Genomic DNA, 57,671 nt, shown 5'->3' with positions numbered 1-57,671 from the left:
ATCTTGGTTGGACAGGCAGAATATGCGTTTACGCTAATAAAAAAAGTTATGACATAACCTACTATAATTTAGGAGTTAGGCGAGATACAAGTACCGATATAGCAAAGCGTTGGTTACAAGAAGTATCAGTTCGCCTCCCTAAGGATTTTTATGGCAGAGTTGTATTTTCTTTTGGGCTAAATGATACAACAGTAGAAAACGGTAAAACTCGTGTAGACCTTATAGATTCAATTAGAAATGCTCGCAAAATTTTAAGTGAAGCCAAGCAGTTATATCCTGTTTTAATGATTGGTCCTGCGCCATATGCAGAACAAGAAGACCCGCAGAGAAAGAAAAGAATTAGCGATTTATCTAAACAGTTTGCATTAGTTTGCCATGAATTAAATGTACCTTATTTAGACATTTTTCCCATATTAGAAAAATCAACTATTTGGAGAGATGAAGCTATAGGAAATGATGGCGTTCATCCAAATGCAGGAGGTTATGCAGAACTTGCCCAAATAGTGGAAAATTGGGACGCTTGGTTAAATTGGTTTCCTTGTAATTTAATTGATAATTCAAAGTTAGGATAGTAGTAGCAGCTGATTTTTTATTTAAAGGTATCTTAAGGTCTGAAATATTATGCAGCAAATTACTTTAGCTGAAGCATCCCAGCACTTAGCTGACTAGATTGAAGCAGCACTCAGCACCGATACAATTTTTGATGCCTATCCAATTTAGCATTTGTGGTAGTTAGCATTCGGTTTCTACCAAAAGATAAATGAAAAGTAGAAACAAAAAAACTTAGCATTATTAATTAAGTCCCAGGCAAGAATAATTTTATGAGTTACTACATTGCTCCTCGGTTTCTGGATAAACTCGGTGTTCACATTACCAAAAACTTCTTAGATCTTCCTGGGGTTAGAGTACCCTTGATTTTAGGAATTCATGGACGTAAAGGTGAAGGAAAGACTTTTCAATGTCAGTTAGTATTCGAGAAAATGGGTGTCGAAGTGACTCACATCTCTGGTGGGGAATTGGAAAGTCCAGATGCAGGAGATCCAGCACGTTTAATTCGGCTGCGCTATCGTGAAACAGCAGAACTAATCAAAGTGCGCGGTAAAATGTGCGTGCTAATGATTAATGATTTAGATGCAGGTGCAGGTAGATTTGATGAAGGCACTCAATATACTGTAAATACCCAGTTGGTGAATGCCACACTGATGAATATTGCTGATAATCCTACAGATGTGCAGTTACCTGGAAGCTACGATTCCACACCTTTACGTCGTGTACCAATTATTGTCACAGGAAATGATTTTTCTACCCTTTATGCACCGTTAATTCGGGATGGTCGCATGGAGAAATTCTACTGGGAACCCAACCGTGACGATAAAGTGGGAATTGTTGGGGGAATTTTTGAACCAGATGGACTTTCTCAGCGAGAAATTGAACAGCTAGTTGATACATTTACTCATCAATCGATTGACTTTTTTAGCGCTTTGCGATCGCGCATCTATGATGAACAAATCCGGCAATTTATTCATCAAGTAGGATTTGAGCGCGTTTCCTTACGTGTGGTGAATAGCCAAGAAGGTCCGCCAGGATTTAAAAAGCCAGATTTTAGCCTGTCTCATTTAATTGAATCTGGTCATTTGATGGTAAGCGAACAAAAACGGGTGGAAAATTCCCAGTTGGTTGATGAGTACAATCGCCTCAATCGCGGTAGAAATTATCAAGCTGCGCCACCTGCTGATGTGGCACCAACTAGTCAGCCGTCAAGCAATGGTGGAAATCAAGTCCCAAAAACTAACGGTTTTCAGAAGCAAGAAGTATCGAGTCCGCATTTAACCCTAGAGACACAAGAACAGATTCGGCAAATTTTGGCTCAAGGTTACACGATTAATATTGAACACGTTAATGAACGCCGCTTCCGCACAGGTTCTTGGGAAAGTTGTCTTAACACCCACATCGATGCACACTCAGATGCAATCTCAGCTTTGGAATCATGTCTAGTTGAATATAGCGGTGAGTACCTGCGTTTGGTAGGAATTGATCCAAAGGCGAAGCGGCGGGTGATAGAAACGATTATTCAGCGTCCGAACGGGAAAAATTAGAGATATGCAACCACAGATAAACACAGATAAACACCGATATTTATCTGTGGTTCCTTTTTATTTTCAATTTTTGTAACGGGTCGATTGATGCATTGTCGTCAAAGGAAACCCTACAAATGCATCTGTCGCAATTAAGAAAGATGTTGCCATGCCAACTTTGCTGCACCTACCATCCCCGCAGCGTTACCTAATTCTGCGGGTAAAATTTGTAAACCGACGCGTGATGTCGGCATAACTCGCTGCTCAATTTCTGCTTTTACCGCTGGTAAGAAAAACTCAAAGCTGGCACTAACTCCGCCACCAATAACGATCGCTTCTGGCGTTAAAACATAAATCAAACTCGTTAAGCCAATACCCAAGTCTTTGCCATATTCCTGCCAAAAAGTCAAGGCTTCAGCATCTGCTGCTTGCGCCAACGCACCTAATTCACAGGGTTCCTTGCCAGTACGCCGACGAATTGCCGTAATTGAGGTGTACTGTTCTAATGAGCCGCGATTGCCACTATTACACATTGGACCATGAGGGTTAAAGCTGATTAAACCTAATTCTCCCCCAGCGCCTTGATGTCCGATAAACAGTTTGCCATTTAAGATAATCGCACCGCCAACGCCAGTGCCTAAAGTTAGCATAATAAAATTTTGAAAGCAGCGACCAGCACCTAACCAAGATTCGCCTAAACCTGCACAGTTAGCATCATTACCGACAATCGTTGGTTTGCCTGTTTTTACTTCTAACCAATCTGCCACAGGAACATCACGCCATCCTGTCAGGTTGATGGCGATTTTCGCAATGCGTCCCTTGGCATCAGCAGGGCCAGGAGTGCCGACACCAATCGCCACAGTCTGATTATGTGGATCAATTTGGGCGATCGCATCTACCATTACCGCCACCACAGCTTCTGGTGTGGATGGTTGGGGAGTTGCTACTGTCAGAGATTGCAGGCAATTGCCATCTCGATCAAATCGCCCCAGCTTAATCGCTGTTCCTCCCAAATCAATACCAATTACTTGAGAATTCACCACTTTTAAATATTCACAGCCAGGCGCAAAGGTGGCGACTGGGAGCTAGGGACAAAGGTGATAAGGCAGATGAGGCAGAAATAATTAATGCCCCATGCCCAATACTTTCAAAAAGCATATTAGCTTTTTTGCGTCTTGTTGCTAAAAAATTCTGAACTCTCAGTTTTTTTGGCTGCAAATTGTAAATTGGTAACATTCGCCGACTTCACACCCGATTCACCCTGCCAAGCTGTGACTGGTGTTCCTCGTAAAATGCCAGATAAAGCAACCGAAAGCATGAACCCGCCGGCAGCAGCGGCAATTAAAGTCAAATTGTCTTTCACATGAATCTCCAAATCAATGATCAGCCTGTGTACTAATTACTGTTCACGGTTGACTGAATTATTTCCGAATACTATTTTGTCGTCGCAAACGAGGATTGACAAATTCATTTAAACCTTCACCAAGTAGTGATAACCCTACCACCATCAGTGTCATCGCTAAACCGGGGAAAAGTGTAGTCCACCAAATGCCAGTGGGTAGTGCTTCTAGTGCTTGTTTTAAATCATGTCCCCATTCTGGAACTTCTTCGGGTAATCCCAAACCCAAAAACCCTAAACCACCCAAGACTAAAATTGCATCGGCGGCGTTGAGGGTAAATAATACAGGTACGCTTTGAATAACGTTGAAAAATAGATACCGAGATAGCACAATCCAAGTAGAAGCGCCCATTGCTTGAGCAGCTTCAATGAATACCTCAGTTTTCACGCTGACAGTGTGGTTGCGAACAACTCGGTAATATTGGGGAATGTAGGCAATACTAATGGCGATCGCTGCATTTAATATCCCCCGCCCTACTACAAATGCTAGCGTCACTGATAGCAATAGTCCCGGTAGGGTATAAATGCTATCCATGAGAAACAGCAATACTTTGTCCAGTCTACCGCCAAGATAGCCGCTGACCATACCCAATGGCACACCAATTACCATACTCAGCGCCGTTGCTAAAATTACCACTTGCAAAGCAGCTTGAGCGCCGAATACTGTGCGGGAAAAGACATCGTGACCTAGGCGACTAGTGCCAAACCAATATTTGCCTGAAGGTGGTTCCTGAATCGGGTTACTTAATAAATCTTTGGGATTTTGTAGCCATCCCCAGGCTTGAAATACGGGTGCGAAGAACGCCAGGAATAAAAACAACAAGGTAATGACTAACCCAATCAACATTAGTCGTTGAGAAAGATTCGGATTTTTGGGAAAGCGTAAGAATGACGGCATTTGCCGTTTTGTCATGGCCATGAGCGATCGCCTGCGTTAAGCGAGATACGCTGACCATTTTACATATCAGAGATAAGTATTAGAGACTGAGATTAGATATTTGGGAAAAAACCTTAAATTGGAAAATTTGGCTGATAAATCCATCACATTTCAGGTGGTGTTTCAAAATTCCGAAAAAACAAACTCAACTGGTGGAATCTAAAATATATGACGAATTTTGCTGTTTATCATTTCACGCTAAAGTAGCGATTATACTGATGAATTTTATTTATTAGTAAAATAAAATACATTAAACAAAATATAGTACTGAAACTATTTCATTGTCCTAGATAGGGTGGACACAATGGAAGGCGATCGCAATCAAGACTTAGAACAGCGCGAACGTAAACTTAGACAACGAGAAGTGGAATTACGACTCCGGGAAATGGAAAGGGATATAAATCGTCCCAATCCGCCTTTTCACCAAACTGTCAAGCATCAGTCAGAAAAGTTCTCTCAGCCGTGGATGAAAAAAGCGATTCTCGGCTTACAGCTTTTCGGGATTGGGGTAGTGGTGCTGGTTGCTGTGAGGATAGCCGCAGCTGTAGCGGGAATTGTGATGTTTGCAGCACTGGCTTGGATGGCTTACAAACTTTTTCTGGAATCTCCTAAAAACAAACCTTAATTTAGGGTGTGAATATGACTAATCAAGTTGCGGCTGACAAATTTATCAACGATTTAGAACGTGTTGCGCAAGTGCGATCGGAAATGTCTCTATGTTTGAGCATACTTGCTGACACAATTAATCAAGCAGAATTAGCGGGAGAATCTTCGTCAGGAAAACTGAGTTTACAACGAGATATTGAAGATATTACAGTAGCTAGTAAAAATCTCAAACAAGGTGTATTTCGCCTTTTAGTTTTAGGCGATATGAAACGGGGTAAAAGTACGTTTCTTAATGCATTGATTGGGGAGAATTTGTTACCAAGTGATGTTAATCCTTGTACCGCAGTCTTAACAGTTTTACGCTACGGGTCAGAGAAAAAAGTCACAATTCATTTTAATGATGGTAAAAGTCCACAACAGCTAGATTTTCAAAGCTTTAAATACAAATATACTATTGACCCGGCTGAAGCTAAAAAATTAGAGCAAGAAAAAAAACAAGCTTTTCCTGATGTCGATTATGCAGTAGTTGAGTATCCTTTAATGCTATTGGAAAAGGGAATTGAAATTGTCGATAGTCCAGGATTAAATGATACAGAAGCGCGTAACGAATTATCTTTAGGTTATGTAAATAATTGCCATGCTATCTTGTTTGTGATGAGAGCATCACAACCTTGTACCTTGGGTGAACGGCGCTATTTAGAAAATTATATTAAAGGTCGAGGATTGACGGTTTTCTTTTTAATCAATGCTTGGGATCAGGTGCGGGAATCATTGATCGATCCTGATGATGTCGAAGAATTAAGTGCAGCAGAAAATAGATTACGGCAAGTATTCAAAGCGAATTTGACAGAATATTGTCATGTAGATGGTCGGGATATTTATGATGAGCGTGTTTTTGAGCTTTCATCAATTCAAGCACTCAGAAAAAGATTGAAAAATCCCCAAGCTGGTTTAGAGGGAACTGGCTTTCCAGAGTTTATGGGATCGCTCAATACTTTTCTGACTAGAGAACGTGCGATCGCGGAACTTAGACAAGTCAGAACTTTAGCTAGACAAGCCTGCAATCACACTCGCGAAGCTATAGAAAGACGTCTACCATTACTTGATAAAGATGTCAATGAATTGAAACAACGGATAGGCTCTGTAGAACCAGAGTTTAATAAACTTACAACTATCCACGATCAATTCCAAAAAGAAATTATCAATACTAGAGATACCCAAGCTAGAAAGATTTCTGAATCCTTTCGTAGCTACGTTTTAAACTTAGGTAATACCTTTGAAACCGATTTCTTGCGCTATCAGCCAGAGTTAAATTTGTTGGATTTCCTCAGTAATGGAAAAAGAGATGCATTTAATGCTGCACTACAAAAAGCATTTGAGCAATACATTACTGATAAATTCTCTGCTTGGACTTTAACTGCTGAAAAAGATATCAATGCAGCTTTTAGAGAACTTTCTCTGAGTGCTGCACAGTATGGCGCATCTTATAGTCAAGTTACAGACCAAATCACCGAAAAGTTAACAGGACAGTCAGTAAAAGTAAATCCTGCTGCTACTCCAGAAGATGATAACTCCCCCGGATGGGCAAAATGGGCAATGGGATTGTTATCTTTATCGCGAGGAAACCTAGCTGGTGTTGCATTAGCTGGCGCAGGATTCGATTGGAAAAATATTTTGTTAAACTACTTTACCGTAATTGGTATTGGCGGCATAATTACGGCTGTAACGGGTATTTTCCTTGGGCCGATTGGTTTTGCATTGCTAGGCTTAGGAGTAGGTTTTCTACAAGCAGATCAAGCACGTAAAGAGTTAGTAAAAACTACCAAGAAAGAGTTAGTAAAGTACTTACCACAGTTAGCCCATGAACAATCACAAACTGTATATGATGCAGTGAAAGAGTGTTTTGACTCTTATGAAAGAGAAGTGAGTAAGCGGATTAACGACGATATTACATCTCGCAAATCTGAATTGGATAATCTGCTAAAGCAAAAAGCCACTCGTGAGATTAACCGCGAAAGTGAGTTAAAGCGGCTAAAAAATTTGCAGGAAGATGTAATAGAACAATTGCAAAAGATTGAGGCAGCCTATAGTAATTTATTAGCTTACTACAGCTAATAGTATTATTAGTGAGCAGTGCCCACCCTACAATGGTGTCATTTTATTCTCGGGTGATACTAGGAAATGAAGAATTAAATCACAGATAAATGCAGATATTTTATCGGTGTTTATCTGTGTACCTTTCGGGAAGCCCTTCGGATTCGGCAGTTGCTTCAAGTCGGGGAACCCGCCCAACGCACTGCCTCACCACTTCGTGTCTACATCTGTGGTTCCAAATACAAAATTTATTTGCATACGCAACGTGAAACAAGGAAACTATGCAAAAACAGTCTGAAGATTATCAGGATTTGGTAAATGCACTCAAATCTGCATCTGCATTACTAAATTTAGAGCGCAAATCACAACTATATCAAGATATAAATGCCATCTCTAATTATCTGACTAATCCTAACTTTCAGATTGCGGTATTTGGCCCTTTTAATCATGGCAAATCTACTCTACTTAATGCCATTTTAGGAAATCGGACTTTACCAATTGATTTGATTCCTACTACAGGCGCAGCGATTACTGTCAAGTATGGTACTGATTTGCGCACTCGGATTATGTTGAGAGATGGCACAGAAATTTATCGCAGCGGTACGGAAATTTTGCAGCAGTATGCAATTCTGGATGGTAACAGACAGATGCGTCAAGATGTAATCTCTGTAGAAGTTTTTTGTCCCCATCCTTTTTTAGAAAGGGGTATAGAATTACTAGATTTACCTGGTACAAACGATCGCGAAGAACAAGATAGTTTAGTACGCGATCGCCTGTTATCTACAGATTTAGTAGTACAATTACTTGATGCCCGCAAGTTAATGACTTTAGGTGAGCGTGAAAACTTGCGTGATTGGTTATTAGATCGGGGTATTAAAACAGTTATTTTTGTCGCTAATTTTATTAACTTACTCGAACCCGAAGAACAACAGCAAGTGCAAAATCGTCTGTTGTTTGTTGCAGAAAGCTTTCGCGCCGAATTACCTCCAGGTTTTAGTAACTTATATCGTGTTGATGCTTTACCTGCTTTAAGAGCCAGATTAAAAGGTGATGCGGCGGCGGCTACTAGTAGCGGATTAGCAGCATTTGAAGCAGCTTTGCAAAATATTATCAGTATTTTACAACACAATCGTGGGGATGTGCGGTTACCGAGAGTGCAGGCGATCGCTTCCCAAATCCAATTAAATTTAAAAGCTAAAATTGACCCTATCCTGAGTGAAATTAACTCCTTTGATGAAAAACAAAAGGCTAAAGTTGAAATTAAACAAAAAGCTGCCAATCTAATTCGACAAGGCTTAAACTCTAGTATTTCAGAGTTAAGTAATTGGTTAGATTTATCCAACCTACTCAAAAAATATCAAACTGATGCCACAGTAGCACTCGCGGAGAATAACTTTAAAACTTGGCAAATAGGTACTTTAAAAAAAGACCTTATGGAGTTACAACGCTCAGTGATGAAATGGCTTTATCAAGGTTATGAATTTTTCCAAGAAGAAAGACCGGAAGATTTATTAATCCCCTTACCTATTGAACCACAAATTACATTACCTCCCAAGCCAAGTAATAGTAATGATTTAAGTGAACCTGGAGCCATAGCAGTTGGTGGTGGGATTGGTTGGTTATTGGGTGGTCCTGTCGGTGCGGCTGTGGTTGGTAGTATTTCTTATTTATTAAACAAAAATATTCAAGATTCAGAAGAAAAATCAGCTAAGGAAACTTATCATCAGCAGGTTGCTAAAATTTGCATAGCTACAACTGAAGATTATTTTTCTCGCTTGAGCAATCAAGGATTATCAGTATTAACTGAATATGAGCAAAAAGCAAAAAAAGTAGTTCGCTTTACAGGTAGTCAAGAGTTAATAGAAATTGCTAATAAGCGTAAAGATTTGCAGCATTTACAAAATAGTTTTAATCAATTACTGCAAGAGTTAACAAAAGCCAAGATATCTTCAAATTATCAACCTTATCGAGAAACGCCGAAATACACAGCATATTCTCCCCCAGTCGAAAAGGAGCAAAGAAGTTACTCAAAAGTAGAAGAGAAGGTGAACGTTTCTGCATCTTCCACATATCGCACCTCTGCTACTTCACAAACATCTTCTACTCACCGCGTTAGCACTCCTCCCCCTCCAGCACCAAAAGCTTCACCCTCTCCAAATCCAGCAGAATTGGAAGCCAAATTTCGCAATTGGGAACTCGATGAAGAAATAGCACGAATGAAAGCAGAAATGCGTTCTCCTGGTTCGCAAACTAATAAACAGCAGAATACATACCAAAGCAATAAAGCACCTCAGCAACCTAAAACCCAAGCGGAAAAAGACCAAATTACTCGCGCTTATGCGATTTTAGGATTGCAAGCAGGTGTGTCATTTTCTGAGGTAAAACAGGCTTACAAAACTTTGGTAAAAAAATGGCATCCAGATTTATTTGTCGCTAAACCGCAAATGCAACAACAAGCTCAAGAAAAAATGCGACTAGTGAACGAAGCTTATACAATTTTGGCAGAGAAATTTCAATAAAACCTATCAGATTTATATATAGGATTTCTACTATTTTCTTTCTTTTCTCTGCGTGCTTTGCGGTTAGATAAAATTAAAAATACCTAAACTTACCAAACTTTACTTATATTCAAGACAAAGCCAGGTAACACCGGATCGCCGCTGATAGTATTAGGATTATCTAAACATTCTTCTGGTAAACCCAGTTGCCCTAATATGCCAACCTCTCTGTTTCCGCTTTCTGAACCAGTAGGGGACATTATTGATATCTCTCCCAATTTATTACGCTCAATACGTAAATCACGATTTACCTGGCAAAAATCATAAAATTGTTCATCTGTCATTTGCATTGATGGCGGAATTTGCAACACCAAGGGGGATGAAAGCATAGCGATTTCCTCCAGATTCTAATGCGTAGTTGACTTTATTTTTACGCAAAAACATAAAGGCGCAAAGTTTTATCTTCGCGCCTTTACACTGGATGGTTACATGAAATAATTTTCAGACTTACTTGTTAGGCTGAGGTGTCATCCGCAAGTAGGGTTTGACTTCCTCGTAACCTTTGGGGAATTTCTGCTTCAGCACTTCGGGATCTTTGAGTGAGGGGACAATTACAACATCATCTCCATCTTTCCAGTCAGCTGGTGTAGCCACGCTGTAATTATCAGTCAGTTGCAGAGAATCAATTACCCGCAATAGTTCATCAAAGTTGCGTCCAGTGCTAGGAGGGTAAGTGAAGCTAAGACGTAGCTTTTTATTGGGGTCAATAACAAAAACCGATCGCACTGTCACTGCTGCATTGGCATTGGGGTGAATCATATCGTAAAGGTCAGAAACCTTACGATCTGCATCTGCCAAAATAGGGTAGTTGAGAGTAGTACTTTGGGTTTCTTCAATATCGCCCACCCATCCTTTATGGGATTCTACATCATCGACACTGAGAGCGATCGCTTTGACATTGCGCTTGTCAAATTCTGGTTTCAGCTTGGCAACTGTGCCTAATTCGGTCGTGCAAACAGGTGTAAAGTCAGCAGGGTGAGAAAACAGCACTACCCAGCTGTCACCTGCCCATTCGTAAAAATTTATGTCGCCGTGTGTAGAGGCTTGCGTAAAGTTGGGTACTGTATCACCTAGACGGAGAGTCATGAGAGCTTCCCTGTAGTTAGAAGGCATTATGTATTCTACTATGCGATCGTGACATAAAACCCCGGTTTCCCCATCGGGTTAAGAGATGTGCAAGAAAATTTGATGTTACGTAATTTCCCTTAAAGAAGCTCAATACATTATGACGCTCGCAAGATTTGCTTGTATGCCAGGATAGTTTGGCGAGCGATCGCATCCCAACTGTAATGTTGTAGTGCATATTGTTGAGCATTCAATCCCCGGCGTTGGCGTTCTTCGGGGTTTTGCAAAGCTTCTTGCAATAAATTTACCAGTACTTGTACATCCATTGCACCTACCCACCCCGATTCACTTTCAAGTATCTGGTGACAAATATGCACTTGGTCGGAAATTACCACAGGTATTCCTGCTACCATCGCTTCAGCGACAGCAATACCAAAATTTTCATAGTACGAAGGCAAGACAAACAAATCGGCAGCTTGCAGTAAACTAGCTTTTAACTCACCTGTAACAAAGCCTGTAATTGTAGTGTGCGATCGCAGTGGTGAATTTTGGATTTGAGAGATGATGTTTTGTTCATAATCTGGATCTTGGGGATTTGTCCCCGCCAAGACAAAATGAAAATTACAGCCACCAGCTAATAGTTTTTCTAGTGCTGGAATCAGCAAATTCAAACCTTTTTTCGGATCAATCCGTGACATGAACAATATTACAGGTACATCATCTGGAATCCCCAACTCATTACGTACCAAACTCTCCTGTTTTGATTTAGGGGATTGAGAAGGAACCACACCCAAAGGAATTACCAAATCTTGCGTAACTATCCCAAATCTTGCTGATATTTTTGCTTCTTGATCGCTAGTAAAATGAATTGCAGCCGCACCAGCTATATTTCGCCGTTCTATAATTGCTGCATAAAGCTGTTTTAATAGCTTTTTCTTACGTAAATCAGCCGGATCGAGAGTTCCTAAAGGACGCAAAATATAGGGCAACTTCTGCTGACGACAGATAGTTGCCGCTGCACTACTAACAGGAGAAAACAAGGCATGAATATGTGCAATATCAAATTCGCAGGCGTGAAGTTTTAGCCACTTGAGTAAATCTAGCGAAAACTTATAGCGACGAAATGGGGCACAACGGAAATAAATTATTTCATAACCATCTTGTTTAAATGGAAAATTTAAGAGAACATCCAGCGCTTTTTGTCCTGTATCGCCATTACTATCAGTTGTAATTACTGTAACTTCTACTCCCTCTTTTACCAAGGCAGGAGCCAGCCCTAATACCATTTGGCTTGGACCACCATAAATTAGAGAAATTGAGGGAACAATGTGGAGAATTCGCATATTTTTGTCATTTGTCCTTCGTTCTTTGTCCTTGGTTATTTGCCCGATAAACAATGACTCTTGACTAATGACTATTAACAAGTTCTTTATAAAAATCTAACTGCTGCTCTGCTAAGGCATTATTTGTATACTGAGTCATTGCTTTTTGATAACCCATTTCTCCTAGTTTTTGAGCAAATTCTGGGTTTTCGATGAATTGAGTTAAGCAATTAGCTAAAGCTTGGGCATCTCCTTCAGGAAAGACTAAACCAGCATCACCAATTACATGAGGAATTTCACCAGAATTTGAACCAATTACAGGCACTTTACAAGCCATTGCTTCAATGATTACATGACCAAATTGTTCTTTCCAGCCAATAGCAGTTAAAGTTTTAAATTTGTAAGTAGTTTCTGATGGCAGTACTAAAGTATGCATTAAATTGATGTAATGAGGTACTACATTATGGGCAACACTTTCAATTATAATCACTCGTTCTTGAATGTGATTTTCTGCTGCTATTTTTAGTAATTCCGTATATAAATCTCCTCGTCCAAGCAGCAGTAGCTTCCAAGATTTATCTTTTATAGATATTAATGCTTGCAAAAGCGTTAGCAACCCTTTCTCTTTAACAAATCTGCCAACAAAACCAACTACAAAATCGGTTGGTAAAATTCCTAATTTAGTTGCCAATTCTGGTTGTGACTGAGGAGTAAATAATTTGTCATCTACACCCAACTGAGGCATTACTTTAATGAGTCCTTGATATCCTTTGAGTTGTAAAATTTCTGCTCCATCCTGATTGCCACAAATAATCCCGTGGCTGTGGCTAAGGTTATATTTTTCTAATAAGGCAACTGGTAATTTCAATTCGTATGGCAAATTCCACCATGTAAAAAATACATTTTTTGCCTTCAAACCCATAAGTTGATTTAAAGTAATCATCTGAGTATAAGCCAGTCCTCTAGAACCTTGTTCTACCTGGATAATTTGGGGACGGAACTGCTGTAATGAAGATATTAAATCAGCACCAAATGTTAGAAGTCCCTGATGATTTTGACTGAAATTAGAAACAGGGACTATTTTAAATGAGCCTTCATCGCAGTATGCAGTTTCAATAGTTTTGTTTTGTACACCACCAGGTTGCCAACGTTTGGGGACAACAACCGTCACTTCAATTCCTGGTTCTAGTTGAGATAAAGCGCGTAATTTCTCACAGTTTAAATCTACAATATAGGTATGGCTAGCGACTAAAATTCTCATAATTCAGTTGATTAATTAATTTGAAATATTTGCCTTTTACTGAAATATTTGTAAGGTGGGCTATGCCTACCCTACAAAAGTACAAAGCTAGTTAATTAAGTAATATATCTGCGTTTATCTGCGTACCCTGCGGGAAGCCGCTAACGCGTCTACACCGGCAGTTAAAAATACTAAAACTCTCGATCGAGACGACTATAAATTTGCCCATCATTCCATATTGATTGAATGACAGTACCTAAAGCTTTGAGAAAACCCAAAATATAGAAAAAGCCACGAGTCACGATTTTGATTGGAGAACCGCTTTTATGGCAAGGAGGTCGCCCTAAGACATGACAATCAAATAAACGGGTGTAGAGGCGTAAAGCTTGGGTAATGGTGAGATTTTTTAGTCCTAGTAAGAAATGGTTGTGGTAAAAGGTGAGTTGATATTTGAGCGATCGCATACTCATATCATGACAACCGCCTGTTTCTTCACCTAAATGCACTAAATCAGCCTCTGGGTCGTACCAAATCTTATATCCTGTCTGCCGCAGCCGCAAACAAAAGTCTGATTCTTCGCGCACTGCACTACCACGAAAACGTTCGTCAAATTTCAGTCCATGCTTGGTAAAAATTTCGCGGCGAAAGGACATATTACAACCCCTAGCTGTTAGCACTTGCTGAGGTTTGATAGTATGGACTAAATCTATGTGATACCAAGCAATTCCTGGGTCCATTGCTTGGGGTGGCAGATATTCAATTTGCAAATCTCCCCCAGAATCACCTAATTTCATTCTGTCAAATACTCGTCCAGCAACAGCCCCTACCTCTGGATTTTGCACATAGTTTTTTGCATGGGCTGATAAAAAGCCAGGTGCTAACTGAACATCATCATCAATAAATAAAATTATTTCACCTTCTGAGCGCCGCACACCATAATTACGTGCGCCTGGTAAACTCGCCCAATCTAAGCGGAACCATTTAATTTTACTTGCTGTTGCTTGTTCCTCCAGATAAGCTTGAATCTCTGGTAAATGTTTTGGGGTTTGGTCTACCACTATAACTTCAAAATTCGGATAATCCTGTTTTAAGACATCTACAAGACTATCTCGTAGTGCTTCTTCTCGATAATAGGTCGGTATAACTACAGAAATTAAAGGTAAATCACTCATATTTTTCTATATAAAATTTTTGTTTATTTGATAAATAAGACAATAACCAGCTTTAATTCAACCTTGCTGCTTCTGCATAAAGATTGTCAAATAACTCATTCTGTTTTTCTGCATTATGGAAAGTTTGCATTTGAGTTAGCGCGCCTTTACTCAAGTATTCGTAATGTTCTTGTTTATCGCTCCTATCAAGAAACTCTATAATTTTTTGCAGTGCTTGTTCCGCTAGATAGTCATAGGTGCTATTAACAATATCCCAATATTCATCAGTTTTAGTTTTTTCTCCATGCATCCAATTACTCCAATGACGTAATTCATTGAGTGGTAGTTCTAAGTGATATCCATTTTCTCCATGATGAACAAATTCTGGTAGAGCACAGATATTAGTAGTAATAGCAGGAGTAGCAACTGAAAAGCCTTCGATGATGCTATAGCCATAGGTATCATGTAATGTAGCTAAAATTTGAAAATGGCTTTGTGATAGTAACTGTAAAACTTGTTCATTGGGAATATTTTTATATACAGTTACATTATTTAAATCTAGTAATTTTAAATCTTCTGTATATTTAGACTGATCGGGAAAATCAGTAGGTACCCCCGCACCATGTTTCAGCCCCGAAACTATATGTATATGAATAGGTAAACCTAATTTCTCTGCCTTTTTTGCTAGTCTTAAAGCAACAACACCGCCTTTTCTGGCTAAATGATTACCTACAAATATCAACTGAAGAGGTTGGTTTTCTTTGTAAGTTTTGGATTGAGTAGCTCTGACAACAAAGTTTGGCTGAATAACAACTAATTTATCTTTGACTTTATTTAGAATAGACCAATCTTCTATTCGCTTTATAAATCGCATTTTAGCATAATCTGATAAAGCTATTAGTTTCTGGCAATTCTTTAATGCCAAACGTCCGTTTAAAACTTTATAAGCTATTTCTTCAAATTTATTTTTAGGATTTCTATATAAAAATCTATGATCTTCAAAAGTTACAAACCAAGGTTTATTTGTATACTGAATATTATTAAAAGCATGAACAGCTTGATATGTTTTCCAAAAAGGCTGCCAGGAATTACAGCTGTTTAAGGGATACCACAGTTTTTCTAAAGGATACCTTCCAGTAGGGAATGGTTTAGGACGGATTAATGTATGTTTAGAACTACGCGGTAGATTAGGAATACTAAGATGTTTCTCTCCCGCTACGATTATCTTTGCCATTTTTATCTCTCTTAAGTTTGTTAAATCTACCTTTGATAGCAGCTTAGTTTTACTTACTCATGTTAGCTAGTGGTTTTTTGGTAACAACTTTTTCTAATTTAGTAAATAAAAAGGTATAAATTGCCAATAAAATAGTTAGCAATACTAAGGACATGATGATTTTTAAATAAACATTAGCTTGTAAACTGTTATTGAAGTTATGTAAAAACACAAAATATAAAGGTTGATGAATTAAATAAATTTGGTAAGAATAAATTCCAAGCATTGAAGTAAAACTTAGAATCCATCCTAGTTTAGCTATTTTATCTAAACGACATAATAATGCTTGAATACCCAAAAAAAATAAGGGAGTAAATAAAATATCAAAACCTAGCATATATATGATATTTATTTTTGTAATACCCAAAATAACGTAAATAACCAGCCCTAGACTAAATATACTTGTCGATATTATAAAATCTATTTTTCTAAAACTTTGTTGTTCTGCATAAATAAATCCCCAATAAATTCCTAGGCAAAACTGGAATAAGTAGCTACCTAAAAAATTGTTTTGTAAAAAGAACAAATAATTTGGAATATTATTTTGTTGCAAAAAGTATAAGGATATAATTTTTGTAAAAATTGCGCCTATCAAACCTAGCCAAAGTATTTTCTTTGGTTGATTACGACAAACCTGGAATATTAAAGGAGTAAATATATAAGCTTCTAAGATAACTGTGAAAAACCAAAATCCTGGGTTAATAGCTTGGAACTTAATGCCTGCTAGACCTAGAAATGTTAAAACAAAGTTAATATAAGATTTAATTTTAAAATTAGAAAATAAATAATACAGCAAACAACTTAATATACCAGCTAATAAATATGCTGGATATATTCTTCCCAATCTTTTAGTAAGCCACGAGCGCCAATTTATTTTAATATCTTGTGTGTCTAATTTACTGAATTTAGAAAATAAGCTGTAACTTGTGTTAAAACCAGCCATAACAAAAAATATATCTACAGCTGCATATCCCAACTTGGCTGTATTTCTGTCTAAGATGGAAATCAGCTGTATTCGTTCTGGATAATTTTGAAAAAAATGAAATATTAGAATGGCTAAGATTGCTAAACCTTTCGTCTGGTCAATCCAATTAAATCTCCTTTGATATTGTGGGTTTTGATTTTGTGTCATATATAATAATTTTTATCGCAAGGTACAAATATTATGTACCTCTAATTTGACTTAAAAATTTAAACAATATTTTTGAATATATTAATAATCAAAAATAGCCATATTCAGTTAAAAATATAATTTTTAACTCTGAATCCAGCCTAGTCTACAATTAAGTATTTGCCCTCCGAGAGTTTACGGGAGTATTCTATTTGAGTCCCATATTGAGTTAATTTCTCATCTAAGAGGATGCTTTTTATTTCCTGTGTGCTCCACTTCTATGTTGCTCTTCTCTTGTTGTTCTAGGATTGGCAATTTAAAAAGAACACCTGCAAAAAACCAGTAATAAACAGCAACAGGATCGACATCTAGAGGGTAATAGTAGGTGTTATAGCTAATAAACAAGATAAACACCCATAAAGAAGCTCCATAACTGCGGAAACTACGGTTTTTTAACGAACGATATGTCTTGAAACCAGCTTTTGTGAGGGTGGTGACTAAAGCCAAGAAACCTATTAATCCACAAATTCCTACTTCAAACAGTACTTTAGGGTAGTAGGTTTCCACCAATTTAGTTGAACCCATCGAACGAGCAGAATTAGTGGCTCTTCCTAAACCACTTCCTAACGGCCCATCGACATTTTTCCAGTTTTCTTCAAATTGCTGAACAATAAACTCTTGGGGTGGTGAAGCTTCCCAGCGACCAGTAAAACTCTCAGTTCTTTCTTGCACTACAGTAGGATTAGCGATCATGGCAATTCCTAGAATCACGGCCAGTCCTACACCAATGGGGATAAAACGTTTGAGGTTGGCAATTTGACCAGTAAGAAATAGCAAAGCTACGAAGCATACTGGTACTAAAGCTAGGGCAATTCTCTGCCCAGAAATCACAGCATTAATAAAGACTGAAGCTAAGGAACCTAAACTGATAACCCGCCAAAGTATAGAAGGATCGCTGAAGCCAGTAGCAAAGGTAAAAAAGGTGCTAGCAATTAAAAACCATGCCCATTGCCAAGGAGCTACAAAAGTTCCTGGTAGGCGAATCACTCCTTCTTCTGGACTATATAGTAGCGAGCCGCCAAAATAACAACGAGCCTCTAATGTTGCTCTAAATAAGGCATCTCCTTCCAACCCTCTAGTACCTTGGCAGACACCAGTTAGTAGTAAAAAGTATTGAATAAATCCTAAGACACAACAAATAAGCGTTAAGACAACTTGTAAGCGTGATAAAAATAGAAAATCTTTTTTATTGCGAATTAAATAATAAGCACAGGTAATTAGAGGTACATAGCCTAAAAATACTTTTAATCCTAGAATGCCTAAACCTATAGGAAATTCATTTGGTGCTTGTTCTAGCAATCCTACTTTAGGTGGATTGAACTGCTGCCCACCATTAATAAAAACCAGTGTTAGTAAGCACAATGTTAATAAAATTAATAGTGGGGTTTTAATAGCTTGAGGAAGAATGAAAGGTAACCCCTGCTTGCGACAATTTTGCCAAAGTCCAACTAGAGCTGGAACATAAAAAGCATCTTTAGCCAATTGGAGTATAGGACTACTGCCGAGGTAGTAAGTAATAGTACCACCCAATGGTACGTAAATTATAAAAGCAAACAGGGCATGACGAGGGTATTTGTAAGATAGGGAAAAGATGAGAATTGCTAAAGCACCTGGAACTGCTGCTTTAATTCCACCCACAAAAAAAAGCAGTATGCCAAAGAAGAGACCGCCAAAAGTGGCGGCGGTCAATAAACTGGTGAATTCTTTGCGTGCAAGGGTAGCTTTGCGTTTTTGAGCTAACCGTTCTTTTAGGCTAAGGGTAGGTGTTTCGGATTGCGATCGCTCTTTTGATTTTTGAGATTTTTTCTTGGGTTTGGCCATGAGTTTCAGTTCTGGGTGCTGAGTCCTGATATTTAACTCAGCACGTCAGCACTGGTTATCCTAAGTGTTGCTGGACTTGTGAAACTAATTCATTTGTCCAGTGGTGAGCAAGCTCTGCATTTGCCGCTTCCACCATAACCCTAATTACTGGTTCTGTGCCAGAAACACGGACTAAGATTCTGCCAGAATCAGCCATTGCTGTTTCGGCAAGGGCGATCGCTTTTTGTAGCGGTTCGCAATCTTTCCACGCCATCCGGCGATCGCGATCTATAACTCGCACGTTGTGTAGTAGTTGGGGATAGGTCTGAAAGCTTTGGTCTACCATGTCGTGGAGGGCAACACCAGCTTCTTTAATCAAAGCTGCTATATGTAAGGCTGTTAACAAGCCATCTCCAGTAATGCCATAATGACGGCAAAGGATGTGACCCGATTGTTCGCCTCCTAGCATTCCTCCTTGTCGCAGCATTTCGGCTTGCACATATTGGTCGCCTACAGCTGTGCGAGTCAATTTACCACCTAATTTTTGCCAAGCCTTTTCAAAGCCTAAGTTGGCCATGACAGTAGAAACTATCAAATTATCTGGCAGTTGTTGTTTTTGCTTGAGGTGGCGTCCCCAAAGGTAGAGAATGTAATCGCCATTCACTTGTCTTCCTTTACTGTCTACAGCTAAAACGCGATCAGCATCCCCATCAAAGGCAAAGCCGACATCGGCGTTGTGTTCCTTAACAGTAGCTTGCAGAATTTCTAGGTGAGTAGAACCACAGTTAACATTGATGCGATCGCCATCTGCTTCGTTATGCAAGCAAATGACCTCTGCTCCCATTTCCGTAAATACTGCTGGGGCTAACCCAACTGCTGCTCCCCATGCTAAGTCTAAAACAATCTTCATTCCCTGAAGATTGACTGCACTGTGCAAGGGTTGTTTTAAGGCTTCGCTATAATCCTTGACTAACTCTTTTCGTAAATAATGCCGCCCGCAATTACTGACACTGGCAACAGCTGACTTATTGCCACGTAGTCCTGCTTCAATTTCTGCTTGTAATGCTAGTGGTAACTTCGCACCATCCGCACCGAAAATTTTAATCCCGTTGTCCTCTGGTGGATTGTGGCTGGCAGAAATCATCACTCCGCCTATGGCATCACTAATGCTTGTAAGATAAGCAACACAGGGAGTAGGGCATAAGTCCAAATACCAAACCTCTATTCCCGCTGCTGTTAACCCGGCACTCAAGGCCATCGCCAGCATATCGCTGGAGTTTCTGGAGTCCTGTCCGAGAATCACTGGGCCTGAGTTGGCAGCATGAGTACGCAAAACAATACCCGCCCAGAAACCTATTTGCAATGCTAAGGGCGCACTCAGCAACTCTCCTACTCGTCCGCGAATACCATCTGTACCAAATAAAGGATTTTTTGGTAGTGCTATTAAGTTAAGCGCAAAATTACTTTCGATATTGTCTTCCACAGCGGAATCTTCATAAAGGCCGCCTTGAGTCCGAGTTATTGATGAAACCATATGTTTAAACACTCCACACAGTCACACTGGAGAATAGCACTTTACACTTTGTTCAACAATTCTGACTTATTATCTTTTGATTGGTGAAGTAACTAGATGTAGATCAATGTCAGCATCAAAGTTGTCCGTAGACATACCCACTCGTTGTTTTTTAACTGACGACGATTCTTAACTGCTGGGTGGATTGTTGCCTACCAAACTTACTATATATTTGTTCTTTTGACGGAATATCTATAATCTAAAAATACTGTTGTTAAGCAAAAATACTTATAAATATTTCTAACTAATTGTAAAGATTCTCGAAGAGACTATTTATCAGAAATTGATAAATAATCTCTGCAACTATCACTATTGCTGACGGTCATCTCGACATTATTGTTTCCGGTTATCGGTAATTAATATCACTTTACAAAGTAAGCGAAGATAAATAAACTGTAAAAAGCATCACTTTCTAGGATTTAGAGCAAAATTGGCAGTTGTTCTGGCAAATATCCAAATTAGCTAGTTAGAACTAAAAATCAAATTTCCTAACTAGAAATTCTCACCTGATAAGACGTTTTGCTATGTAAAACTAGATCCCAAACTCAAGGAGCTTAAAAATTTTTAATATAAATTCTCATCAAATAGTTCTAATGTAACGTTTTAATGGCCTTTTTTAGCCGTTAGTAAATCGGAACTCTGGTAGTTGACCTTTTAAAGTTGAGAAATTTAGCATGAGTAGCAATTTAGCAAGCAAATTGCGTGTAGGCACTAAGAAAGCCCATACGATGGCAGAAAACGTTGGTTTTGTCAAGTGCTTTTTAAAAGGAGTGGTGGAGAAAAGCTCATACCGCAAGCTAGTTGGTAACTTCTATTTCATCTACTCAGCTATGGAAGAGGAAATGGAAAAGCTTGTTGACCATCCGATTGTTAGCAAAATTAATTTTCCCCAACTCAACCGTAAGCAGACCTTAGAGGAAGACCTGAGTTACTACTATGGCTTCAACTGGCGAGAGCAAATCCAGCTATCTCCGGCGGGCGAAGCTTACGTGCAGCGCATCCGAGAAATATCTGCAACACAACCAGAACTATTAATTGCACATTCTTACACCCGTTACCTCGGTGACTTATCTGGTGGTCAAATACTCAAAAACATTGCTGTAACGGCAATGAACCTTTCGGAAGGGCAGGGTACTGCCTTTTATGAATTTGCAGAGATTCCGGACGAGAAGGAATTCAAAGCTAGATATCGTCAAGCTTTGGATGAATTGCCTATCGATGAAGCTACAGCCGATCGCATTGTTGATGAAGCTAACGCCGCCTTTGGCATGAACATGAAGATGTTCCAAGAATTGGAAGGCAACTTGATCAAGGCAATTGGTGTAATGCTGTTCAACACCCTGACACGTAAGCGTACACGTGGTAGCACCGAACTTGCTACTGCTGAGTAAATCTTTCTTTGTAAGTCAATTTTTTGTAAATTCTAGGGGCGATTTCCCTGGGGTCTCCTGAGTAAAATTAGGCGATCGCAAGGAAGTTGCCCCTACTGCTATTTAGTCATTTGTCATTGGTCAGTTGTCATTTGTATTTCTTGTCCCGCTCTACTCTTTCCGCCTCAGCCTCATCCCTGTTCCCTTTCATACATATAAATCCTGATTTCCAATCTACGCAGCGATCAGGCAAAATGCAAACAGAGCCAAATTATGGCTTTTGGGCAAAATTCTTATTAAACAATGGCTACTAAAATTCCTGTCACAGTAATCACAGGCTTCTTAGGCAGTGGTAAAACCAGCCTAATTCGCCACCTGCTACAAAACAACCAAGGACGCCGGATTGCGGTTTTAGTTAACGAATTTGGGGAACTCGGTATTGATGGGGAATTATTAAAATCCTGTCAAATTTGTCCCGAAGATAGTGATGATGGGAGCAATATCTTTGAATTAACTAACGGTTGCTTGTGCTGCACCGTGCAAGAAGAGTTTTACCCCACAATGCAACAGCTGCTGAAGCGGCGGGATAGCATCGACTGCATTGTGATTGAAACCTCTGGTTTAGCTTTACCAAAACCTCTGATCAAGGCTTTTCGCTGGCAGGAAATTCGTACTGGTGCAACGGTGGATGCGGTGATTACCGTCGTAGATTGTGCAGCTGTAGCTGCGGGGACATTTGCCAGCAATCCCGAGGCAGTAGCAAAACAACGGCAAGCAGATGATAGCCTAGAACATGAAACACCATTGCAAGAACTATTTGAAGATCAACTGGCTTGTGCAGATTTAGTAATTTTAAATAAAACTGACTTGGTAGATGCTGATGCAAAAGCAAAAGTTGAGGAGTTGGTTAAACAAGAGTTACCGAGGGTGGTGAAGATTGTCGAGAGCGATCGCGGTCAACTCGACCCATCTATATTACTGGGATTCCAAGCCGCTGTGGAAGATGACTTAGATAGCCGTCCCAGTCATCATGACACGGAAGAAGACCACGACCACGACGAAGAGATTACCTCAACTCACGTAATTTTAGACCGTGCCTTTGACCCAGAAAAACTACAACAACAACTGCAACAAATAGTAAACCAGCAAGAGATTTATCGCATTAAAGGTTTTGTAGTTGTGCCAAATAAACCCATGCGTTTAGTCATGCAAGGTGTAGGAACCAGATTTGATAAATTTTACGATCGCCCTTGGCAACCAGAAGAAGCAAGGCAAACTCGTTTAGTTTTCATTGGGCGTGATTTGAAATCTGCGGAAATAGAATCGCAACTTGTAGCTTTGTAAGTTAATCAGTATTCAAAGAAGGGAACGGGCAAAAGCGGAAAATTCTCGCTGTTACCCGTTACCTCTTCTATTTAAGTGCCCGAAGGTGTTTTCGATAGGGGCAGATTCTTCCCCCGTCCGTTCTCTATATTCCTGCCCAGAAGGGGCTTGGTCAAAGTGATGTCAAACGTTATTTTTGGAGAATCTAAAAACCACCCTAGAGGTATGATGTATGCCTTATTTGCTGTGTCTTTGTGGGCAACTTTAGGGGTGATATTTAAGTTAACAGTTTCTACACTAGACAGTTTTGTTGTAGCAATCTATGTTGGCTTTTTTACCACTCTTATTTTGGGAATTAACTTGGTTATGCAAACCAAGATACAGGAAACGTTAAGAGTACTTAAAAGGCAACTTAGTTTTTTTATAGTAACTGGAATAATTGGTTTAGGTATCCAACAAGTATTTTATTTGAAAGGATATCAACTTCTGCCTGCTTCTCAAGTAGTGGTAATTTTTTATCTCTATCCATTAATGATGTTGCTATTATCAGGTTTCTTATTTAAGGAAAAAATATCTAAAAACTCAGCTTTAATTAATTGCTTGGAATTTGTCGGACTATATATTTTGATTGCTCAAGGCAAATCACTAGATATAGGTATGAATTTAGGAACAATAGCCACCTTTTCTGCTGCTTTGTCTTGGGCTGCTTTTTCAGTACTAATTAAACACCAAAAATTTGATACCGATATTGGAATGTTTCTGTTTAATTTATTTGGATTGTTGTTCTTATTATGTATGATTCCCATGTTCGGATTTAGCTTTGAACTGACGATTATTCAATGCTTAGGAATCCTCTATTTGGCAATTTTCCCGGGTGCGATCGCCTTTATAGTTTGGAATCGGGCATTACATCTTACCACAACAGGAATTTGCGCTAACATTGCTCTACTGACTCCCATAATATCTGTATTATTGTCTGTTATATTTCTCCATGAACCCATCTTGGGAGTAGGATAATTTGTGACATAGTTAGTCACCAAGGACAAGCAATAACATATATGAACATCACACAATTATTTAACGTTGCCAATCTTTTTGTTTTACCTTTTTGGGCATTGATGATTCTCCTACCTAATTGGAAAGTGACTCGGCGGATAATGGAATCACATCTACCCTTTGTACCTTTAGCTGGGGCATATTTGTATTTGTTCATCAATAGCATTACACCAGAAAATGCCCAAGCTTTATCTAATCCCCAATTAGCTGATATTGCAAGATTTTTTGCCGATGAAAAAGCCGCTGCAACTGGTTGGATTCATTTTCTGGTGATGGATTTATTTGTTGGCCGTTGGATATATTGGCAAGGGCAAAAAACAGGTATTTGGACAATTCACTCCCTTGCACTATGTTTATTTGCTGGTCCTTTAGGAGTTTTATCTCATATCTTGACTTACTGGACAACTAAAACATTCTTTTCCTCTTCTGAAGAGAAAGCGGCGACAGTAGTAGACAAAGTTATATCATCCAGTAACACCTAATTTGGGTAATAGATAATCAGAAAGAACCTATTACCCATCAAGTTTTAGCTAGCTTTTTTATAGCTAGCTTTTCTATAGTTGGCATCTAACCAACAAAGTGGTAAACTTTCCCCAGAAGGAAAAACCAACTCTTCTTTTTTAAAGATTTCTGTTTCCTGTTCTTCTTGCCCTTCTTGATCCTGTGCATGAACAGAATCCCTATTGGGATCAATCAATTCCTGAAAATCAACGATCTTGACTAAATCATTAGTATCTTTGACTTGTAAAAACATATAATTAACCTCACTAAATTTGCCTGAAATTTAACCCCAACTGATGCTAATTGCTGAAGTGTTCTACTTTGAGTAGATTCTCAATTTTCCCAGTTAACAAGAGAATGTTTACTTAAGCCTTACCAGATTGTTCAACTAATTTTTTAAACCGCATATATGCTTCTTCTGGTGTCAACGGTTCAGATTCTTTTTCGTTGGGAATGTAATATTGCCTGCTATCAGGAAAATAACGCACTACAAAACTAGGTATCAAACCCAACTCCAAAGCTTTTTTACCAAGTTTTTCTGCTGTTTCTGCTAAAGTATGTTCATCATGAAATTGATATGCAGTCATGTCCTTTACCTTCTCATTGAGGATTTCTGCCAGAGCCAGTATGGACACTTAAAGTAGAGAAATTAAAACTCACGTTGGAATTTTTCTAAAATATCTACTAAATTTACCTGGCATTGCAGTGGTAGTAAATCAATTAAAGCAACTTCCTTTCTCCCACCACCAATTTTGACAGGAATAGATTCTAATACCGCTATAACTCGGTCTTCATTGACAGTATTAGAAGTAATTAAGGGATACAATTGTTCGGCAACAACGGTATGCAATTTGGCATTAGATAAATAAAGATGCCACTTGGCAATGTCTAAGTAGATGTTTTCACCTATTTCGGCTGCTAGGGCTTCTAGTAGCTCTGTGGTATTAGTCTTAGCCATAAAAATAACCCCATATCTACAAAGAGCGCAAACTCTCAGGTTATTTATCATTATCGCTCAATTACCCAGGCTAACTCTACAGTCACAGGTTACAATCGCCCCAGCATTGGTAGTCTATCTTCAGGTGGATTTTGGTGGCGTATTGGAATAATTTGCGATCGCACTGATATAAATTAAATGCACCAACAATACAACGATCCAACTTACCGTTAACCAAGGCAGCCATTCCCAGTTAGCTGCTTTCAGATTTTGGAAAAACCACAGCCCAGAATTAATCGTAGCTGCGATCGCCACATGTACAGCAAAATTCATTCTGTCATCTATCTTGCGGTAGGCTGGGTCTTGGCGATCGGGTTTGGTAGGCCAACGAGGAGGCATAAATATTTGTTACATATTTCAACACACCCTAATTATTCTAAGGGTCTTGGGGGTGCAGTTGCTATTAGAACTAGACAATAGGGTAAATTTACCTTGAGAATGAACAGCAGTGAGCAGATGACTATTTTGGTCTACCAAACGCTCTGTATCTAAGCTGGATAATTTTTCGGCTTGTAGCACGCAGGGGTTAGCGCCTTGAGGATGCGATCGCTCCTAAGCATGATAAATTGGCGATCGCAACAGATTAAAAGGAATTGCATCAGTAAATTTGTAAACACGTCCTCCTTTAAAAGCATCACTATTTAGAGGTAGATGAAAATGGCTAAAGCTAACCCAGTTTCAGTACAAAAATACTAGAAAGGTGTTGACTATCCAGCTAATTGAGTATGCTCAAGAGCAAGGCGCTGATGAGGAAGTGCTTTCAATTTTAGAGCAATTACCAGAAGATAAAGAATTTGAAAGTCCAACTGATCTCAGCGAAGCTATAGGCGAGCTTGAGTAGGCTATGATTCTGGCGGGGAATAATCTCCCGATTTTCCGCCAGTTTTACTAATTAACCGAATTGATTCAATTTGAATCGATTTTTCTAAAGCCTTTGCCATATCGTATAAAGTTAAAGCCGCAACAGAAACAGCAGTTAAAGCTTCCATTTCTACCCCGGTTTCAGCTTTAGTTTTAACGGTGGCATAAATTTTATAGCCTGGAAGTTCGGCATCGGCGATCGCTTCGACTTCGACTTTCTGCAATGGCAAGGGATGACACAAAGGAATTAAATTAGCTGTCTGTTTAGCTGCCATAATTCCAGCGATCCTCGCAGTTCCTAACACATCCCCTTTAGGAGCATTCCCGGCTTGGATAGCAGCAAAAGTTTCTGGCAGCATTCGCACCTGGGCAACAGCTACAGCTTGCCGCACAGTCGGCACTTTTTCTGACACATCTACCATCTGTGCCTGCCCTTGGTGATCGAGATGGGTTAAGTTAGCAGAATTAGATGAAAAATCTTCTTGCATCATTTTGGAAGAACGTGTTAATATAATTTCCTGGCAGGGGCGTGTAGCTCAGTGGACTAGAGCACGTGGCTACGGACCACGGTGTCGGGGGTTCGAATCCCTCCTCGCCCGTTAACTAAAAGAAAAAGACGCAATTAATATTGCGTCTTTTTGTTTATATCAAGATTGATTGAGGGAATAAGCATCTTTTGCGCGACCCAAGGCAAAGCGTAAGGAACTGGAGAGGTTTTTGTTGCACTGAGTCAGAAAAATTAGCAATGCCATCACAGTTAAACCAGCACAAAAACCAAACATATTGGGGTAGCCAACTTGTTCGGCGACAGAACCGAAAACAGGGCTAGCGATCGCAATTCCCACATCTAACCCCATAATACAGAGAGAAAATACCCTTCCCCTTTCTTGTGGTAGTGCTCGATCTGCAACCACAGTAGAAATCATCGGCATGAGGATACCAGAACCAGCACCCTCTAAAACTCCTGCTATTAAGAATATATTGGCGCTGCTAGCTTTCCATAGCAAAATCATGGACACAGCATAAATAACCAGACTCAAAGTAATAAATAAACCTCTACCATAGCGATCGCTAGCTTTGCCCGTAAAAAATCGGACGCTAAAACTTGCAAGTGCGCCAACTGTGTAAAACAAACCTGCGTTTAAATTTACTTTAGCTGCTTTGATAAATAAAGGTACAAAGGTGTGCAAAGCCCCAAAAACCAAGCCAATCATCAGCATGATACTGGCTAAAACTCTGATTCTGGGGCTAAATAAAAGTTGCCAAAATTGGCCATCATTGCTCTCAACTTGTTGCTGTTTGTGTATTGGGGGATTGACAATTGGTACAAGACATAATAAACCAACCACAGCTAATCCCGTAGACAACAAAAATAACAGCGTGTATCCACTCGCCGCTTGTAAATACCCTCCTAAAGCCGGGCCAATGGCTGCACCAATCGGTGTCACCAGACTCATGTAACCCATGATTTCACCGCGATTTTTTTCTGGTGCTAAATCTGCTACCAATGCTAAGTAACCTGTAGTAAAAGCCGCGATACTTAATCCATGAAAAGCCCGCACTGCCATTAACCCAGGAATTGATTGCACTAGTATGTAACCAAGGGGTGCGATCGCATTGACTAGCATCCCAATTAGTAAGACTATTTTCCGCCCCCGTCGATCTGCTAACCTGCCAAATACAGAGCGAAATAGCAACATCCCAATTGCAAAACTACCCAGCACAATGCCAATTTGTTGCTTGGTTGCGCCTAAATCCTGCATGTAGAGTGGTAGCGTTGGTAATAAAGCACCTAAACTAGACCAGAATAATAAACCTGCTGTAAATAACGCCAGCAGGTTACGTCTTAGTTGGAATTCAAGTTTCTCAAAGACTTTCAAGGCAGATGCAGTTGAATACTAAACGTGTTTTTCTCTTATTGTTACTTTAGTTAACATTTTTTGCTACCACTTCCCGCACGCGATAGATGGGTCTACCTTGGGATTCATGGTAAGTACGCATCAACAACTCTGCCAATAGACCAAAACAAAACAGCTGTACTCCGGTTACCAGTAGCAGAACTCCTAAAATCAGCAATGGGCGATTGCCAATCATTTCACCCCAAGCCAATTTGATAAAAGTCAAGTAAATTCCGATAATTGCCCCTAAAATCATTGAGATTAAGCCCAACAACCCAAAAACATGCATTGGGCGTGTGAGGAATTTCTTCATAAAAGAAATCGTCAACAAATCCATCATTACCCGGAAAGTCCGCGATAATCCATACTTACTGCGACCAAAACGCCGGGGATGGTGACGCACGGGGATTTCTGTAATTCTTGCGCCTTCAATGTAAGCTAGAGCTGGTAAAAAACGATGCAGTTCCCCGTAAAGATTCATATCTGCCAAGACTTCGGCACGATAAGCTTTGAGAGAACAGCCATAGTCATGTAATTTCACCCCTGTGATGCTACCAATCAGCCAGTTAGCAATTTTAGAAGGAAGTAACCGCGATAGCGCTGCATCTTGGCGTTTGTGTCGCCAACCACTGACCAAATCGTAGCCTTCCTCCAACTTCGTCAATAATATGGGGATATCAGCTGGGTCATTTTGCAGATCAGCATCCAAAGTGACGATGACTTTACCCAAAGCATAGTTAAACCCCGCAGCCATTGCCGCAGTTTGACCGTAGTTACGCCGCAGAATCACCGCTTTTAAATCATTGCGGATTTGCGCTTGTTGCTTGAGAAAATCCGCCGAACCATCAGTTGAACCATCATCTACACAGATAATTTCATAGGTTAACTGATGCTCAATCAAACAAGAAGCGATCGCCTCTAATAATAAAGGCAAACTTTCCACTTCATCACGCACAGGCACTACCACGGAAATATCTGGGACAATTGCTAAAATTCCCCCATTCTCTTCAGCCATCCTTGCAGAAACCAACCCACTCCTCATATTCCTTTGCGTCCTCAGCGTCTCTGTGGTTCGTAACTCTTGATAACTCTGCCAGCACCGCGCAGCTGCTGATAATATGACCGACTCACCTCATCTCCCTGTTCCGATAGTCGGTCAATCCCGATTCCATTTCGTCCCTTATCTTTCCCCGAACTATGGATATAGCAACCATCTCCTAAATAGAGTCCGACATGAGTTGCTTTTTGAGGAGTGCCAAAAAATATCAAATCTCCTGGTTCTAATTCTGCAATACTAATTGGTTGCGTAAAAGCTTCCTGTTGATAAGCATCTCTAGGTAGCCAAATACCCACAGACACAAAAGCCGCTTGCATCAACCCAGAACAATCGTAATTTGGCCCCACCGTACCACCCCAAAGGTAATAATTTGATTGTTGCATCGCTTTGTGAGTAAAGGCGATGACCTCTGGTAGCAGTTTTTTAATCTCAGATTCAGAAAATATTGTCGCCCGATAGGGTAAAGTAGCTCTTTGTAATAAACCCACATCAGCAAGAGACACCCACCCTGGATAGTCATCTTCACACAAATACACCTCAACAGCTGCATCCTGATGATTTGATGTTACCCGCAGATGTCGCCCAGAAGCGGCTTGAGTTGCCAGGCGCGTACATTCAGGAGAATCATATAAGTTTAGGTCAGCGAGACAATTGTACTCAGCCGCTGAGAGATTTTGGATGATGGATTTTGGATTAGAGAGCATTCTGTAAGGTTAATAACTAAATATGATTTTCTTCCGAAAAGACGAACAACTCGAAAATCTAGGGTTAAGTATTTTAGAAGCAACTTGGGCAGCATTTCCTACATTAGCGCGGAACCAAATTGCTCTGACTTGGATTGTCTACGATCCGCCTGTACTAGTAAATACTGGTGGAGCCTTAACTCCAGATGCCTTTTGGAACCATTCTGTACGTGGTTTTACTTATCGCGGTGTGGAGAGGATCTACCCAGCCAGTGTGGTGAAGTTGTTTTACCTGGTAGCAATTCACGAATGGCTAGAGAAAAGCATGGTAACAACTTCCAAAGATTTGGAAAAAGCTATCCGCGATATGATTGTAGACTCCAGCAACGATGCTACCAGCTTGGTTGTGGATGTGCTGACTGGCACAACTTCCGGGCCAGAATTACCCCCCGGCCCCTTTGAAACTTGGAAATCGCAACGTAATTTTGTCAACCGCTATTTTCAGTCTTTAGGTTGGGAAGAAATGGAGACGATTAACGTCTGCCAAAAAACTTGGGGTGATGGCCCTTATGGCAGAGAGAGAGCATTTTATGGAGAAATGCTAGAAAATCGCAATATGCTGACCACAAATGCGATCGCTCGATTGTTACATAGTATTGTTGGCGGAGTAGCCGTTTCAAGTGCGCGATCGCAAGCAATGATGGCTTTGCTCAAACGCAGCCTTAAGCCTGACGATTTACCTACAGATGTTGAAGAAGACCAAGTAACGGGTTTTTTGGGAGGTGGACTTCCTCAAGATGCTCAACTTTGGTCAAAGGCTGGTTGGACAAGTCAAGTGCGCCATGATGCAGCATACATTGAAATCCGCGATCGCCATCCTTACCTTTTAGTAGTATTTACTGAAGGCAAAGCCAACGCTAAAAACCGAGCTATTTTACCTTTTATCTCAAAGCTAATTACCGAAGCTGTCGGTAGTTTGCAATAGGGACTCTTATAGCGCTGCGCAGAATTTCGCGCAGCGAAGTAAGTTTTTAATTGAAGCTAATTTCAAAACTAAACTACATCTTTTTTGAGAACCATAGTTTTAAAAGTAGTGAGAGCATCTTGCTCTCTGCTCTTCATAGCGGGCTTTCCGGCCCACACTACTCCAGGTTTCAAAATGGACGAGGTTTATAAGCATTTATAACCAGCGCTGATAGTGCTGTATTCAGAAGTCGATTTTTGCACTACTCCTGAGGCTCAAATGCTAGCTAATTCCGTTAAATACAGGATGTAAGAATGAATTTTTTCGTGTTAAATGGTTGAATATTGCTAAGGTTTCTTGAGTCAACACAAAAAACCTTTATCTATGTGTGGCAATATTCTGTCAGGAGTGAATGTGAATACTATTTTTCTTCGTAAAACTGTTTTTTGGCTGCCCACTTTAGCAGCTATAGCCATTTTAGGCACTAGCTTACCTACCTTAGCCCAAACAGTAGACACATCAAGCAATCAGCAGTTAAGCGAGGCTACTACAACTGTAGAGTCTCCGAAGCAAATAGGTACTGAAATAGAGGCGACAAGTCAAACACTACCCAGTGAAACTGAAAATTTAGCAGTTAAGCAGCAGTTCCCTAATGCTGCAACACAGGAAACTGCTACTCGTATAATTACACCTGTTCCAGGTACAGCAATGACTTCAGCGGCTGGGTTTGTAACTCAAAACCCAGAACCTACTTCTCAACAGTCTACTTCTCAACCATCTGCTTCTACAGTGGCACAAGCAGATATCGACCCAGGTAGACCTACTCGTGGAGGTAGAAGCTATATTGGTGTTGCTGGTAACATTGGTTTGAGTGGTAGTGACTCAGCTTTAGGTGATGGTAACTTTGCGGTCATTAGCAAAGTAGGCCTGACAAATACTTTTTCAGTGAGACCATCAGCAGTATTAGGTGACAATACCACAATTTTAGTGCCCCTCACCTATGACTTTAACTTCCAACAGGTAGCAGATCCATTTAGCGAACCGTTACCAATTGCACCCTACATTGGCGCAGGTGCAGCCTTTAAAACAGGCGATAATTCTGAAGCTGCCTTTTTAATAACTGGTGGTGTTGATTTCCCACTGACTTCCCAATTTACGGCCACCGCTGCCGTCAATGCTGGCTTTTTTGACAATACCGATATAGGTTTGTTGGTAGGAGTTGGTTATAACTTCAGTGGTTTCTAAAAGCATAGTAGTGAGTGCTCAATAGTAAGTATTTTTCCGTTAGCACTCATCCGACATTTTGCACAAATTCTGATTTCTGATTTGCAACCACAGATAAACACCAATAAAATCCGTATTCATCGGGAGGACAGTTGCCTGGGCGGCTTTGCCGACTTGAGCAAACTGTCCGTTGTTTATCTGTGGTTTTATTTTTCTAGAATCGACTTTTGTAAAAGGTTAAATTTACAACCTATTTAGGACTAACTTTATCAATCACCTTGATTTTGCCATCATCCCCAACAGTCCAAACATCGTAGACACCAACGACATCACCATTAGCGTCAACATCAACGTTGCCACTGGCTCCCTGGTAGTTAATTTTTTTACCTTCTTTCAGTAATTTTAGCCCCTCGCAAACATCGGTAACTTCTGTACCCGACCCAGCAGAAACTTCTCGAATTTTATTGGCGATGCCAACGCCTGTGTTTTCCTTGGCGGCTTGTGCCGCTAATACTAATAAAGCGGCCGCATCCCAAGCTTGAGGAGCATATTCTCCTGGAGAACCACCCTTTTTATCTTTCCATAGCTTGTTAAATCCTTCCAAAGCTTTCCCATCAGAACCAGGTACAGTACCGATCGCTCCGGTTAAAATATACTTGCCGTCGCTAGCTTTACCAACTTGATCTGGAAAGGTAGGCGCTTTGACGCCATCTGTCAGTAGAATTTGCACTCCTTTAGTCAAGCCTTGTTGGTAAGCAGCTTTGAGAAACAAACTACCTGTCTCGGCATACAGCACTGCCAGCACTGCATCTGGTTTACCAGCAAAAGCCGCCGCAGCTTCGGTGTCAAATGTTTGAGCTTTAGGGTCGTACCGAACGGGTTTGTCTTTATTAACTACGGTTCCACCTAACTTTTCAAAAGTTTGCACAAATGCTTTTTCAAAACCAACGCCGTAGTCGTTATTAATAACTACTGTGGAAACGCGCTTAAATCCTTTTTTCTTGGCAAGTTGGGCTAAGGCTAGTGCTTGGTAGGTATCTGGGGGAGCAGTACGCGCCCAAAAGCCTTTAAAGTCACCTTTTTGAGCCTTTTCGGTAAATACAGGGCTGGTACTACCTGGAGAAACCAGCATCACTTTATTTGGTGTGGCAACAGAGACAGCGGCAGTGGAAACACTACTGGCAAAAGAACCCACTACACCAGCAACCTTATCTAAGGTCGCTAGTTTGGTCATACCAGCTGCGCCTGCTTTAGGATCTGTTTGATCGTCTACTGGTACTAAGGTCACTGGTTCACCGTTAACTCCACCACAAGCATTAACTGTGTCAACGAGTAGGGGAACTGAACCCACCATCTGTTGCCCGATAGATGCTAAGTCGCCAGTTGTTGGTAGCAAGGAGCCAATTTTCAACCCCTTAGCATTGCTGCTTGTGGTAGTTGAGTTAGCTGCCGGGGTGGCAGAACTTTGAGTGTTACCTGTGTTATTCGCGTTAGTAGCACTATCACTACAAGCCCCTAAAAAGAAACCTGCTGCTAGGGTAGCCACACTTAAGGCTAAGGCAGTACTAATTCTTTGCATAAATTACTTTCACTCCTCTAATCTTTAGGAGCCTGAAAGTAAGACTTTAACTATATTTTCAGGTTAGGTCGATCTTAACAGACTCCAAAGGATAAATAATATCATCCCCCTGAAGATATAGAAGGATCTACACCTAAATTAATACCTAACTCTAAAAATAGAATATTCGTTGATATTTTAAATCTTGGAAAACGGAGAGGGAGGGATTCGAACCCTCGGTACGGAGTTGCCTGCCGTACAACAGATTAGCAATCTGCCGCTTTCGACCACTCAGCCACCTCTCCTGGGTCACGAATAACAATGATAGCAGATAGATTCAGAGAAGTCAAACATCTTTTAGTCAGTAGTCAGTAGTCAGTAGTCATTGGTCAAAAGCTCTGGAACTATTGACTTTGGCCTATTAACTCGTGACTATTGACTAAACTTCATAGGACTTGCGATCGCATCCAAGCCAGTGGTAAAGTACGCAATTTTTTCCACTGGGGGACGTAAGCACGCTGAGTGAACACATTGTAATCGTTGCGTTCAATGACATTTAAGATTTGACTATAATGCATCAAGGCTGCCCATACAGGCCAACGGGCATCAGCAGATAGGTAGGAAATTCCTTTTTCTGCCTTGCGGTAAAAGTCTCTGGCCCTTGTAATTTGAAAGTGCATTAAAGAACGCCAGCGATCATCTACCACACCTTTGAATAAGTCTTGTTCGGTGTAGCCAAATCGTGCCAAATCGTCTAAAGGAATATAAATTCTCCCTCGCCGCGCATCTTCTCCGACATCTCTCAAGATATTGGTAAGTTGCTTGGCAATTCCCAAGGCAATTTCTTCTTTCACAGGAATATAAGGCTGTTGTTCACGATTCCACGGAGCCGTATTTCTGGTATTCTCCAACCCCATAACTGCCGTAGACATTAAGCCTACAGTACCAGCGACACGGTAACAGTAGAGGTATAACTCCTCAAAAGTTTCATAACGACTACGGTATAAGTCCATCCGCTGACCGGCAATCATATCCCGAAATGGCTGAATGTCTATTGGAAAGCGTTGGACAGTATCCGCTAAAGCTACATCAAAATTTTCTGCTGGGTTGCCAGAAAAAATTGATTCTAGCTGCTGCTCCCATAAGTCTAGGGTTTCTGGTGTGGTCATAGCAGATCCAGGGCCATCTACCAGTTCATCTGTACGGCGACACCAAGCATAAATTGCCCAAACAGCGGGACGCTTTTCTTTACTCAGGAGCAAAGTGCTGAGGTAAAAAGTCGCGGAATACTTGGCGATTAGTTGCCGACAAAGTTTGTAGGAATCGTCTACAGAGACCAGCGTTTTCATGCGCGGGGGTGAATCAGGCAGTTGCAGCATTCGTTGCGGGCGATCGAGTTAGCGTTTGCAGGTTTGAGGCATTTGCCACCGGGAGTGCTTCAGAGATCGCCTGCGCTGTCAGCTTACCAGAAAGTACGGCCCCTTCCATACTGGCTAAATAGCGTTGCATGGTGTAATCCCCTGTGAGATAGAAGTTGGCAATGGGGGTTTTCTGCGAGGGACGGTGCTGTTGACGACCAGGAGTCGCTTTGTAAACTGAACGCGGCGTTTTTACCACATGATATTTCAGCAACTTTGCTGGATTATCTCCGCCAAAATGGTCGGGGAAGAGTTTTTCTAGTTCAGCAAGGGTTGCATCGACTATTTCCTCATCGGATTTGGCGATCCAATCTTTTGCCGGTGCTAGAACTAATTCCAGCATTGAGCGATCGGGGTTAGCATATCCACGGCAGGTATTACTCATATCAGCATAAACGCTGAGGAGGGGCGATCGCGAAAATAGTAAGTGGTCAATTTCTGTGAGTTTACGATCAAACCATAGATGGAGGTTAATTACTGGCACTCCTTCTAGTCCTTCTAGCTGCTGGAAAAACTCCATTTGCTTCCAAGGTGCTGGCAGCATTACCTTTAAAGGGTCAACGGGCATGGCAGATACGTACAGATCTGCTGTTAAAACTTCATCTTCTGCTCCATTCAATCCCCGGAGCAAGAATCCCCGTACGGTGCCATCTCCGTTGAGCAAAATTTCTTTTAAGGGGGCATTTAATCTAACTTCCCCACCGCGTTCGGTGATGTGATCTACTATCGGCTGACACAATCGCTCAGTTGGTGAACCATCAAGAAAAGCCATTGTTGAGCCTTTCTTCTCCTGGAGGAAGCGATTAAGGGCTGTTAGCAGGATGGTAGCGGAAATTTCTTCTGGGCCAATGAAGTTCAATGCCTTAGACATGGCAATAAAAACTTCTTTTTCCACTCGTAGGGGAATGTTTTGCTTTTGCAGCCATTCCGTCCAAGAGTATTTGTCCATTTCCTCTACATACTTCTGCCCTTGCACCATTGCTGGTAACAAACCCAGTCCAAAACGAATTTTTTCTGGCCAGGTGAGCATATCGTTGTTTCCCAAGATTGCCACTATGCCATTTAAGGGTGCTGGCAAATCGGGGAAATCAAAGCGGCTGTATGTGCCTGGCGCATCGGGCTGGTTGAAGATCATGGTGTGTTCTTTCCACTGCAAACGCTCTTCAATTCCTAGTTCTTTGAATAGCTGCAAAATATTGGGGTATGCCCCAAAAAATATGTGCAGACCTGTTTCGTACCAGTCTCCGTCAGCATCTTGCCACGCTGCCACTTTACCTCCCAGTACGTCTCGGCGTTCCAAGACAATGGGAGTATGACCCGCGTCTGTGAGATATTTTGCGCAGGAAAGTCCTGCTAGACCCGCTCCCGCGATCGCTACTCGCATTTAACCCTACTGCTCTTCAAGATTTCTTAGTCATTTTGCCGTTCTCATTATACGTTGCAATCTGTTACATTTCGCAGCGATTGTGCGATCGCTTCCCAAAAAAACTTTTAAATAGGCTGTGAAATCACTATTTAGCACTACTAGTTTTAAGTCTTTCGCTATACCCGATTCATCCCAAAAGTCTCACTCAATCAGATTATTTTTATTTAAAGCAACTCATATTTAAAAATTAAAAGCTTTTAATTTGAGTCTCTTACTTTGTTGTGTAGACACCCTGGATTGATTTTTTACCAATTTACTGAAATTTGTTTTCACGCTAAATTTCCCATTTGGTGAAGATTACTGGTCACTTATGGGTGTATTTTATTTTTATAAATAAAATATTTTACGTAAAAATTAATACTTTTTTATTTTATATTTAAGTATTTTTGCTGTTGTTAAATAAATAATTATGCGTTTTTTCTGTGGGATGAAAGTGAATTATAAAAAATTTAAATTTAAAACAGGCTAATAATTCAAAACAATATCTAAAACTTTTATTTGTCTATTTACTGACAACAAGATATGATGATCCCTGCTGGGGATCGCTCAGTGTTTTGCCAAAAAAATCTTCTGATTTTTTTCTGTTTCAAAGAATAAAATTTTAATTTCGTAGCCAAAAAATGTTGTTTAGCAAAACCAGGGGTGCACTGTTGAATTGTGCAGTTACTTGGACATTAAACCGACATGATATTGTTTGAATTTTTTTGCATGACATCTTGGATTAGTTCTTTTTTGTCATTTAGCAACAACTTACCACCAAGTATTACAGCAAATGTATTACCAACAAAAGTTTCAGCCAATCTGGGAAAATTTGTAAGTAGGCATCGCCCATTGTTTGTGCAACCTAAACAGTCGATAAATGTTTGGAGCACGACGTTACTACCTACAAGATTCTTAAGAATAGATTGGGGAAAGAGTGAAAACAAAACAAATCTAGAGCAACCGCCAAATGCTAAGGAAACAGCGGTTAAAAATAGCAAAAAACAGGTTTGTAGTTTTGATGAAGAGATAGGATCAAAACAACCTATTTTACAAACATCTAGCGGGTTGTCTTCTGGAAGAATAATTAACTCTGGCTCTTTAAATCGAGATTTTTTACCGAATAAAATCCTGCGATCGCTGCAAGATTTCTTTCGCTTTGCTAATCCTGTTGAGCAGAATTTTATGTCTGCTTCCTTGCCAGTATTGGTTGTTCATAGAGGTCGAGCGAACTATGAAGTCTGGGTAAATAACCGTCCAGTTGCGACTTTGCCCACAGAAATTGCTGCAAAGTCAATGCAACAACGCTTAATGCCCTTAGTTAAGTCACCCAACTTAGATGCTCATCAATTACGGCCTGCTTTAGTAGATGGTATACCTGCGTTAATGGCAGGTAATCGCTTTTTATGGGGAATTGAAAAACAGATTTCTCAACGATTCCATAGAAGTGGTGAATTATTAGCAATTGATTGGATTAATAATCTGCGTTCCGCATTCAAAGCACCAAAGCTGACACTCGTAGAAGGGCAGAGAGAAATGTATGGTGTCACCCCTTCTCCAAGCAAAATATCTGGGTTAGCTTCTTGGTATGGAGGCTATTTTCATGGACGTTTAACAGCAAACGGCGAGATATACAACCAAAATGAATTGACAGTAGCCCATAAATCCCTGCCCTTTAATACTTATTTGCAGGTGACAAATTTAAAAACAAGAAAAGCTGTAATTGTGCGAGTGAACGATCGCGGTCCTTATATTCCACCTCGAAGCTTAGATCTATCACAAGCAGCAGCGCGTTGTCTCGATAGCGAAATTGCTGGGGTAGTGCCCTATGAAGCCGTGATTTTGCAAAGTAGTAAACCCAAAATGACCTTGAAAGCTTCCAACCCCAAAACTGGAAAACCCAAACCTGCCAAACAACTGGCATTAGTCTCTGACTTTTAATCGAGTCTTGATTATTGCTAATTACTCATGGCTGATTGCTAATAGCTGATTGCATAAATAGCTACTAGCAATTACCATACCTCTGGTATCAGAAATTAAATGCTATTGAATAGATAGCCACAGGTAAAACGTTATGTCAGTAACGCAGCATCTCCAGGGCTTTGGGCATCATTTAATTCTCGGTGTTTCCGGCACGACATTAAGTGACGACGATAAACGGGCACTTAGTGAATTACAACCGATAGGGGTAATCTTTTTCGCGAAGAACTTTTTGGATGGCACTTCCTATGAAATTTGGTTGCAAACTTTTAGAGAGTTGATCGACCAGATACGACAATACGCCGAACGCGATTCCATGTTTTTTACCCTAGACCATGAAGGCGGTCGGGTCGTGCGTACACCTTTACCAATTACTCGTTTTCCTCATGCCTCACTGTTGCAATCGCGATCGCGTCAGGTAGCAAAAGCCACAGCAGTAGAACTCAAGTCTCTGGGAATAAATATATCCTGGGCACCTGTAGCAGATATTTATTCTAATCCCCAAAATCCTGTCATTGGCCCTCGCGCCTTTGGTACGACTCCCGAAACTGCTGCCAAAGCAGTGCGGGAATACTACCTCGGACTTCAAGAGTCAGGAATTCTTGGATGTGCCAAGCACTTCCCTGGACATGGTGACACCAGCCAGGACTCCCATCTAGAACTACCAGTACTGCATCTGTCTACAGAAGATCTGCGAAATCGAGAACTTATACCCTTCAAAGCTTTAATTGCAGAACAGGTGCCTTTGATTATGACGGCCCATATCCTGTTTCCTAAAATAGATCCTGATGTGCCAGCAACTCTTTCCCAAGGCATTCTCAACGCCATACTGCGGGAAGAACTGGGTTTTCAGGGAGTAGTGGTATCTGATGACCTAGATATGAAAGCAGTATCAGATATGTTTACCCACAAAGGTACAGTGGCGCGGGCAATTCATGCTGGCTGCGATTTGTTTATTGTCTCGCGTAACATTAATTCATCATCTCTGGAACGTACCTATCACATCGCTAAAGATTTTGCGGATTCTCTCAGTAATGGTAGCCTTGATGAATCAGTAGTAGCAGCAGCTAGGAACAGAATCGATAAACTACTTGCTGTCACTCCCCAGTATCTGGTTCATACTCTCGAGCGAGATACGCTAAAAGAACACGCTGAATTAGCGATCGCCTGTTCTTTTCAAGAAGTAGGATTTTAAATCAATAGTAGGTGTTTTCATAAAAGTCTCACACCGAAATCACCTGCTTAATAGTTTCGGGATGCGATCGCAGGATACATTGAGTTAGCGATCGCTTGTTCTTTTCAAGAAGTAGGATTCTAAATCAATAGCAGGTGTTTTCACAGGAGTCTCATGCGGATGCGATCGTCTTCAATCACGCTGAAATGACCTGCCCAATCATTTCGGGATGCGATCGCAGTAGCAACTTTTTGAGCCACAACTGCACCAGAGGGAGCTTTAATCCGAAACAGGATAATTCCACTGGTAGCAGGTAACTGTGAACGAAAGGCAAGTTCACCAAAGTCCTTGTCGAAGGTTAGCAGAATGCGATCGTCTGTTTGAGCGCGGTTCAACACCTCTGGATCTGCAATCCCAGGCGCATCAGTGCGAATCCAAACGACATCGTGCCCCTGCTGTCGTAGGGCTTCTACAGCATCTCTGGGAAAGTTCTCGTTGGCAAGAAAGCGCATGAGCTATGCAGGAAAGGCGTAAACTTTTTCTGCTTTAAGGGTGGCGCTGGCATAGCTGAGGCACGCTTGAATATCTTCAAGAGTGATACCAGGGTAATTGCGGAGAATTTCGTCGTTTGTCCAGCCTTGAGCAAGCAGGTCGATAATAAACTCCACAGCAAGGCGAGTGCCTTTGATAATGGGTTTGCCGACCAGGATATTAGCATCAATCGTGATTCGAGATTGCCAATCCATAGGGTGACGTTGAGTGCGTTGTCTTAAGTTTACGATCGCTCCTACGCACCCAATCAAAAACTAGTTGAGTTTAAATATTGTGTAATCGCTTGTTATTTTCAAGAAGTAGAATTTTAAATCAATACCAGGTTTTTTCAGAAAAGTCTCAAGCTGAAATCGCCTGCTCAATTGTTTTTCGATCGCTGGTTTAAGCGTAACTTAACACCTCTAGATCGGCAATCTCAGATAAATCCTTCCGTCGCCTCCATTCGATGTTTATGCGGCGCTAATCACAGGATATATATGTTGTCATTCCACTTTTTGGTACAGATCCAGGAGGAGTCATTTCTCTTAAGGTTTCCATATCTAGCACAATCATAGTGCTATCTGTAGATCCATCAACCTTTGTTATGAGGTCAAATTTTCCAACTCCGCACTCACCAGACCAAAGTGAAAGCGAAAGCCTTGTAATAATACGGGGGGAAGTTATTTTTGAATTAGTACGAAATATAAGGTACTGCTCTAGAAAATCTGCTTGTATATTGTCTTTAGCCGCACCTACTAAACTCTGTCCTCGTCTAAATAACCAATCTTGATAGCCAGCAAATGCCTTTTCCACCAATTGTTGATTTTGTGTCCATTGTTGTAGCCCTTCAATCAGCACATGAAAGCTTTCAATAACTTCGCTTGGATTATTTGAATCACACACTTTTCCACCTCAGCTGCCTGGCAATTTGCTCAGATTATCTTATTTTAAGAGCGCCCACTAATAGACTAAAAATTTCTGGTTATAAAAATCAAATCCCATGACTTTTTCCAATCACCCAATTACGCCGGAAAAATCGCGCTAAAGCAGATTCTTCTAATGATAAATAGATTGGTCTTCCATGAGGACAGGTGCGGGGGTTGCGAGTGCGTTGCCATTGATCTAAAAGTGTTTGCATTTCTGGCAAATCCATCGGTGTACCATTACGAATCGCACTGCGACAAGCAACAGCTACTTGTGCTGCTTGTAAATCACCACCTAAACTTAGTTCTAAAATTGCGTCGGCACAGTCTTCTCGTTGCTGCAACATTGCAGGTACATTCCGGACTGCCCAAAGTTGTTCACCAAAGGTTTCTATATCTAAACCGATGCGTTGTAATTGTGCTACTTGTTTTGGGGATAGTTGATAGAGAATTATTGCCGGTTCGACGGGGATAAGTTGCCAGTTATCGCATATTTGCTCGTATAAAACTCGCTCATGGGCAATGTGCTGTTCTACTAGCCACATTCCCTCAGGATGTTCCACAACAATATAAGTGTTGCTAACTTGAGCAACCGCTTTTAAAGAGTAAGGATTGCTAAGTCCTGAGTGCTGATTTTTATCGCCTTCATTGGGATGTTTCGGATTGAAATTGTAACCGCCTTTAGCTTCTGCGGCTTTAAGTAATTTACTCACTCGCGTTATATGAACTGCTTCTTTAATATTGGCTGAACTGAGACGGAGTGCTTGCTCAATTCCTTGGGTAACTTGTTCTTGCCAATAATTAACTTCGTTGAGGTAAATTTCTGTTTTTGCTGGGTTGCGATTCCAGTTTATTTGATCGGGAGAAATGACAAGATGTAATAAACAAACTGGATAGCGATCGCGTGGTAATGTCCGATGAAATGCTGTCAGAATTGTTTGCTCAAGTTCGGGTGTTTTGACCATCCGGCCGTTAATCGCTACACGTACCCAATCTGGACGATGACGATGGCAGCGGTCGGGTAATCCTACCACCAAAGTCATTGCTGAGTCGTGAGTTGTCAGTTCTGAGTTGGGAGGTTTGGGTAATTTTAGTTGAATTTGCTGTAAGTCAGCTTCTTTAACTTGAGGTAGAAACTGCGGTAGTAATTGTTTAATCGATGTAGCTGGATAAATGGTGAACCATTCGCGGTCATTTTGCCGAATTTGCCAAGTAACGTGAGGATGACACAGCGCAATTTGTTGAATTGTGGCTTGTACGGCTTTCATTTGCTGTGCTACTGGAGGTAAACCCTGACGACGTGCTGCACAATTGGCAAATAAATTCGAGACTGTCACCACTGTACCAGGAGCGATCGCAGTTATTTCTACCTGGTTAACTTTCCCGCAATCACTATAACTAACTCGCCATCCGAAATTCTCATTTGCAGGACGACTCAAAATCTCCAAATTTGCTAAATTTGTCAAACTGTGGAGTGCTTCTCCACGAAACCCTAAACTGCTAATTTTCCATAAATCTGCACAACTATAAATCTTACTGGTGCTGTGAGTTGCTGCGGCTTTTTGCAAGTCATCTAGGTTCATTCCGCAACCGTTGTCTGCTACGCTTACTCGCCACTGCTGGGGACACAAAGAAACTACAATTCTCGTTGCGCCTGCATCAAGGGAATTTTCTACCAATTCGCGCACGACAGAAGCTAAAGAGTCGATGACCTCTCCAGCTGTAATTAGATATACGACCTCTGTTGGTAAAGCGTGAATAGTAGATGTCATAAATTACAGTGTAGGCGAACAGCCAACCACTGAATAGAATAAGCAATTTTGTTTCCCGTTCAAAAGAAATTTTTATTAATTGTAAAGAAATATCGATCGAAATTAGATCTTTGATAGATTGCTTTTATGGATATAAGCGGAAAAAGCCGATGAGTACCAATTTAGTAACTGATGCCCACGATCTAAAGCTACGTTTAGAATGGGGGCACCCAGCTTTTACAATTATTGATGTGCGCGATCGCCAAACCTACAACCAAGGTCATATTAGTGGAGCAATTCCCTTCCCCTTGGATGAACTAGCAAAAAGAGCTAAATCCTCTTTGCACACAGAACGCCATATCTATGTTTATGGCACAAATGATGAACAATCAGCAAGTGCTGCCCAAACATTAAAGGCTGCTGGGTTTGCTGAAGTTTCACCAATCCAAGGTGGTCTTGCTGGCTGGAAAGCCATCGGTGGTGCTACAGAAGGTATTGGTGCTTAATTATTGTTTGTTAATATTGTTTGGTTTCTGTGTACTGCACGGTGTGCAGTACAGTTTTTTCTAAGCATTAAATGAAACTAGAAATTTAGATTTACGATTATTATAGATTTTCAATTTTTTACGTCCGGCAATTGTTATTCTTGCAATTTATAGGGCAATACGAAGCACGGTGTTGAGAATTAATAGCACTGCTATAGATGTTGAGTTAGTTTTAGAAACTCGCTCTTGAACATCACGCCTGTTAGTGGAGTAAAAAAATGACAACTTATTATGACTCCATAGCCCAGCAGTATAAAAAATCCAAACAATTGCCGTTTCGGCTGCATATTGAAGCATATACATACTTTCATCTGCTTGGGAATATTGTAGGCAAATCACTTCTAGATTTGGGCTGTGGAGAAGGATTTTATACCAGACAATTCAAACTCCTAGATGCAGATCAGGTGATAGGTGTCGAAATTTCCGAAAAAATGATTGAACTGGCAAGACTTGAAGAAGCCAGAGAACACCAAAATATTGAATATATTGTTGGTGATGTATTTGAACTGGGTAAAATTGGTAGCTTTGATCTGGTGGTGGCTTCCTATCTACTGAATTACGCCCAAAGCAGAGAACAATTACTCAAAATAAGTCAGAGCATATTTGCCAACCTGAAACCAGGCGGTCGTTTCGTCACCATTAATAACAATGACTCCCAACCCCTTGAGTCCTATCTCTCAACTGAAAAGTATGGATTTATCAAAAGCATAACCTCACCATTAATAGAAGGCACGCCGATAAAATACACATTCACAATCTCTGATAGCAAGCAGCAATTCAGTTTTGATAATTATTACCTCGGCACAGCTACTTATGAATGGGCTTTACGCAGCGTAGGTTTTAAAGAGGTTCGCTGGCAAAAACCAATAGTCTCCCCTGATGGGTGGCAGAATTTGGTCAAGAGTTTTGGCAGGATTTCCTTGACTGTATGCCCATAGTTGGTATTGAATGTGTTAAATAACAGTATTATTCAAGCCACCTAGATAAATCTAGAGCATCAATTCAGTAATCGAGAGCAATCATCAATTGAGAGGGAGACTTAAGTGTGGGAGGTGTGGGGAGAATGAAATATTAAGCCTCCCCCTCTTCTCACACTCCCCCATCCCACCTAACGTTTGGATTTTGATATTACTGCATCGGTGTTTTAGGTGGCTTGATAATTTTGAATTTTGCGTAAGGGTGTTGACCCTTAACTCAACCAGTTTCCCACAAGTAAGAGTACTCCAAGTAAAAAAATGCCCAATTGTCATTGCGAGCGAAACGGAGTGTAGCGAAGCAATCTCAAACTCTGCGATTGCTTTATTCCGCTTTGCTTCATTCGCAATGACAGGTTTTGGATCATTTATTGTTTGGAACACTCTAACTGATTAATCTTTCATTGCCAAAACTTTCGGCGGTTCAGGTTTCAACAATCCATTCAACAGAGATGCAGGACGTTCGCCGTAAGGCCAAGCAAAAGCATGACGGAAGGCTGCGTCCTGACAAGCTTGCAACTGTTTAAAGTTAATAATGTCGTATGTCAAAAGATTTTCATATTCAAATGGCAGACGCACATTGTGCAAACCAGCATTATCAGTACAGATAGCAATGTCTACCCCAGTTTCAAAACATCTGTCAAAAACTAATTTGAGTTGACGTATATCTTGTAAAGTACCTGTTTTTAGGTAAGTTGTAGGGCAAACCTCCAAACACTGTCCCCTTTTAGCTACATCTGGGAGTAACTCAGGATGCAACAGCGGAATTTGAATTCCGTGACCAATCCGCTTTAGATAAGGTAAAAGTTGGGTGTAACAACCTGCTGTGGTTTCGTAAACATGTCCTGTAGTGTTAATACCTAGGGAGCAAGCATAATCATATAGGTCAATCCATTCTTCCATACGCTCGGCGTAGTAGCTATCACCCCCAGCGATGTCTACCGCACAGACATACTGTTTGCTTTGCGCCGCTAAATCAATAATTGCCTTATTTACCTCATAAGGTAGGCGCGAGTGCATACAGAGAATTTGGCTAGTTACAATCGGATATTCTTCCAACTGACTAGCTCGTCCAACAACTTCTACAATTTCTGCCATCTTATCAATTCTTTCGGATTGACTCAGATGTTCAGGTGTACGGAGATAGGGAGTGTAGCGCAGTTCCAAATAAGCTAAATTCTCAAATATATAAGCACCCCGTAGCAAGCGATAGATAAAATAAGGCAAAGTCTCTACAGTCTGCACACTTTCTACTAGGGTATGCAATTCTAGATACTCATCTAGAGTGTTGCGCGGCCTTGTGTAAAAGTCTTCAAATTCTGGATAGTCTGCAAATCGGGAAATTAACTCCGATGCATGTCTCTCGAAATATCGCCATAACACACGAGGTACAACCGAACCGCCCAGATGCCGATGCAATTCAGCGTATAAAGCCATAGTGGTGTTTTCGGGAAAAATTTTAATAATCTTAACAATAAGATAGCGAAAAAAAATCTCTATCTGTAGGAATATTCGTAAAACTATTGTTAATTTATATCGTTGAGCAATTTCAGCACTGAGTCATTTGTTCCTTGTTCACGCATAACTGCTTGATTTTCAACTTGGTACTCATGACTCGCTACTCAAAACTTTTATTTGACTAATTGTTTACAATAACTCTTTGACAGTGCAGGGTTTGGATAAAAATACTCTTACACCCATGTTAGCCGCTTCTCTTTTATTTTGATTTGATCACAGTCCGCTAATGATAATAATTTTGACATCGGCATTAATAGCGATCGCACCATCCATCGCTGGCATCATCATATCCAGCAACACTACACTAATTTGCTGCTGGTACTGAGGATAGATTTTGGTTGATTTTTTTCATCCCGCATCAGAATTTAGATCATTTCATCATGCGATCGCCCTTTAGGATGCAGGTGTCCCCTATTCGCTAAAATTAAAGATTAAAAATCAAATGCAGTTATGTAATCAGTACGGTTGCATCGATGAATGTGCTTTTCGACAACACATTTAATTGAAAATACATCTGTACTAATAATCAAATTACATAACTTTTTACCGAGCAAATTCATGATTAAATTTCATCAGTAAATGCGTTTAGATCTTGCACTTTAATTTTGTTGAGGCAATTAATGCTTATAAGTCCAGATTTATTCTTGACTTTTTTCGATTGACTCTGGACTAACCTCATGCGTAAGTATGCACTCATCATAGCTAGCCCCTGACTTAGTTAGTTTTAGCTTGCTGAAGAATTTGTTTCAATAAATATGTTCTAATATTCTTGACATAAGTAACAGAATATGTTGATAATAATTGTTTGTGGAAACTTTACCTCTATAAAATAAAAGCTTGGCTAACGTCATTGTCATAGGTGCCCAGTGGGGCGATGAAGGAAAAGGTAAAATAACTGACTTACTCAGCCGCTCCGCAGATGTTGTTGTACGTTACCAAGGGGGTGTCAACGCTGGACACACAATTGTAGTTAAAGGCCAAACCTTTAAGCTACATTTGATTCCCTCTGGTATTTTGTATCCAGATACCGAATGCATTATCGGCTGTGGTACAGTTATAGATCCGAAAGTTTTGATAGCAGAACTCGATCAACTAGAAAAATTAAATATTTCTACTAATAATCTGCTAATTTCTGAGACGGCCCACGTCACCATGCCTTACCATCGATTGATCGACCAGGCATCGGAGGAGCGACGGGGAAGTCACAAAATTGGCACTACTGGTCGAGGTATAGGTCCCACGTACGCTGATAAATCAGAGCGTACAGGCATCAGAGTTTTAGACTTGATGGACCCACAGGGGTTACGTGACCAGTTAGAGTGGACGATTAATTATAAAAACGCAATTTTAGAAAAGCTTTACAACTTGCCACCTCTCGACCCAGAAGAGGTGATTGAAGAATATCTGGGGTATGCAGAACGTTTAAAACCTTACGTTGTCGATAGTTCGCTCAAAATCTACGATGCGATTCTACGGCGGCGAAATATTTTGTTTGAAGGCGCACAAGGGACGCTCCTCGACCTAGATCATGGCACTTATCCCTATGTTACCTCCTCGAATCCAGTAGCAGGGGGGGCTTGCGTTGGCACCGGATTAGGACCGACAATGATTGACCGGGTAATTGGGGTGTCGAAAGCTTACACAACGCGAGTTGGTGAAGGACCTTTTCCAACCGAACTACAAGGTGAATTGGGAGAATTGTTGTGCGATCGCGGTGCTGAATTTGGTACAACTACTGGCAGGAAGCGTCGCTGCGGCTGGTTTGATGCTGTAATCGGTCGCTATGCCGTCCGGATTAACGGCATGGACTGTATAGCAATCACCAAACTAGATGTCCTCGATGAACTTGAGGAAATCAAAGTTTGTATCGCCTACGAAATAGATGGCGAACGCTGCGAACACTTCCCCACCAGTGCGCGTCAATTTGCCCGGTGTCGTCCCATCTACAAAACCTTACCAGGTTGGCAAGTATCCACAAGTAACTGCCGCACACTGGAAGACTTGCCACAGCAAGCTCTGGACTATCTCAAATTCTTAGCAGAATTGATGGAAGTCCCGATCGCGATCGTCTCCTTAGGAGCTAGCCGCGATCAAACCATAATTGTAGAAGACCCAATTCACGGGCCCAAACGTGCTTTGTTGCAAGCTGACGGCACTCCCGTCTCCTTACTCAGCGCCTAGCGCTAGTCATTAGTGCTGAAGCAACTAACAACTGACAACTAACAACTAACAACTTGTATGACCCTGACAGTCGAATCTAAAAAGCGACCAGAAGGTAGCAAGGCAAACGCTTTGCGCCGTTCTGGATTAATCCCTGCCAATTTGTACGGCCACAAAGGTGCCGAATCAATTTCTCTCGTAGTTGATGCGAAAACCGTTGAGCGCCTGCTCAAACACGCTATTGTCAACAAGACAGAAGTTGAACTTAACATTCCTGAAATCGAGTGGAGTGGTAAAACTGTAGTTCGGGAAGTTCAGTCCCATCCTGCAAAGGGTACGACTTACCACGTCAGCTTTTTTGCTGCTACCAAAGACTAGTTGCGTAAGATAGTTGATTTTTTTTCTACTTAAACTTTGTGATAACTACTGATGATGCCAGGGGTAATACCCTGGTTTTTTGTTAAGCTATCAGCGTAAATATCAAAAGCCAAAATTACAAATACCGATAAACGCCGCTGATTTGAGATAATTATCTGCGTTTATCTGCTCCGAAGTTCTGCGCGGAGACTTCCTGCGCTCAGACTTCTCTCCACCTGTGGTTAAAAATTCTAAATCATAAATATGACAGAAGCTACTATTCCAGCGTTAATTCAGCAAATGTTACAGCCTGGATTTTATCCTCATACAGTCCTAGAACCCATTCAACTGATTCAAACTCACGTTTCCTATGTACTACTCACGGGTGATTATGTTTATAAACTGAAAAAGCCTGTCAATTTTGGCTTTTTAGACTACTCAACCTTAGAAAAGCGGCAGCATTTTTGTCATGAAGAATTGCGATTGAATCAGCGAGGTGCTGGGGAACTGTATTTGGAAGTGTTACCTATAACTCTAGTAGGGAAACAATATCATCTAGGGGGAACGGGAGAACCTGTAGAATATGTGCTGAAGATGCGCCAGTTTCCCCAAGAAGCTTTGTTGAGTGCTCTATTTGAACAAGGTAAGTTAAATGAGGCACGTCTGGAAGAATTGGGACAGGTTGTAGCTCAATACCATGCCAAAACTGAGACAAATGATTATATTCGGAGTTTTGGTGAAGTCCCGCAAGTTAGAGCTGCCTTTGACGAAAATTATGAGCAAACCCAGAAATATATTGGTGGTCCTCAGACGCAGGTACAGTTTGACGAAACTAAAGCCTACACTGAGCAGTTTTTTGTAGAACGCCCAGATTTATTTGCCAGCAGAATTCAAAATAGCTACATCCGCGAATGTCATGGAGATTTACATTTAAGAAATATTGCTCTGTGGCATGACAAAATCATGCTGTTCGATTGCATTGAATTTAATGAACCGTTTCGCTTTGTCGATGTCATGTTCGATATCGCTTATGCAGTAATGGATCTAGAAGCACAGCAGCGAAAAGACCTCAGTAATGCCTATTTGAATACCTACGTAGAGCAGACTGGTGATTGGGAAGGGTTACAGGTATTACCCATATATTTAATCCGTCAATCATATGTACGCGCAAAGGTGACCTCGTTTTTGTTAGACGATCCTGGCGTACCAGTGGCGGTAAAGGAAGATGCCGCAAAAACGGCAGCAAAGTATTACAAACTAGCTTGGGAGTACACTAAACCCAAACAAGGGCAATTGATTTTAATGTCGGGTTTATCTGGCTCTGGCAAAAGTACAACAGCACGATATTTAGCCCGTCAACTAGGAGCAATCCACATTCGCTCAGATGCAGTGAGAAAACATTTGGCGGGAATTCCCTTATTAGAACGGGGTGGTGATGAAATATATACACCAGAGATGACGCAGAAAACTTATACACGACTGCTGGAATTAGGAATTATACTTGCTAAGCAAGGTTTTTCCGTAATTTTGGATGCTAAATATGACCGACAAAATTTACGCCAAGAAGCAATTACCCAAGCTGAAAAGCATCAAATACCCCTGCAAATTGTTCAATGCACAGCACCTCTAGAAGTTGTACAAGAGCGTCTTCATAAACGTACTGGGGATATCGCTGATGCAACTGCCGATCTATTGGCATCCCAACTTAAACAATTTGAACAATTTAGCGATACGGAAAAACCCTACGTTAAGATTTTGGATACAACTCAGCCACAACAGGCACAATTAAAAGCAATAATTCCCTAATAGCCTTGTTTACCTCATGGCACAAAAAAAAGACTTTTTAAATTTTTCGCCAAACTTCCTATCGCAACTGATATTTGGGTTAATTTTAACCCTTGTATTGTCCATGACAGGGTCCTCACTAGCCCTGAGCATCTTCCTTGGTATCATGGGCGGCTTCACCTTAGGTTGGATCACCGCAGCCAGCAAGAGTAATGCCCAGCCCCAGTCTGTAGCCTCTTCTGATGGCATCGATGCAGCATTGAAATATTGGTTATTGTTCTTGATCGGCTTTAGTTGGTTAGGCTATCCAGCACCCATGAGTATTTTATTAGGGGCACTAGGTGCTTTAGGTGGAGGCTGGATGATCGCTTGGTGGGGAAGTAAGGAAGAAGCTAGAACTCAGTTGCCACTTGAACCCACAGAAGAGACTGAAGGAGAAAAATCTAGTGACAGAAACACCATCAAGCGAAGAAGAAAAACAACTCGGCGTTTCCGCCGTACAACTGGAGGTATCAATTTTAGATTTTGGCAACGGTAAAATTAGGCAATAGGTCAAGAGTCAAGGGTCAAGGGTCATTTGTCTACCTTGTCCTGTTTGTCCCTAATCCTCAGTATGTTTTTATATCTTTCTAAGTTACTCCCGCTGTTTTTTTACCCGTTGGGATTAGCCTCTATCTGTTTGGTAGTGGCATTGATAACTTTATGGAAACGACCGCGCACGGCAGCAGTTGCAATAGCTGTAGCGCTAATTTTATTGCTATTTTGCAGTAATGCTTGGGTTTCTCACTGGCTGGTGCGATCGCTAGAATGGCAAAATACTGCAACTAGCCAAATACCTAATGCAGAAGCCATTGTAGTTTTGGGTGGTGCTACTAAATCAGCTTTTTGGCCTCGACCGAGTGCCGATTTAAGCGAACAAGGCGATCGCGTAATTTATGGCGCTCAACTCTATCGCCAACAAAAAGCACCTCTAATTATCCTGAGTGGCGGTAGAATCGATTGGCGTGGACGTGGTGCCCCAGAGTCGGCAGATATGGCAGATATTCTCACCTCTATTGGTATACCCTCTGAGGCGATTGTCCAAGAACCTGATTCTTTCAACACCTATCAAAATGCCGTAAATGTCAATAAAATTTTACAGTCTCGTAACATTCGCCGCGTATTGTTGGTGACTTCGGCAATGCATATGCCGCGATCGCTCAAAATTTTTCAGCGTCAAGGAATTGAAGCTATTCCCGCCCCTACTGATTTTCTTGTCAGCCAAGGCGAAATGCAAGAGCTTGGCAGCAGTCCGAAAGCCGCCATATTGAATTTATTACCTGATAGCGACAAATTAGACCAGTTTACTAGCGCTTTAAAAGAGTACCTTGGTCTTTTTATTTATAGCTTGCGTGGTTGGCTATAACAAAGTGCTCTTAGTTTTAGAACTTTAATTTTCAATCGCTATAATTTCAGTAGTCACAGAGTTTTGATTTTTAAATTTCTCAGGACTCAGCACTCCCTGACATTATGTCTAAAAATTTACCTTATATTATCCCTGCAACTCCCAGCGAAGTTGAAGAAGGCTTTGCCAGTTACCAAACAACCCACCAGTTTTATCATGAAGTTAGGGTGCGCTCAGAATTTCGGCAACATTGTGAGTGGTACTACACAACAGCAATACGCCACCGTCAAGAGCTAGAAAAAATGCGCGGCGAACTGAATATTCTGCGCTGGTTTCGCCGCTCTTAAAATATTTAGATGATTTCTAACTCATTGTCACGGAGATGGGCTTTAAATTTTTTACTAAACTGGACTAAGAATGGCAGATTAGCACTCACAGGTCTACCTTGCCATTGAGTGGCAATAGCCACGACTTCGCCTTCTGAGCCTTTGAGATCAAAAGCCTGACCGCGATGTTCAGGATGATGGTAAACTACTACCGAATCTTTAACACGAACGCGATCGCCAACTTTCATAACAACATTTACACCTAGCTTTTCCTTTTCCACAACAATCTCCACAGCCATCCCTCATTGAACTTGCTTTTTTGAAAAATAGACTGCTTGCAACAGTCACGCTTCGCATCTCATATGTACAGACTGGCTGTTGAATGCATCCGTAACTGCTATACGAACAAAGCCTGCCCATGCAGGCTTTGTTGTTGGTCAATGAGCGACATTAAATAATAGTCGCCTAGTGCTTTAGCAAGAGGTCTAATCGTTTTATTTTTAGTTAACTTTTCATCCTCCCACAGTTATACAAACTCTCACAATGAGCTTGCTAAAAACAGGGATTACTTAGGTGGCATCTGGTGGGTGAGAAATTCACACCTTCATTGCCTCCTTAGTGCACTTGTCCACTCTCATGGGTGTCTCAGAGGCGCTTTTGTTGAGGATGAGCGGCCTCACGGGCAAGGAAAACCCGCTTTAGCTCTGAATGGGCGCTTTAACGCCAAGTTTAATTCTACAACAAGATAGATATTCTATTTCCAGATACTATGGCGACTAGAATTGCTGATTAAGCCGCAAAAATGAGTCGTTAGAGTTGCGACTGAGCAAAATCGAACTAGTTACTTTTGCTGCGAACACAGCTGCTGCAATCCTGGTGGAAATTGGCGACACAGTTGCTGGAATGTTTGCGGCTGAAGTTGCCACCAAACCAATAATCCCAAAGTTGTACCACCCAAAAGCAATAATAATCCTCCAAGCAGCACTAGAGATCTACCTCGGCTTGGTTGTTTGACCTCAGTTGGGGTAGGTTCTTCTGTAATGTCTAAATCTAGTAATAATGGCACACTACTTTCTGCTAAGGAGAAATCTTCTGTTTTTTCCGCTGCGATAATTTCTACTTGCGGCTGTGCATAAGTTAAGGAGACAAAGTATTCTCGCGAAACGTTGCACAGGGTCATAACCAGCGATGTATTATCATGACCATTTTTCTGATTCGCAAATTTAATCCAACGTTGCACCGCATCTTCTATATCCAGTTGTCTATTTAACGCGGCAAGTGCGTAATTCTGCCATGATTGCTCCACCCAGTTATTGTCGCTTAAGCCATCGGAACACAGCAACAATATGCCATCTTCTTCTAAAATGAACCGCCTGATGCCAATCCGCAAAGACTCTGCATCTCTTGTTCCCAATGCTTGAGTTAGTGCAGTTGCATCTGGTCGCATCAGGGCTTGACGATAGAAATTGCGGGCATAGCGAACTTCCCGCGCCGCTACATCATCATCTACTGTCAGTAGCTGACAATAATTACGAGTAATCCAATAAGCACGGCTATCACCGACACTAGCCAGGTAAAGTTCATGGGTAGTTGCCGATCCTTTAGCAGAGTTTGCCTGCACTCGTTGTGGCACTTGTAATGCCATCACCAGAGTTGTAGCCATACGTTCTCTACCTTGGCGATTTTGTGCGTCATTACTGGCACAAATCACGTTATTTACTACCCGCAAGCTAGCTTCTAGTTGTTCTTGCCACAAATCTGGCGTTATCAGTTCCGTTTGTTCTGCTAACTCTGCAAATAAGGCACGGATCTGCAATTTTATCGACTGTACTGCTAATTGACTAGCTACTTCACCGCCTTGATGTCCACCAATACCATCGCAAACAATCGATAAGTTTCGTACTAGTGAGTCTTTTAGGTCATCAGAGTTAGCAGGGAAGCAAGCGTCTTCATTTCGCGTCATTACCGTCCCAGTATCGGTTACGCCTGCTACTTCCAGATTTAATGGCAATTCTGCCGCAGATGAAAGTAACAAGTCATTGAGTTGATCTGAAATTGCCTCAAACTCAACTTTAGTTGTGCACATCTGTTTGACTATATTCTGTAACCTTTGGGCTATCGGTGCTTTGGCAGATGCTACCAAAGGCTGCCAAGATTCCCCTAAATCTTGCAAACTAGGTAAGCTTTCTGTTGTCTGGTGAAGTTCCAACAGACGCACACACCAACCTTGCACCCGCAGGTTGTTCAACATGAGTAAACTGCTAGCAACTCCCTGTTCTAATAAAGGTTGCCAAAGTTGGAGAATCTGCCATAGCCAGTAAACCTGTCTAACCGCTGTTGCTTGTTCCCAGGCATTAGCGATCGCTGGGTAGATATTTCCAGTTTCTGCGATCGGTACGTTTTCCAGCAAGAGAATATCATCGCTACTTCCCTCAAAAGAGCGAACATACCCATAAGCTTGAGGCAAGTGCAATCGCTCATAATACAAGCGTAAATAAGGAATCACTTCCTTTGGTAATTCTTCAGGTATGTCAGGTAGTAACCCAGGTTGTGTATCCAACCAAATTTGATGCCTAATTACCTCATATCTATTTGCCACCGTTGTTCCTGGTGCAATTTTCGCTGCTGATGAGCCAGTTGCCCACAGATAGCGATGAACTAAAGAAGTTTGACAATTGGCACAAACACGACTCCCTAAGGAATTAATTGGGTTTGTACAGTCTGGATTGATGCAATAAATTCTCTGTTGAGTAGAAATCATAAACTCGTGAATTTCAATTAAATATAGCTGTCAAATACTTGAAGGCTAGAATAGACTGGATTCGTGTACCTCTAGCTACAAGTTGTTACTGAAGTTAATCAAAATTGATGGTTAAACTACCATAATTGGCTTTCCGTAAACAGCCAGCCTATAGGTGGATCTAGTTAGGAGAAAGAGATTTACATAAATGTAGTGTCTAGGATGGCGCTATGCCAAGTTATACCGTAATCTGGCTCTTGGCAGGAGCAGTTTTATGTTTCATGGAACTGTTCTTGCCGTCTGCTTTTGTCGCTTTCATGATGGGAATTAGCGCTTTTATAGTGGCGCTACTGTCTCAATTCGTTCTGCGGAGTGTATGGCTGCAAGTTTTAGTGTGGCTGTTGCTTTCCTCATTACTAGTTGTGGGTTCCCGCAGATTTTCACAACCGCGACGACGCAACTCGAAAATCCAAAATGCAATTACAGCTGAAACTTTAACAGAAATTCCTGTTGGGAAAACAGGGCGGGTGCTATACGAAGGAAATTCTTGGCAAGCAAGATGTGATGATGACAAACTCAGCGTCGCACCCCATCAAAGAGTTTATATCGTTCGCAGAGAAGGCACCACCTTGATTGTGATGCCAGAAAACCTTTTGCATTCTTAGGTATAAGTCAAGGCTCAAGGGTGAAAAAGCAATAGGCAAGACTCACGAATCATAATTCTGAAATTTGGATTTTGAATTATTGATCTACCTTGTCTTTCTTATCCCTTTCCCTTCTATATCTTTATCATTTACCACTGACTCTCGATATTAAAAACTTAGGAGATTCACAATGGAACAGTTCTTTTTGCTAGTGTTTTTAGCACTTGGAGGTTCTGCTTTAGCAGGTTCAGTGAAAGTCATTAATCAAGGTGATGAGGCCTTGGTGGAAAAATTGGGTAGCTACAACAAAAAACTAGGACCAGGGCTAAACTTTGTTACTCCTTTCCTCGATAAGATTGTTTATAAACAAACTATCCGAGAAAAAGTCTTAGATATTCCGCCACAACAGTGCATTACCCGTGACAACGTCTCAATCACAGTTGATGCAGTAGTTTACTGGCGGATCATGGATATGGAAAGAGCTTATTACAAAGTAGAAAATCTCCAGTCGGCAATGGTGAATTTGGTATTGACTCAAATCCGCTCGGAAATGGGACAACTAGAATTAGATGAAACCTTTACCGCCCGTTCTCAAATTAATGAACTTCTATTGCGGGATTTGGACATTGCTACTGACCCTTGGGGTGTGAAAGTAACGCGGGTAGAACTGCGAGATATTATTCCCTCTAAGGCGGTGCAGGAATCAATGGAATTACAGATGTCAGCAGAACGGCGCAAACGAGCATCAATTTTAACGTCGGAAGGCGATCGCGAATCAGCTGTTAATAGTGCTAGAGGTAAAGCTGATGCCCAAATTCTAGACGCAGAAGCCCGCCAAAAATCCGTAATTATGCAGGCCGAAGCTGAACAAAAAGCGATTGTTCTTAAGGCACAAGCTGAACGTCAGCAACAAGTTCTTAAAGCACAGGCTATTGCTGAGTCAGCAGAAATTATTGCTCAAAAACTCAAAACCAACCCCGACGCCCACCAAGCAATAGAAGTTCTAGTTGCCTTAGGTTATATCGATATGGGCGCGACAATTGGTAAAAGCGATAGCAGCAAGGTCATGTTTATGGACCCCCGCACTATTCCTGCAACCTTAGAGGGCATACGCTCTATTGTCTCACAGGGTCAGGAAATTCCTGGCTTCAATAATAAGCATGTCTAGTTTAGAAGAGAGGACAATATGAGATAGCGCTGCGGTAGGGGAGCCACTGCGTTGGTGTTAGCGTAGCGGTGAGCCAGTCCGGTGGACGGGTTTCCCGGCATAAAGGAGCCAGCGCGTTGGGCGGCTTTGCCGACTTGAAGCGACTGGCGTGAACTGGCGTTAGCGTAGCGGTAGCGAGGTACGAGCGTCACCCGTAGGGTAGTGACGTAGGAGCGTCGGCAGTCCGATCTTAGAGAGCCAGTCTGTTGCGGTGAGCAGTGTGTTGGGCGGCTTTGCCGAATTGAAGCAACTACGAACCCGTTCGCTAAAAGCGTTCCCGAAGGGTAGCGGGGTTTCCCCCGTTGTAGGAACTGGCGTGGTTTCTCCAGGAGGAACTGCCGAAAGGGTTTCCCGGCTTGTAAATACCCGGAAGGTGGCTTCCCGCAGGGTAGGTGGATCAGGAAGAAATAAATAAAGCCTCTTAACCAATGACAAATGACTATTGACTAATTTCAGCAGCCTGATCGATCTGGCATTGGTTGCATAAACCAAAAAACTCTAGAGTGTGGTAGAAAATTTTAAATTTATGGTTGGCTTGCAACTGGTCTTCCAGGTTATGTACTGGGCATTGATTAATCGGAATTGAAATACCACATTGCAAGCAAGTGAGGTGGTGCCTGTCTTGCTGCGCTAGGCTATAAAGGGCTTCACCATTGGCCAGAGTTCTGATTTGTACCATACCTTCCAATTTTAAGGCTTCCAAGGAGCGATAAACTGTTGCTAACCCCATATTTTGATTGCGATTACGTAATTCTACGTAAATTTCCTGTGCGGAAATTCCTTGCTTGATGGTTTTCAACAGATTCAAAATCTTCTCCTGACTGCGGGTGCGTATGGCTCTCATAGACAATTGTTTAAATTTGCCACTGTGGTTAAAGCCGTCATACTAGCTAATACAATTTTGGATTTTAGATTTTGCGGAAAGTTGCGCCAGTGCGTTGGAGAGCCAGTGCGTTGCGGTGAATCCAGCCCTGAAGGCGGGTTTCCCGCGGTGAACCCGGAGGGAGGTTCCCTCCGTTGTAGCAACTGGCGTTGCGAGGTGAGGCAATGCGGTCTTGGGGGTTTCCCCCATGAGCAATTGCCGAAAGGGTTC

At 41.2% G+C, this 57,671-nt stretch carries 57 protein-coding genes, 2 tRNA genes and 1 pseudogene (1 of these 60 running past the window's edge); 25 read left to right on the top strand and 35 right to left on the bottom strand.

The genetic code is table 11. The features are described from left to right. Both BV375_RS13910 and BV375_RS13905 read left to right on the top strand, forming a co-directional pair. Positions 1-572, top strand: partial view of a GDSL-type esterase/lipase family protein gene (locus tag BV375_RS13910; protein ID WP_243713942.1) — the 3' portion only. The gene continues 91 nt to the left of window position 1, outside the view; only the last 572 of its 663 coding nucleotides appear in the window; its start codon lies beyond the left edge, outside the window; the stop codon is at positions 570-572. A gap of 249 nt (positions 573-821) precedes the next feature. After that, positions 822-2,096, top strand: a complete 1,275-nt coding sequence (locus BV375_RS13905) for a ribulose bisphosphate carboxylase small subunit (RefSeq protein WP_086761386.1) — start codon at positions 822-824, stop codon at positions 2,094-2,096. Between the two features lie 131 nt (positions 2,097-2,227). Here the strand turns inward: BV375_RS13905 and BV375_RS13900 are convergent, their stop codons facing one another. The 3 genes from BV375_RS13900 to BV375_RS13890 all read right to left on the bottom strand — a co-directional run bounded on the left by BV375_RS13900 (position 2,228) and on the right by BV375_RS13890 (position 4,393). Further along, positions 2,228-3,118, bottom strand: coding sequence for an ROK family protein (locus BV375_RS13900; RefSeq protein ID WP_086761384.1), 891 nt, complete (start codon positions 3,116-3,118; stop codon positions 2,228-2,230). A 116-nt stretch (positions 3,119-3,234) separates the two neighbouring features. Next, positions 3,235-3,438, bottom strand: coding sequence for a hypothetical protein (locus tag BV375_RS13895; RefSeq protein ID WP_086761382.1), 204 nt, complete (start codon positions 3,436-3,438; stop codon positions 3,235-3,237). Between the two features lie 58 nt (positions 3,439-3,496). Further along, positions 3,497-4,393: an ABC transporter permease gene (locus tag BV375_RS13890; RefSeq protein WP_086761380.1), complete on the bottom strand. Its 897-nt coding sequence runs from the start codon at positions 4,391-4,393 to the stop codon at positions 3,497-3,499. Positions 4,394-4,715: 322 nt separating this feature from the next. On the opposite strand from BV375_RS13890, the gene BV375_RS13885 reads away from it, so the two are divergent. The 3 genes from BV375_RS13885 to BV375_RS13875 all read left to right on the top strand — a co-directional run bounded on the left by BV375_RS13885 (position 4,716) and on the right by BV375_RS13875 (position 9,630). Next, complete coding sequence (locus tag BV375_RS13885) at positions 4,716-5,036, top strand: DUF3040 domain-containing protein (protein WP_086761378.1); 321 nt, start codon at positions 4,716-4,718, stop codon at positions 5,034-5,036. A gap of 14 nt (positions 5,037-5,050) precedes the next feature. Then, positions 5,051-7,132 (top strand): dynamin family protein, encoded by a 2,082-nt coding sequence (locus tag BV375_RS13880; protein WP_086761376.1) that lies wholly within the window; start codon positions 5,051-5,053, stop codon positions 7,130-7,132. Positions 7,133-7,392: 260 nt separating this feature from the next. Beyond that, positions 7,393-9,630: a dynamin family protein gene (locus BV375_RS13875; protein ID WP_086761374.1), complete on the top strand. Its 2,238-nt coding sequence runs from the start codon at positions 7,393-7,395 to the stop codon at positions 9,628-9,630. Positions 9,631-9,719: 89 nt separating this feature from the next. Here the strand turns inward: BV375_RS13875 and BV375_RS13870 are convergent, their stop codons facing one another. The 9 genes from BV375_RS13870 to glmM all read right to left on the bottom strand — a co-directional run bounded on the left by BV375_RS13870 (position 9,720) and on the right by glmM (position 20,225). Next, on the bottom strand, positions 9,720-9,998 hold the full coding sequence (locus BV375_RS13870) for a Uma2 family endonuclease (RefSeq protein ID WP_086761372.1): 279 nt from the start codon (positions 9,996-9,998) through the stop codon (positions 9,720-9,722). Between the two features lie 118 nt (positions 9,999-10,116). Next, entirely contained in the window at positions 10,117-10,755 is a 639-nt protein-coding gene (locus BV375_RS13865; RefSeq protein WP_086761511.1) for a peroxiredoxin, read from the bottom strand. 137 nt (positions 10,756-10,892) lie between these two features. Continuing rightward, positions 10,893-12,077: a hormogonium polysaccharide biosynthesis glycosyltransferase HpsP gene (gene hpsP, locus BV375_RS13860; RefSeq protein WP_086761370.1), complete on the bottom strand. Its 1,185-nt coding sequence runs from the start codon at positions 12,075-12,077 to the stop codon at positions 10,893-10,895. A gap of 64 nt (positions 12,078-12,141) precedes the next feature. Then, on the bottom strand, positions 12,142-13,317 hold the full coding sequence (hpsO, locus tag BV375_RS13855) for a hormogonium polysaccharide biosynthesis glycosyltransferase HpsO (protein WP_086761368.1): 1,176 nt from the start codon (positions 13,315-13,317) through the stop codon (positions 12,142-12,144). A gap of 170 nt (positions 13,318-13,487) precedes the next feature. Beyond that, positions 13,488-14,468, bottom strand: a complete 981-nt coding sequence (gene hpsN, locus BV375_RS13850) for a hormogonium polysaccharide biosynthesis glycosyltransferase HpsN (protein ID WP_086761366.1) — start codon at positions 14,466-14,468, stop codon at positions 13,488-13,490. Positions 14,469-14,520: 52 nt separating this feature from the next. Then, positions 14,521-15,681 (bottom strand): glycosyltransferase family 4 protein, encoded by a 1,161-nt coding sequence (locus BV375_RS13845; RefSeq protein ID WP_086761364.1) that lies wholly within the window; start codon positions 15,679-15,681, stop codon positions 14,521-14,523. Between the two features lie 49 nt (positions 15,682-15,730). After that, a complete protein-coding gene (locus BV375_RS13840; RefSeq protein WP_086761362.1) occupies positions 15,731-16,852 on the bottom strand; it encodes an acyltransferase in 1,122 nt (373 codons plus the stop codon). A 216-nt stretch (positions 16,853-17,068) separates the two neighbouring features. Next, positions 17,069-18,712: a hormogonium polysaccharide biosynthesis protein HpsL gene (gene hpsL, locus BV375_RS13835; protein ID WP_086761360.1), complete on the bottom strand. Its 1,644-nt coding sequence runs from the start codon at positions 18,710-18,712 to the stop codon at positions 17,069-17,071. Between the two features lie 55 nt (positions 18,713-18,767). Continuing rightward, a complete protein-coding gene (gene glmM, locus BV375_RS13830; RefSeq protein ID WP_086761358.1) occupies positions 18,768-20,225 on the bottom strand; it encodes a phosphoglucosamine mutase in 1,458 nt (485 codons plus the stop codon). A 713-nt stretch (positions 20,226-20,938) separates the two neighbouring features. Between glmM and BV375_RS13825 the strand changes: the two genes are divergently transcribed. From BV375_RS13825 to BV375_RS13810, 4 genes are all read left to right on the top strand, one after another. Continuing rightward, positions 20,939-21,655, top strand: a complete 717-nt coding sequence (locus BV375_RS13825; RefSeq protein ID WP_086761356.1) for a heme oxygenase (biliverdin-producing) — start codon at positions 20,939-20,941, stop codon at positions 21,653-21,655. 282 nt (positions 21,656-21,937) lie between these two features. Further along, the gene (cobW, locus tag BV375_RS13820) at positions 21,938-22,978 is read left to right on the top strand and encodes a cobalamin biosynthesis protein CobW (RefSeq protein WP_086761354.1); all 1,041 of its coding nucleotides are present in this window, start codon (positions 21,938-21,940) and stop codon (positions 22,976-22,978) included. Positions 22,979-23,137: 159 nt separating this feature from the next. Continuing rightward, on the top strand, positions 23,138-23,974 hold the full coding sequence (locus tag BV375_RS13815) for a DMT family transporter (protein ID WP_086761352.1): 837 nt from the start codon (positions 23,138-23,140) through the stop codon (positions 23,972-23,974). A gap of 41 nt (positions 23,975-24,015) precedes the next feature. Then, positions 24,016-24,495: an ABA4-like family protein gene (locus BV375_RS13810; protein ID WP_086761350.1), complete on the top strand. Its 480-nt coding sequence runs from the start codon at positions 24,016-24,018 to the stop codon at positions 24,493-24,495. A 44-nt stretch (positions 24,496-24,539) separates the two neighbouring features. Here the strand turns inward: BV375_RS13810 and BV375_RS13805 are convergent, their stop codons facing one another. The 4 genes from BV375_RS13805 to BV375_RS13790 form a co-directional block, all read right to left on the bottom strand. Beyond that, complete coding sequence (locus BV375_RS13805) at positions 24,540-24,767, bottom strand: acetyltransferase (RefSeq protein WP_086761348.1); 228 nt, start codon at positions 24,765-24,767, stop codon at positions 24,540-24,542. A 112-nt stretch (positions 24,768-24,879) separates the two neighbouring features. After that, positions 24,880-25,101: a hypothetical protein gene (locus tag BV375_RS13800; RefSeq protein ID WP_086761345.1), complete on the bottom strand. Its 222-nt coding sequence runs from the start codon at positions 25,099-25,101 to the stop codon at positions 24,880-24,882. A 62-nt stretch (positions 25,102-25,163) separates the two neighbouring features. Continuing rightward, positions 25,164-25,472: a DUF3181 family protein gene (locus BV375_RS13795; RefSeq protein WP_086761343.1), complete on the bottom strand. Its 309-nt coding sequence runs from the start codon at positions 25,470-25,472 to the stop codon at positions 25,164-25,166. A gap of 120 nt (positions 25,473-25,592) precedes the next feature. Further along, entirely contained in the window at positions 25,593-25,850 is a 258-nt protein-coding gene (locus BV375_RS13790; protein ID WP_086761341.1) for a 2TM domain-containing protein, read from the bottom strand. 318 nt (positions 25,851-26,168) lie between these two features. On the opposite strand from BV375_RS13790, the pseudogene BV375_RS13780 reads away from it, so the two are divergent. Then, a pseudogene (locus tag BV375_RS13780) lies at positions 26,169-26,352 on the top strand (DUF2795 domain-containing protein). Position 26,353: 1 nt separating this feature from the next. Here the strand turns inward: BV375_RS13780 and moaC are convergent. Then, positions 26,354-26,863, bottom strand: coding sequence for a cyclic pyranopterin monophosphate synthase MoaC (gene moaC, locus BV375_RS13775; RefSeq protein WP_208099117.1), 510 nt, complete (start codon positions 26,861-26,863; stop codon positions 26,354-26,356). 34 nt (positions 26,864-26,897) lie between these two features. Here moaC and BV375_RS13770 point away from each other — a divergent pair. After that, positions 26,898-26,971: transfer RNA gene (locus BV375_RS13770), tRNA-Arg, on the top strand. Positions 26,972-27,019: 48 nt separating this feature from the next. Here BV375_RS13770 and BV375_RS13765 read toward each other — a convergent pair. Genes BV375_RS13765 through BV375_RS13755 form a run of 3 tightly spaced genes read right to left on the bottom strand, consistent with a single transcriptional unit; the run spans position 27,020 to position 30,031 of the window. Beyond that, positions 27,020-28,252, bottom strand: a complete 1,233-nt coding sequence (locus BV375_RS13765; protein WP_086761339.1) for an MFS transporter — start codon at positions 28,250-28,252, stop codon at positions 27,020-27,022. Between the two features lie 46 nt (positions 28,253-28,298). After that, the gene (locus BV375_RS13760) at positions 28,299-29,312 is read right to left on the bottom strand and encodes a glycosyltransferase family 2 protein (protein WP_086761337.1); all 1,014 of its coding nucleotides are present in this window, start codon (positions 29,310-29,312) and stop codon (positions 28,299-28,301) included. A gap of 14 nt (positions 29,313-29,326) precedes the next feature. Beyond that, positions 29,327-30,031, bottom strand: coding sequence for a C40 family peptidase (locus BV375_RS13755; protein WP_086761335.1), 705 nt, complete (start codon positions 30,029-30,031; stop codon positions 29,327-29,329). 22 nt (positions 30,032-30,053) lie between these two features. Between BV375_RS13755 and BV375_RS13750 the strand changes: the two genes are divergently transcribed. Together BV375_RS13750 and BV375_RS13745 are read left to right on the top strand one after the other, a co-directional pair. Then, positions 30,054-30,995: a serine hydrolase gene (locus BV375_RS13750; protein WP_086761333.1), complete on the top strand. Its 942-nt coding sequence runs from the start codon at positions 30,054-30,056 to the stop codon at positions 30,993-30,995. A gap of 393 nt (positions 30,996-31,388) precedes the next feature. Beyond that, positions 31,389-32,219, top strand: a complete 831-nt coding sequence (locus BV375_RS13745) for a hypothetical protein (RefSeq protein ID WP_086761507.1) — start codon at positions 31,389-31,391, stop codon at positions 32,217-32,219. A 229-nt stretch (positions 32,220-32,448) separates the two neighbouring features. Here the strand turns inward: BV375_RS13745 and BV375_RS13740 are convergent, their stop codons facing one another. The 4 genes from BV375_RS13740 to pds all read right to left on the bottom strand — a co-directional run bounded on the left by BV375_RS13740 (position 32,449) and on the right by pds (position 36,558). Beyond that, complete coding sequence (locus BV375_RS13740) at positions 32,449-33,777, bottom strand: ABC transporter substrate-binding protein (protein ID WP_086761331.1); 1,329 nt, start codon at positions 33,775-33,777, stop codon at positions 32,449-32,451. A gap of 192 nt (positions 33,778-33,969) precedes the next feature. Next, positions 33,970-34,061: transfer RNA gene (locus BV375_RS13735), tRNA-Ser, on the bottom strand. Positions 34,062-34,202: 141 nt separating this feature from the next. Further along, positions 34,203-35,135: a 15-cis-phytoene synthase CrtB gene (gene crtB, locus BV375_RS13730; protein ID WP_086761329.1), complete on the bottom strand. Its 933-nt coding sequence runs from the start codon at positions 35,133-35,135 to the stop codon at positions 34,203-34,205. Next, the gene (pds, locus tag BV375_RS13725; protein WP_086761327.1) at positions 35,119-36,558 is read right to left on the bottom strand and encodes a 15-cis-phytoene desaturase; all 1,440 of its coding nucleotides are present in this window, start codon (positions 36,556-36,558) and stop codon (positions 35,119-35,121) included. The genes crtB and pds overlap by 17 nt, the downstream gene beginning before the upstream one ends. Before the next feature lie 726 nt (positions 36,559-37,284). Between pds and BV375_RS13720 the strand changes: the two genes are divergently transcribed. Next, on the top strand, positions 37,285-38,520 hold the full coding sequence (locus BV375_RS13720) for a septal ring lytic transglycosylase RlpA family protein (RefSeq protein ID WP_086761325.1): 1,236 nt from the start codon (positions 37,285-37,287) through the stop codon (positions 38,518-38,520). A gap of 133 nt (positions 38,521-38,653) precedes the next feature. After that, entirely contained in the window at positions 38,654-39,754 is a 1,101-nt protein-coding gene (gene nagZ / locus BV375_RS13715; RefSeq protein WP_086761323.1) for a beta-N-acetylhexosaminidase, read from the top strand. A 140-nt stretch (positions 39,755-39,894) separates the two neighbouring features. On the opposite strand, the gene BV375_RS13710 is transcribed toward nagZ, so the two are convergent. The 4 genes from BV375_RS13710 to mutL form a co-directional block, all read right to left on the bottom strand. Further along, entirely contained in the window at positions 39,895-40,245 is a 351-nt protein-coding gene (locus BV375_RS13710; RefSeq protein WP_086761321.1) for a DUF5615 family PIN-like protein, read from the bottom strand. Between the two features lie 3 nt (positions 40,246-40,248). After that, a complete protein-coding gene (locus BV375_RS13705; protein WP_086761319.1) occupies positions 40,249-40,479 on the bottom strand; it encodes a DUF433 domain-containing protein in 231 nt (76 codons plus the stop codon). 265 nt (positions 40,480-40,744) lie between these two features. Further along, positions 40,745-41,167, bottom strand: a complete 423-nt coding sequence (locus BV375_RS13700; protein WP_086761317.1) for a hypothetical protein — start codon at positions 41,165-41,167, stop codon at positions 40,745-40,747. Between the two features lie 88 nt (positions 41,168-41,255). Further along, entirely contained in the window at positions 41,256-42,959 is a 1,704-nt protein-coding gene (gene mutL / locus BV375_RS13695; RefSeq protein ID WP_086761315.1) for a DNA mismatch repair endonuclease MutL, read from the bottom strand. 149 nt (positions 42,960-43,108) lie between these two features. Here mutL and BV375_RS13690 point away from each other — a divergent pair, with 149 nt between their 5' ends. Together BV375_RS13690 and BV375_RS13685 are read left to right on the top strand one after the other, a co-directional pair. Further along, positions 43,109-43,444, top strand: a complete 336-nt coding sequence (locus tag BV375_RS13690) for a rhodanese-like domain-containing protein (RefSeq protein ID WP_086684817.1) — start codon at positions 43,109-43,111, stop codon at positions 43,442-43,444. A 257-nt stretch (positions 43,445-43,701) separates the two neighbouring features. Further along, entirely contained in the window at positions 43,702-44,421 is a 720-nt protein-coding gene (locus BV375_RS13685) for a class I SAM-dependent methyltransferase (protein WP_243713941.1), read from the top strand. 429 nt (positions 44,422-44,850) lie between these two features. On the opposite strand, the gene BV375_RS13680 is transcribed toward BV375_RS13685, so the two are convergent. Next, on the bottom strand, positions 44,851-45,894 hold the full coding sequence (locus tag BV375_RS13680; protein ID WP_086761313.1) for an adenosine deaminase: 1,044 nt from the start codon (positions 45,892-45,894) through the stop codon (positions 44,851-44,853). 918 nt (positions 45,895-46,812) lie between these two features. Here BV375_RS13680 and BV375_RS13675 point away from each other — a divergent pair. The 6 genes from BV375_RS13675 to BV375_RS13650 all read left to right on the top strand — a co-directional run bounded on the left by BV375_RS13675 (position 46,813) and on the right by BV375_RS13650 (position 52,008). Then, on the top strand, positions 46,813-48,156 hold the full coding sequence (locus BV375_RS13675) for an adenylosuccinate synthase (protein WP_086761311.1): 1,344 nt from the start codon (positions 46,813-46,815) through the stop codon (positions 48,154-48,156). A 57-nt stretch (positions 48,157-48,213) separates the two neighbouring features. Further along, entirely contained in the window at positions 48,214-48,513 is a 300-nt protein-coding gene (rplY, locus tag BV375_RS13670; RefSeq protein WP_086761309.1) for a 50S ribosomal protein L25, read from the top strand. 243 nt (positions 48,514-48,756) lie between these two features. Further along, positions 48,757-50,298, top strand: a complete 1,542-nt coding sequence (locus BV375_RS13665) for an AAA family ATPase (RefSeq protein ID WP_086761307.1) — start codon at positions 48,757-48,759, stop codon at positions 50,296-50,298. A gap of 16 nt (positions 50,299-50,314) precedes the next feature. Next, positions 50,315-50,815 carry a hypothetical protein gene (locus BV375_RS13660; RefSeq protein WP_086761305.1) on the top strand — a complete coding sequence of 167 codons (501 nt, stop codon included), beginning with the start codon at positions 50,315-50,317 and terminating at the stop codon, positions 50,813-50,815. Between the two features lie 75 nt (positions 50,816-50,890). Beyond that, positions 50,891-51,682, top strand: a complete 792-nt coding sequence (locus tag BV375_RS13655) for a YdcF family protein (RefSeq protein ID WP_086761303.1) — start codon at positions 50,891-50,893, stop codon at positions 51,680-51,682. A gap of 104 nt (positions 51,683-51,786) precedes the next feature. After that, the gene (locus BV375_RS13650; RefSeq protein WP_086761301.1) at positions 51,787-52,008 is read left to right on the top strand and encodes a hypothetical protein; all 222 of its coding nucleotides are present in this window, start codon (positions 51,787-51,789) and stop codon (positions 52,006-52,008) included. Positions 52,009-52,013: 5 nt separating this feature from the next. On the opposite strand, the gene BV375_RS13645 is transcribed toward BV375_RS13650, so the two are convergent. Both BV375_RS13645 and BV375_RS13640 read right to left on the bottom strand, forming a co-directional pair. After that, positions 52,014-52,286, bottom strand: a complete 273-nt coding sequence (locus BV375_RS13645; protein ID WP_086761299.1) for a ferredoxin-thioredoxin reductase variable chain — start codon at positions 52,284-52,286, stop codon at positions 52,014-52,016. Between the two features lie 542 nt (positions 52,287-52,828). Further along, positions 52,829-54,748, bottom strand: a complete 1,920-nt coding sequence (locus BV375_RS13640) for a protein phosphatase 2C domain-containing protein (protein WP_086761297.1) — start codon at positions 54,746-54,748, stop codon at positions 52,829-52,831. 209 nt (positions 54,749-54,957) lie between these two features. Between BV375_RS13640 and BV375_RS13635 the strand changes: the two genes are divergently transcribed. Together BV375_RS13635 and BV375_RS13630 are read left to right on the top strand one after the other, a co-directional pair. Then, positions 54,958-55,392: an NfeD family protein gene (locus BV375_RS13635; protein ID WP_086761295.1), complete on the top strand. Its 435-nt coding sequence runs from the start codon at positions 54,958-54,960 to the stop codon at positions 55,390-55,392. 169 nt (positions 55,393-55,561) lie between these two features. Then, positions 55,562-56,539 carry an SPFH domain-containing protein gene (locus tag BV375_RS13630; protein WP_086761293.1) on the top strand — a complete coding sequence of 326 codons (978 nt, stop codon included), beginning with the start codon at positions 55,562-55,564 and terminating at the stop codon, positions 56,537-56,539. On the opposite strand, the gene BV375_RS35970 is transcribed toward BV375_RS13630, so the two are convergent. From BV375_RS35970 to BV375_RS36865, 4 genes are all read right to left on the bottom strand, one after another. Beyond that, a complete protein-coding gene (locus BV375_RS35970; RefSeq protein WP_143842084.1) occupies positions 56,536-56,730 on the bottom strand; it encodes a hypothetical protein in 195 nt (64 codons plus the stop codon). The genes BV375_RS13630 and BV375_RS35970 overlap by 4 nt on opposite strands. Further along, a complete protein-coding gene (locus tag BV375_RS35965; protein WP_143842082.1) occupies positions 56,699-57,007 on the bottom strand; it encodes a hypothetical protein in 309 nt (102 codons plus the stop codon). Before BV375_RS35965 ends, BV375_RS35970 begins: the two co-directional genes overlap by 32 nt. Positions 57,008-57,017: 10 nt before the next feature. Beyond that, positions 57,018-57,422: a Fur family transcriptional regulator gene (locus BV375_RS13625; protein ID WP_086761291.1), complete on the bottom strand. Its 405-nt coding sequence runs from the start codon at positions 57,420-57,422 to the stop codon at positions 57,018-57,020. A 64-nt stretch (positions 57,423-57,486) separates the two neighbouring features. Next, positions 57,487-57,671: hypothetical protein (locus tag BV375_RS36865; protein ID WP_166507444.1), on the bottom strand; the 185-nt coding region annotated here is incomplete at its 5' end.

This window comes from Nostoc sp. 106C, from assembly GCF_002154725.1.
In the GTDB taxonomy this organism is placed as follows: domain Bacteria; phylum Cyanobacteriota; class Cyanobacteriia; order Cyanobacteriales; family Nostocaceae; genus Aulosira.
This window is presented reverse-complemented; position numbering and strand designations above follow the sequence as displayed.

Bases quoted from the DNA above. Each gene is read 5' to 3' on its own strand.
- BV375_RS13710 (WP_086761321.1), bottom strand. From the start codon at position 40,245: ATGCGCTTTCTTGCCAACGAGAACTTTCCCAGAGATGCTGTAGAAGCC.
- BV375_RS13635 (WP_086761295.1), top strand. From the start codon at position 54,958: ATGCCAAGTTATACCGTAATCTGGCTCTTGGCAGGAGCAGTTTTATGT.
- BV375_RS13880 (WP_086761376.1), top strand. From the start codon at position 5,051: ATGACTAATCAAGTTGCGGCTGACAAATTTATCAACGATTTAGAACGT.
- BV375_RS13750 (WP_086761333.1), top strand. From the start codon at position 30,054: ATGATTTTCTTCCGAAAAGACGAACAACTCGAAAATCTAGGGTTAAGT.
- BV375_RS13905 (WP_086761386.1), top strand. From the start codon at position 822: ATGAGTTACTACATTGCTCCTCGGTTTCTGGATAAACTCGGTGTTCAC.
- BV375_RS13845 (WP_086761364.1), bottom strand. From the start codon at position 15,681: ATGGCAAAGATAATCGTAGCGGGAGAGAAACATCTTAGTATTCCTAAT.
- BV375_RS13825 (WP_086761356.1), top strand. From the start codon at position 20,939: ATGAGTAGCAATTTAGCAAGCAAATTGCGTGTAGGCACTAAGAAAGCC.
- hpsO (WP_086761368.1), bottom strand. From the start codon at position 13,317: ATGAGAATTTTAGTCGCTAGCCATACCTATATTGTAGATTTAAACTGT.
- cobW (WP_086761354.1), top strand. From the start codon at position 21,938: ATGGCTACTAAAATTCCTGTCACAGTAATCACAGGCTTCTTAGGCAGT.
- BV375_RS13810 (WP_086761350.1), top strand. From the start codon at position 24,016: ATGAACATCACACAATTATTTAACGTTGCCAATCTTTTTGTTTTACCT.
- BV375_RS13630 (WP_086761293.1), top strand. From the start codon at position 55,562: ATGGAACAGTTCTTTTTGCTAGTGTTTTTAGCACTTGGAGGTTCTGCT.
- BV375_RS13655 (WP_086761303.1), top strand. From the start codon at position 50,891: ATGTTTTTATATCTTTCTAAGTTACTCCCGCTGTTTTTTTACCCGTTG.
- BV375_RS13795 (WP_086761343.1), bottom strand. From the start codon at position 25,472: ATGGCTAAGACTAATACCACAGAGCTACTAGAAGCCCTAGCAGCCGAA.
- BV375_RS13815 (WP_086761352.1), top strand. From the start codon at position 23,138: ATGTCAAACGTTATTTTTGGAGAATCTAAAAACCACCCTAGAGGTATG.
- BV375_RS13645 (WP_086761299.1), bottom strand. From the start codon at position 52,286: ATGGCTGTGGAGATTGTTGTGGAAAAGGAAAAGCTAGGTGTAAATGTT.
- BV375_RS13800 (WP_086761345.1), bottom strand. From the start codon at position 25,101: ATGACTGCATATCAATTTCATGATGAACATACTTTAGCAGAAACAGCA.
- BV375_RS13690 (WP_086684817.1), top strand. From the start codon at position 43,109: ATGAGTACCAATTTAGTAACTGATGCCCACGATCTAAAGCTACGTTTA.
- BV375_RS13685 (WP_243713941.1), top strand. From the start codon at position 43,702: ATGACAACTTATTATGACTCCATAGCCCAGCAGTATAAAAAATCCAAA.
- BV375_RS13840 (WP_086761362.1), bottom strand. From the start codon at position 16,852: ATGACACAAAATCAAAACCCACAATATCAAAGGAGATTTAATTGGATT.
- BV375_RS13805 (WP_086761348.1), bottom strand. From the start codon at position 24,767: ATGTTTTTACAAGTCAAAGATACTAATGATTTAGTCAAGATCGTTGAT.
- rplY (WP_086761309.1), top strand. From the start codon at position 48,214: ATGACCCTGACAGTCGAATCTAAAAAGCGACCAGAAGGTAGCAAGGCA.
- BV375_RS13660 (WP_086761305.1), top strand. From the start codon at position 50,315: ATGGCACAAAAAAAAGACTTTTTAAATTTTTCGCCAAACTTCCTATCG.
- BV375_RS13870 (WP_086761372.1), bottom strand. From the start codon at position 9,998: ATGCTTTCATCCCCCTTGGTGTTGCAAATTCCGCCATCAATGCAAATG.
- BV375_RS13790 (WP_086761341.1), bottom strand. From the start codon at position 25,850: ATGCCTCCTCGTTGGCCTACCAAACCCGATCGCCAAGACCCAGCCTAC.
- BV375_RS13665 (WP_086761307.1), top strand. From the start codon at position 48,757: ATGACAGAAGCTACTATTCCAGCGTTAATTCAGCAAATGTTACAGCCT.
- glmM (WP_086761358.1), bottom strand. From the start codon at position 20,225: ATGGTTTCATCAATAACTCGGACTCAAGGCGGCCTTTATGAAGATTCC.
- BV375_RS13755 (WP_086761335.1), bottom strand. From the start codon at position 30,031: ATGCTCTCTAATCCAAAATCCATCATCCAAAATCTCTCAGCGGCTGAG.
- BV375_RS13760 (WP_086761337.1), bottom strand. From the start codon at position 29,312: ATGAGGAGTGGGTTGGTTTCTGCAAGGATGGCTGAAGAGAATGGGGGA.
- BV375_RS13625 (WP_086761291.1), bottom strand. From the start codon at position 57,422: ATGAGAGCCATACGCACCCGCAGTCAGGAGAAGATTTTGAATCTGTTG.
- BV375_RS13875 (WP_086761374.1), top strand. From the start codon at position 7,393: ATGCAAAAACAGTCTGAAGATTATCAGGATTTGGTAAATGCACTCAAA.
- BV375_RS13650 (WP_086761301.1), top strand. From the start codon at position 51,787: ATGTCTAAAAATTTACCTTATATTATCCCTGCAACTCCCAGCGAAGTT.
- BV375_RS13720 (WP_086761325.1), top strand. From the start codon at position 37,285: ATGATATTGTTTGAATTTTTTTGCATGACATCTTGGATTAGTTCTTTT.
- BV375_RS13740 (WP_086761331.1), bottom strand. From the start codon at position 33,777: ATGCAAAGAATTAGTACTGCCTTAGCCTTAAGTGTGGCTACCCTAGCA.
- BV375_RS13640 (WP_086761297.1), bottom strand. From the start codon at position 54,748: ATGATTTCTACTCAACAGAGAATTTATTGCATCAATCCAGACTGTACA.
- mutL (WP_086761315.1), bottom strand. From the start codon at position 42,959: ATGACATCTACTATTCACGCTTTACCAACAGAGGTCGTATATCTAATT.
- BV375_RS13885 (WP_086761378.1), top strand. From the start codon at position 4,716: ATGGAAGGCGATCGCAATCAAGACTTAGAACAGCGCGAACGTAAACTT.
- nagZ (WP_086761323.1), top strand. From the start codon at position 38,654: ATGTCAGTAACGCAGCATCTCCAGGGCTTTGGGCATCATTTAATTCTC.
- moaC (WP_208099117.1), bottom strand. From the start codon at position 26,863: ATGATGCAAGAAGATTTTTCATCTAATTCTGCTAACTTAACCCATCTC.
- crtB (WP_086761329.1), bottom strand. From the start codon at position 35,135: ATGCTGCAACTGCCTGATTCACCCCCGCGCATGAAAACGCTGGTCTCT.
- BV375_RS13705 (WP_086761319.1), bottom strand. From the start codon at position 40,479: ATGGATTGGCAATCTCGAATCACGATTGATGCTAATATCCTGGTCGGC.
- hpsN (WP_086761366.1), bottom strand. From the start codon at position 14,468: ATGAGTGATTTACCTTTAATTTCTGTAGTTATACCGACCTATTATCGA.
- hpsP (WP_086761370.1), bottom strand. From the start codon at position 12,077: ATGCGAATTCTCCACATTGTTCCCTCAATTTCTCTAATTTATGGTGGT.
- BV375_RS13890 (WP_086761380.1), bottom strand. From the start codon at position 4,393: ATGGCCATGACAAAACGGCAAATGCCGTCATTCTTACGCTTTCCCAAA.
- hpsL (WP_086761360.1), bottom strand. From the start codon at position 18,712: ATGGCCAAACCCAAGAAAAAATCTCAAAAATCAAAAGAGCGATCGCAA.
- BV375_RS13680 (WP_086761313.1), bottom strand. From the start codon at position 45,894: ATGGCTTTATACGCTGAATTGCATCGGCATCTGGGCGGTTCGGTTGTA.
- pds (WP_086761327.1), bottom strand. From the start codon at position 36,558: ATGCGAGTAGCGATCGCGGGAGCGGGTCTAGCAGGACTTTCCTGCGCA.
- BV375_RS13865 (WP_086761511.1), bottom strand. From the start codon at position 10,755: ATGACTCTCCGTCTAGGTGATACAGTACCCAACTTTACGCAAGCCTCT.